The organism is Streptomyces sp. NEAU-174, assembly GCF_052665095.1.
Genome location: NZ_JBQTCE010000027.1, coordinates 56,476 through 108,026, shown reverse-complemented (window position 1 = coordinate 108,026; position 51,551 = coordinate 56,476). Strand labels below are relative to the sequence as shown.

Genomic DNA, 51,551 nt, shown 5'->3' with positions numbered 1-51,551 from the left:
CTCAGGTGCTCGCGTCCACTGTGTTGGTTCTGAAGCAATGAACCGTCTGACCGCCCCTTTGTGGGCTGGGTCCGGTTCATCTTCATAGTGTTTCGGTGGTTATAGCGTTAGGGAAACGCCCGGTTACATTCCGAACCCGGAAGCTAAGCCTTTCAGCGCCGATGGTACTGCAGGGGGGACCCTGTGGGAGAGTAGGACGCCGCCGAACAATTTTTAGCCTCGGTCCCGAGTACATAGTGCTCGGGACCGAGGCATTTTTGCGTTCAGCCCCCATTTCCTTTCCCAGCTGTGTACGAAAGAGACGCACCAGTGGGCACGATCGGACGATGTGCCCGGTGACTCGTGCTGCGATATCTGTCCCTGCACTCGGGGGAGTTCACCTCGGAGCAGCTGGAGGCCTTCGACCGACAGCCCTTCGCCGCGCCCTCCCAACTGGTCGCCTATGCGGAGAATCCGACGCTCGTCACCGCCGCCTACACCGCCTTCGCCCTCGGCACGGTCCTGATGTGCCCGGCCGTGGCGACCTTTGCGCGGGTGATCGCCGTTCGCTTTCCTGGTCTGGCGTTCTGGGGCGGCACCTGCCTCATCCTCGGCTTGTTCGCGCGGCTCTACTTCGCCGGCATCGACCAGACGGCTTTCGAGCTGGTCGAGGAGCGAGGCACAGCCGAGGCGACCCACATCATGATGGACCTGTACGTGGACGTCTCCTACGGGCTGTGGAGGGTGCCCGTCATGGCGTCCATCGGGCAGGGCGTGGGGACGCTCCTGCTGGCCCTCGGCGCGTACGCGTACCGTACGGGTGTCTTCGGACCGGTGCGCGGGCTGCTGTTCTTGCTGCCGGGGATGGGGGCGGGCCGCGTGGACGCGGTTCGGGGACCGCGAACAGGTGGTGCTGGGGGCGGTGGCCGCCGTTGGCTGCCTTTTTCCGCACGGCCTGTGGATCGGTGCGCGCCGTGACGTCCTCAAGGGCCTGCGGGAGCGGGCCGAGCACCAGGAGCGGGAGCGGGCCGCCCGCGTCGAGGAGGCGCGCGCTCAGGAACGGGCCCGGATCGCGCGCGATATGCACGACATCGTGGCGCACCAGGTGTCGCTGATGGTCTGCACGCCGGGGCGCTGGAGGTCAACGCACGGGACGAGGCGACGGCGTCCGAGCCGCGGTGATCCGTGCGACCGGGCGCGAGGCCCTCGCCCAGCTGCGCGAGGTGCTGGGCGTCCTGACGCCGGCGCGGGACGGGGACATGGCTCCGGCCGCACCGCCGGCCGGGCTCAGGGATGTGGAGGACCTGGTGGACCGCTCCCGCGCGGCGGGCATTCCGGTCTCCCTCGACGTCGGTGGAACGGTCCGGCCGCTGCCCGACATGGTCGAACACGCCGCCCATCGGATCGTCCAGGAGGCGCTGACCAATGTGGGCAAGCATGCGGGCCGGGTCCCGACCGAGGTGGGGCTCCGCTACCTCCCTGCCGCCCTGGAGGTCACCGTCCACAACGCGGCCCCCTCCGGACCGGCCGACCCCCTGCCCGGGAGCAGGCTCGGCCTGGTCGGCCTGCGGGAGCGGGTCCAGCTGCTCGGCGGCGAGTTCGGCGCGCGGTCGCTGCCTGAGGGCGGTGAGGGCGGCTTCGCGGTGTCCGCGCGGCTCCCGGCGCCTGCTGTGGCCTCACCGGCACCGGCCGCGGAAGGAGAGCCCGTATGATCCGCGTCCTCATCGCCGATGACGAGGAACTGGTCAGGACCGGGCTCCGGCTCATCCAAGGACACCCCGCCGCGGGAACTCGCCCACGCCGTACGCGCTGTGGCGGCCGGGAACGTCATGCTGGCCCCCACCGTCACCAAGCAGATCGTCACGGCCTATGCCGCGCGGCGTCCCGCGAAGGCGCGCGAGGCGCGGGAGCGCCTGGCCGGGCTCACCGACCGGGAGGGCGCGGCGACACGGGCCCTCGCCCGCGGGCTGTCCAACGCCGAGATCGGCCGCGAGCTCCGGCTGACCGAGACCACCGTCAAGGCGCACATCAGCCGCTCCCTGACCAAGCTCAACCTCACCAACCGCGTCCAGCTGGCGATCCTCGTCCATGACGCGGGCTTGGCCGACGAGGGTGCGCCCGGGGACGGCTGACGGAAGAACTGGCGGGGTGTGCAGCCGTCAGCGCGACTCCTGGCCCGCCAGGGAGCGGTGCGGCCAGCGGGCTCGGGCCTGTTCCTGGGAGCGCATCAGAGCCAGTGTGGGGAGGCCCTGGTCCGCGCCCTGGGCGAGGAGGTCGGGGAGTGCCGGGAGCGGGGCCACGGCGGCGACGTCGTCCAGGACGAGGGTCAGTGGTGGGTCGAGCCGACCGGAGGATGACCGTTCGGCCATGCGCCGGCCGTGCTCGACCACGTGTGAGGCGAGTGCGGTCAGCAGCGGCATCGCACCCGGCTGGGTTCGGGGGTCCTCGATGGATTCGCCCATCAGATACAGGGTTCCCCCTTCGGCGACGAATGACTCCAGTGCGAGCGTGTCGGCGCGTCCCGGATTGCAGGCGTCCCGGATATGGATCGACGAGAGCGCGCCGAGGGCACGGGCGGTCAGCTCCTGGGCCATGTCGCGGCGTTCGCGGTGGGCGGTGAGCGTGGCCTCCAGCTCGCCGGCCGCGCCGCCCGCCGCCTTGGGATGCGTACGGAGGATCTTTACCGGCTCGTGGGCCGAACTGCCCTGCGCCCAGCGGTGCACATGGCGGAACGGCCGGCCGTCCACCGCGGCGGCGTGCAGCCAGCAGCGGAGCATCGTCTCCGCGGCCTCCGCCAGGGGCCGGTCCATGGCGTGCATGGGCCGTACGGGGGCGAGGAGGGCGGTGGCGCGGGCGGCCGCGATATCGCGGGAGCCGCAGTCCACCGCCGGGTTCCAGCGCAGCCGGGCGGGGGTGTCGAGCAGATGGGAGGGGTCGAAGACATGGGTGGGGCCGAGCTTGGCGCGGGTGTCCTTGGTCGTGGCCCAGAGCTTGGGATCGCTGGTGACGACCAGAACGGGGCCGACCGCCTCCAGAACGGCGTGGGCCGCGGACTCCCCGCGCTGGGCGCCGAAGAGGACACGGGAGCGGGCCAGCTCCCCGTCGGGGAGGGCGGCCGACGGCAGCGGGCCGCCGCGGGGGGTGGGGAGCGGCTGTGGTGCGGATGTCGGGTCGAGCGGGGCGTACAGGTCGTCCTGGGTCGGGGGAGTGGTCGTGCTCCCGGTGGGGGCGTCCCGTGCGGCGGCTCTCTGCTCGGTGATGTGGGGGTACGGCTCGGGGCCCGTTCCGGCGGACGCTTCGGCGGCGACGGCCTCGGTCGGGTGTCGGTGACCGGCGGCAGGTGCGATGGCGCCGTCGCCGGGGACCGCCTCGGTCGGGCCCGGCGCGGGGAGCCCACTGGGGCGGTCCGGAGCGGTGGTGCCGGGCGAACCCTCGGAAGGTCTTGCGGAGGCGGCTCCTGGGGCCGCTGAGACGCTTCCGGGGCCGGTGACGGACGGAGGAGCGGGCGTGGGCGGCACCTCGACGCCGGGGGCCGCCTCCACGCCCGTACCGTTGACCGGTGTCGGCGCGGTGCCGTCCTTCGCGGTCCTCGTGTCCTTGAGGCCGAGCCGTTTCGCCTCCGCCGCATTCGCGCGGGCGGCCGCGCGGGCGACGCGGCGCTGGGCGCGGACCGTCCGGTAGCGGGCCAGGGTGCCCATCACGAAGATCGTCAGAACGATCAGCACTATCAGCTCACTGATGAAGATGCCCCAGAACAGCCCGTACCCCGACAGCTGGTCCTTCGGGGTGTCGGGCCAGGCCGCCGCCAGGTCCTGGGGCTCCTGGAGCAGATGGCGCAGCGCCACCGGTGCGCGCATGAAGGTCAGGTTGTCCGGCCAGGCGCCGCGGGCGAAGAGCCCGGCCAGCCCGGTCGCCGACCACATCAGGCCGAGCGTGCCCAGCAGGAGGGCGATGGCGCCGATCAGCAGGCCGTCCGGAATGCCGCGTTCCGCGGACGGAGGCCCTCCGTGCTCCGCGGGCCCGCCGTGATTCTGTCCCGCCGCCATCTCACGCCACCGTGGACCCGTACGACGGCCCGCCGTAGGTGTCCGCCTCCGCCGCCTCGACCGCCGCGGCGGCGCGCTCCTCGGCCTCCGCCTCGACCGCCATCTGTACGGCCAGTGCGTCCTCCGTCATCGCCCGGTCGGTGTAGACGAGGGGCCGCTCGGCCTCGGTGATCAGGTGTTTGACGACCTGTACGTTGCCGTTGACGTCCCATACCGCGATACCGGGGGACAGCGTGGGGATGATCTCGACGGCCCAGCGGGGCAGGCCAAGGACGCGGCCGGTGGCCCGTGCCTCGTCCGCCTTCTGGGCGTAGATCGTCCGGGTGGAGGCCATCTTGAGGATGGCCGCGGCCTCCCGGGCCGCCGCGCCGTCGACCACGTCGGAGAGATGGTGGACGACGGCGACGAACGACAGGCCGAGCCGCCGCCCGAACTTCAGCAGCCGCTGGAAGAGCTGGGCGACGAAGGGCGAGTTGATGATGTGCCACGCCTCCTCGACCAGGAAGATGCGCTTCTTACGGTCGGGACGGATCCAGGTGTGCTCCAGCCAGACGCCCACGATGGCCATCAGGATCGGCATCGCGATCGAGTTGCGATCGATATGGGACAGGTCGAAGACGATCAGGGGTGAGTCCAGATCGATTCCGGCCGTGGTGGGGCCGTCGAACATACCGCGCAGATCGCCGTCGACCAGCCGGTCCAGCACCAGGGCGACATCGAGGCCCCAGGCCCGTACGTCGTCTATATCGACGTTCATCGCCGCCGCCGACTCCTCCTCGGGGTGGCGCAACTGCTCCACGATGTCGGTCAGCACCGGCTGGCGGTCGACGACGGTCTCGTTGACATAGGCGTGCGCGACCTTCAGGGCGAACCCGGAGCGCTCGTCGAGGCCATGCCCCATCGCGACCTCGATGATCGTGCGGAGCAGGGCGAGCTGACCGGTCGTGGTGATCGCCGGGTCCAGGGGGTTCAGACGGATACCGCCGTCCAGGGCCGCCATGGGGTCGAGCCGGATGGGCGTTATCCCCAGCTCCTGCGCGATGAGGTTCCATTCGCCGACGCCGTCCTCGCCCTGGGCGTCGAGCACCACCACCTGGCGGTCGCGGAACCGCAGCTGGCGCAGGACATAGGTCTTCTCCAGGGCCGACTTGCCGTTACCGGACTCGCCCAGCACCAGCCAGTGGGGGGCCGGCAGCTGCTGGCCGTAGAGCTGGAAGGGGTCGTAGATATAGCCCTTGCCGGAGTAGACCTCACGGCCGATGACCACCCCAGAGTCGCCGAGGCCGGGGGCCGCGGTGGGGAGATAGACGGCCTGGGCCTGGCCGGTGGAGGTGCGCACGGGCAGCCGCGTCGTCTCCACCTTTCCGAAGAGAAAGCTGGTGAACGCATCGGTGATGGCGCTCATCGGATCGGCCACGGCGGAGCCCCTATCGTCCCTGTCGTCCCAGTCGTGTCTATCAGCTCTATGGGCTGTATCGGCTCTGTCTGCTCTGTCTGTTCTATCGGCGGATACCGGTCGCGAACGGCAGCGTGTTCACAAAGGCCCGGTGGTGCTCGCGGTCGCACCACTCCAGCTTGAGGTAGCTCTTCCCCGCCGAGGCGCGGATGGTCCGCTTGTCGCGCGCGAGGGCCTCCGGCGACCGGGAGGACACGGTGATGTAGCCGACGAGGTTGACGCCCGCGGCACCGCTGGCGAGGTCCTCGCCGCGCTGGTCGAGCCGGCCGTGGGCGGCGATGTCGCGCGGGTCCACGGTGCGGTTCATCTTCGCGGCGCGGCTGGCCTCGGCCTCGTCGTTGGTCTTCTCGGTGAGCATCCGCTCGATGGCGACCTCGGTGGGCTCGAGGTCCATACAGACGGCGACCGTACGGATGACATCGGGGGTGTGGACGAGCAGCGGGGCGAGGAAGTTGACCCCGACGGGCGTCATGGGCCACTCCTTCACCCAGGCCGTGGAGTGGCACCAGGGCTCACGGGTGCTCGACTCCCGGGTCTTGGCCTGGAGGTAGGTGGGCTCCATGGCGTCCAGCTCGGCGGGCCAGGCGTTCCGCTTGGTCATCGCCTGGATGTGGTCGATGGGGTGGTCCGGGTCGTACATGGAGTGGATGAGTGAGGCCAGCCGCCCCTGCCCCAGGGGTTGGCGCACCCGGATGTCGGCCTCGGCGAGCCGGGCGCAGATGTCGGTCAGCTCACGGGCCATCACCACGGCGAGGCCCGCGTCCTTGTCGAGCCGCCGGCCGCCGCCGCTGTGGCGGGCGGCGCGCGCGATGGCCTGGGCCTCGGCGGCCAGGTCGCGGGTGTAGTGCATACAGGCGACGAGATAGGCGCGATGCTGCTCGGAGGAGGTGGAGACCATGGACTGCAACTGGTCGTAGGAGTCCTTGAGCCAGTTGGGGGCCTGGTCGTCGCCGCGCCGCTCGACGTCCTTGGCGTGCGCGTCGGGGTCGGCGGGGAGTGTGCGGGCCAGCATCTGGAGGCGGGTCACGAAGCCGTCGCCGTTGGCCACATGCTTGAGCAGGGTGCCGAACCGGTCGACGAGGGCCTCCTGGTCCTCGCTGTCGCGCAGTCCGACACCGGGGCCCTCGATCTCGATGGCGGCGGTGACGGTGCGGCGGTCGGCGTGCAGGAGCACGGCGATCTCGTCGGGGCCGAAGGGGGCGGCCAGCCAGTTGATCCGGCCGATGCCGGGGGGCGGACCGACCTCGATCTCACGGCCGTCCAGGCGGGTGCCGGCCTCGGCGGCGCCGGAGCGGTAGGCGGTGGTGCCCTTACGGATGCTGCGCTTGAAGGAGCGGTTGATCTCGAACCAGCGGTAGAACGTCCGCCCGTTGTACGGGACGTACACGGCGGCGAGGGCGAGGGTGGGGAAGCCGACCAGGGCGGTGATGCGGAACATCAGCACCGGCACCAGCAGCCCGCACATCATCCCGATGAACGCCCCAGCGATGATCAGCCCGATCTCGCCGGTCTCGCGGTTCTTGCCGACGATCGCGTTCGGGCGGGGGCGCCCGATCAGATATGTGCGACGGGGCGCGATGGGGTGCGACTGGGCGTCGATCGTCACCGCCGGTCACCTCCCGAGTTGTTGCCGGAGCCGCGGTTCGTGGCGGAGCCGCCGCCGGAGCCTCCGGTGTGGCCGGTGCGGCTGGCGGGGGCGGGGGAGGCGCCCCCGCCACCTCCGCCGCCGCTGGTGCGGGTGGAGTGGGCGGCCACACCGCCGGAGACGGGGTTGGCGGGCTTGGCCTGCCCCGGGGCGCCGCCGCCTCCGCCGGTCTCGCCTCCGCCGCGGGCGCTGTGGGTGTTGATGCCCTGCTTCACCAGGGCGGCGGGGGAAGTGATGACGGCGGCGGCCTGGCGGGACGCGGGGTCGGAGCTGGCGCTGCGGGCCTTGACGATCTCATCACCGAAGCCGGGCACGAAGCGGTAGATCATCGCGCTGGCGAAGATGGCGAGGATGATGATGGACAGGCCGGAGACGACGGCCGAGAAGGCGTCGGGTTTGTCGCCGTTGGTGGAGAGCGCGCCGGCGAGGGCCAGGACGGTGATGATCACCGGCTTGACGAGGATCACGGCGATCATGATCCCCGCCCAGCGGCGCACATGGCCCCACATGTTCTTGTCGACGAGGCCCGCGTAGACGGCGGTGCCGAGCAGCGCGCCCACATAGAGGAGGGCGGCGCGGATGACGAGCTCGAGGCACAGGACACCGGCGGCGAGGATCGTCACCAGCGAGACGACGATGAGCATGATCGGGCCGCCACCGATGTCCTCGTCCCGCTTGAGCGCTTGGGAGAACGAGCCGAAGAAGGCGTCGTTGTCCGCGCCGGTGCCGGAGGCGATGGCGTCGGTGACGGCGTCGGTCGCGGTGACGACCGTATAGAGGATGAGGGGGGTGAAGGCGGAGGCCAGGACCGTCAGCCAGAGGAAACCTATGGCTTCGGAGAGCGCCTCGCCGAGGGGGACGCCGCGGATGGCGCGCTTGGCGACGGCGAGGAGCCAGAGGATGAGGGTGAGGACGGTGGAGGCGGCGAAGACGACGGCGTACTGGCGGAGGAAGGCCTCGTTGGTGAAGTCGACGTTGGCCGTCTCCTTGACGAGCTTGGAGAGCTTGCCGACGAGCCAGGAGGCGGCGTCGGCGCAGCCGCGGGCGAGGGAGGCGGCGGGGTCGAGGGGGTTGGAGGGGTCGGGGGGGCCGCTGGAGCCTCCGGAATCCTTGCCACAGGGTGCGGGGCCGATGATGTCGCCGCAGTGACCATCGTCCGACGGGCTCGGGGTGGGGCTCGGCGCCGCCACGGCGCGGCTGGCCAGCAGGACGGCGGCCGTCTGCACGGACGCCAGGGCTCCGGCGAGGGTGAGAGCGCGTCGGCGGGGGCTAGCGGGCATAGGTGAACCCTCCGTACTGCTCGACTGCCTTGGCGATCTCGTCGGCTGTGGACGCGGTGCGGTCGCTGTTGACCGGGGCTGGACCGGCCTTCTGCGAGTAGCTCTCGGCCTTCCAGTCGTTGTTCACCCATCGCAGCTTGAGCGTCAGGGTGAACCAGTCGTTGGTGACCGGGTTCTTCGACCCCTCTCCGGCCGTGCCGAACACGCCGGTGCACCAGACCGCGACGGTCGCGCTGGTGCCCGAGAACTTGCCGACCTTGGTGCCCAGAGGGGCGGTGCGCGAGACGTAGGTCATGCCGTCGGCGGCCTTGCCGTTGGCGTCCAGGCCGATTCTCTCCAGGGACGCCGCGGAGTAGGCCTTGTCGAGCCTGGTCTGGAGCCGGTCGGCGGCCGCGTTGGTGAAGATCTGGGGGACGAGCTCATGGCGCCGGTCGCGGTTGTACATATCGGCGGACCCCAACGCCACCGCGTAGTTCGCCGCCGCGCTCTGGGCGCCTTGCTCCGATTTGGCGAAGCCCGAGGCGATGTCGGTCGTGGCGTTCTTGCCGTCGACCGGGCGCTCGCCCGTGGGGGCGGTGGGCTGGGCTTCGGTGCCGCCCCCGCCGGTGTCGCCGCCGCCGCTGGAGCCGCCGTCCTTGCCGTCGCCGCGGTTGACGAAGGCGATGGCCGCGAGGAGGAGGACGATGACGCCGACCACGGTGATCAGGTTGCGGCTGGGCTTGGGGCGGCCGGGGGCTCGGCGGGGTGGACCGTAGGGGTCGCCGTCGCCCTCGGGCAGGCGGGTGCGCGTCAGGTGACCTTCGGGGGCCGCGCCGCGGCCGCGGCGCGCGTCATGGCCCTCGTAGTCACCGCCGTATCCGTCGTCGCCGCCGAGACTCATCCTGCGTACGCCCCTTCACCCGTGCCGAGCCTGCCAGGCCTGCTGATCCCGCCGATCCTGGCGATCCCGGCGATTCTGCCGACCGCGTCATCCATGGTCTCTCTTCCGTCACCCGCATACGAAGGTAACGGTGAGGACTGACGCTCGGGCGCGCTGGTGTGAGTGGACATCAAGCTGACACGACCTCAGCGTGGTGAGCGGGAGCGGGCATCAGGGAGCAGCCTCGGGTACGGGGGTGTGGGGCTGGTAGGGGGAATCGGGAGCGGAGGCTTGCGGCCAGGGGTGTGCGCCCCGCGTGGAGGGGCGGCTCGGGGGCGGGCGGGGACGCGGCTAGATGGCCATGCCGTACACGATCGTGAAGAGCGTGCCCAGTGATCCGATGATGAACACACCGGTCAGGCCCGCGACGATCAGCCCCTTGCCCTGCTCCGCGCTGAAGGTGTCCCGTAGGGCCGTCGCGCCGATCCGCTGCTTGGCCGCGCCCCAGATGGCGATGCCGAAGCACAGCAGCAGTGCGACCGCCATCACGACCTCGATCATGACGCGGGCCTCGCTGCCCAGGCTGCCGAACGGACCCCAGTCTGGGGCGATTCCGCCGATGATGGTGTTGATGTCGCCCTTTTCGGCCGCTAGGAACATGATGAACTCACCGCCCCTTGTGGGTTGTTGTGTCTCTTCGCCGGCATGGCGTGGGTCAGCCTCTATCTTCGCTGATGAATCCGCTTCCGCATGTCGACTTGGCGGCATTTCTTGGCGGATCTCGTGCGTGTTGTGGGACACGCCCGTCCAGCGGCCGTGTGAGGCATGTCAACGGAGTGTCGTATGGTCACTCTGTGTATCACGCGGGTGGGCGTCGGGCAACGATCCGTGAGGGGCTGACGGGTAAGCCCCTTGGCGCAGCGGCATCAGTCGCCCGGGGGCGTCAGTCGTCCTCCGCGAGGTCCGCGAAGTCGTCGAACTCGCCCGCCTTGACGCCCTTGATGAACGCGTCCCACTTGGCCCGGGTCGTGACGACGACGGTCTCCGGGTCGTTGCTCTCGCGCATCAGGATCTGGTCGTCGGGGCCCACGGCCACCTCGAGGTAGGCGGCGCCCTCCGGGAGGTCGGCGGGTGCGGCCCGCTGCCAGTCGAGCTCTTGCCAGTCGAGCCGTGTCATCTGCGGTCCCCAGGGTCGTTGGTGCTCGGACGGCTGGACTCTACGCGTTCCGCGCCCCCGCGAGAGGCGGCCGAGGAGGGGCGGTGAGGCGTGCGGGGCGGGTCGGCGGCGCACAAGGGGGCGCGCGTCGGCGGCCGCCGCATGGTTTCGGCTGGGGAGCGGCTGATTTTCGCCGTGCGAGCGGAAACGCGTTCGCATGGCGCGTGAATGGGGGAGGATGGCCGGGTGCGTAAGGTCTGGCTGGGTGTCAGTGTCGGTCTCGGAGTCTCCTTTTCCTTCGTCGCGCTGCTCGTCGTCGGTACCTATATGGTCGCGGCGGACCTCGTCGGCGGTGCCGGCGGTAAGGCCGTCGGGCTGGCCAAGGGCGCCGTTCCCGCCACATACGAACCGCTCATCCAGCGGTACGGGAACTCCTGCCCGGCCATCAACCCCGCGCTCCTCGCCGCGCAGCTCTACCAGGAGAGCGGCTGGAACGCGAAGGCGCAGAGCCCGGCCAACGCCAAGGGGATAGCGCAGTTCATCCCCGCCACCTGGGCCTCGCACGGGGTCGACGGCAACAAGGACGGCGTCAAGGACATCTGGGACCCGCAGGACGCGATCCCGTCGGCGGCCGCCTATGACTGCTCGCTCGCCAAGTACGTCAAGGATGTGCCGGGCAATCAGACGCACAACATGCTGGCCTCGTACAACGCGGGCGCCTATGCCGTGATCAAGTACGGCGGGGTGCCTCCTTACCGCGAGACCCAGAACTACGTGAAGACCATCACCACCCTCGCCAAGAGCTTCGAGGCGCCGATCCAGAAGGTCCAGCCCTCGCAGCAGTCGGCCGGGGCGATCTACTTCGCGCAGAAGCAGCTCGGCAAGCCCTATCTCTGGGGCGGGAACGGCACGCCGGAGGAGGGCGGGCGGTTCGACTGCTCGGGGCTGACGAAGGCGGCGTACAAGACGGTCGGCATCGATCTGCCGCGCGTCGCCAACGACCAGTGGAACGCCGGACCGCACCCCAAGCGGAGCGAGCTGCTCCCCGGCGATCTGGTCTTCTTCGCCTACGACCTCGACGACCCGAGATCGATCCACCACGTGGGGATCTATGTGGGCGGCGGCTACATGATCAACGCGCCCTACACCGGTGCGGTGATCCGTTTTGACAAGATCGACTCGCCGGACTACATCGGTGCTACACGGGTGACTCAGGATGGCGCGAAAGCGCTGCCGCGGGCGAACCCCGCGTAAGGATTCCCTCTGAGCTGCGACGATCGGTCACCCTTCGATAACGTCCCGGTGATCGTTGGGTGGAGTACGGAACCCCTGGCGAGAAGAGGGCGTTCCCTGGAGGTGGATCGAGGCGCGGATCAGCGTGGATCGACGGCGGATTCTCCGGCGCCGGTCGCGTTGCCACGGCTCGCAAGGCATTACGGGGGTTGGCAGCTGCACGTAGTGACAGGCAAGAGATAAGGGGCCACGGCATATGGCTGGACTCGCACTGGACGGGTCGAACCCCGATGTCAGCCTTCTCTACGACATCAACGGGCTGGCGAAGGACGCCCCACACTGGTTCGACCGCGTCATGGAGTTCGTCGGCGAGTACGGGATCATCATCGGGCTCGTCCTGGTGACCCTGGCCGCCTGGTGGAGCGTCCGCAAGCGGCCGCAGGAGGCGCCGTCCGCCGTCGCCGGGCTGATGTGGGCCCCGCTGGCCGCCGGGCTGGCGCTGGTTGCCAACATCCCCATCCGCGGCTTTGTCGAGCGGCCCAGGCCCTTCAAGGACCATCAGGGGCTCGACGTCCTGGTGGCGGGCAAGACCGACTTCTCGTTCGTCAGCGACCACGCGACGCTGACCATGGCGGTCGCCGTCGGCGTCTTCATGGCCCATCGCGCCTATGGGGTCGCCGCCATAGGGCTCGCGCTGCTGGAAGGGTTCTGCCGCGTCTATATGGGCGTCCACTACCCGACCGACGTCATCGGCGGGTTCGCCCTCGGGACGGCGGTCACGCTGCTGCTTGCGCCGCTCGCGATGATGCTGCTGACCCCGCTGACCAGGGCCGTCGCGGGTTCGCGCGTCGGCCGGCTGGTGCGGGCCGAGCCTGCCGCTACCGACGAGGACGCGGACGAGGCACGCGCGGAGCTCGCCGAGTCCCGCTCGGTGGGCCGCGACCACGGGAACAAGGACCTGGCGGCCTAAGCGCTCCGCTGGAAGTGCCGCGATGCGTCGTCGGTCGACTGCGGCGCCGTCGTGGCTGGTCGCGCCCGCGCGGCGGAGCCGCACATCGACACGGCCCCGCGCCCCTTCGGGGCGCTGCCCGAACCGTAGCGGACTTCCTCCGACCTGCTTGGCGGCACCCTTACGGACGCCACGAACACGCATACGAAGAAGGCCCGGCGGCTGCCGGGCCTTCTTCATCTCCGGGGGCCAGCTGAACCTCCGCGGTCCCGCAAGTCCCTGGCAGAGAACCTCACAGCGCCTGCGGGAAGTCGAAGAGCCGGTCCGGGTCGTAACGCTTCTTCACCCGCGTCAGCTTGTCGGCGGCCGAGCCGTAGTAGGCCGAGCGCCAGTCCTTCAGCGACGCGTCCGTGTAGTTCTGGTACGCCGCCCCGGAGGCGTACCGCCGCATCGCCTTATGGGCGCCGTCCAGCCAGGCGTTGCCCGCGGTGCCCGAGCCGCCGGCCGCCCAGGACGCGGTGTACTGCGCGAGGAACCGCGAGCGGCGGTGGACGAAGGACGTGGCCGTGGGCGAGACCCGGTTGACCGCCCCGCCGAGCGCGGTGAGCGCGATGCTGACCGCGCCCCCGCCGCCGGTGCGCCGCCCGTAGCGCTCCAGCTGGTCCAGCATGGCCCGGACGCCCGCCTGGCTCAGCGAGCGGTCGAAGAAGTCCGAACGCGCCGCGTAGGTCTCGCGGTTCAGCGTCCCGGAGGTGCTGCGGCCGGGCTTGTCGCCGGGCAGATGGCAGTTGGCCGTGGAGGTGTCGCCGCAGCCCGCGTACATCCGCATGGCGTCCACGTAGCCGCGGCGGCGCAGGCTGACCTGCGAGGCGGGGCCGGGGCCGCCCGGTCCGTCGGCGAGCTTGTCCACCGCGTTCTGTAGCGCGCCGTAGGTGCCGAGTGAGAAGCAGCTGATGGAGACGGTGGGGGTGCGTCCGGGGGCGGCCGACAGATGCAGCGCCGACCAGATCTCGTCCGGCTGGTCCGGGCCCCACTTCTGCCAGGCGCTCAGCACCTTCGCGGCCTTGGACCATGGCCATGACATGTAACAGGTCACGCCGTCGGCCGCGTCATGCGTACGGAAGCGCAGTTCGGTGACGACGCCGAAGTTGCCGTTGCCCGCGCCGCGCAGCGCCCAGAACAGCTCGGCCTCGCGGCTCTTGGAGACCTCCAGGGCCTTGCCGTCCGCGGTGACGATGGTGGCACCCGTAAGGCTGTCGGCGGTCAGCCCGTACGCCCGGGAGACCACACCGTGGCCGCCGCCGAGGGTCAGTCCGGATATGCCGACGCTCGGGCAGGAGCCGCCGGGGACGGTGACTCCGCGAGCGCCCAGCTTCGTGTAGACGTCGATGAGTTTGGCCCCGGCGCCGATCCGCGCCTCACCGGACGTCGTACGGATCGAGGAGAGCGCGGAGACGTCGATGACGAGGCGGCCGTCGCCGCTCGACCAGCCGGCGTAGGAGTGACCGCCGTTGCGGATCGCGACGGCGGCGCCATGGCGCCGGGCGAAGTCCAGACAGGCGGATATGTCCGAGGTGTTCTCCGTATAGGCGACGGCGGCCGGGCGGAGATGGTCGAAGCGGGTGTTGTAGAGCCGGCTGGCCGAGGTGTAGTCGGAGTCCCCGGGCCGCACCAGGTCGCCCTGGAGGTCCTTGCCGAGCGCGCTCCAGTCCGCGGACTTCGGCTTGCCGTCGACGGCGCGGCGGCTGCCGCTCGCCGAGGCCGAACGGGCGTCCGGCGCCGAGGAGGAGGAGCCGACCGGGCTCGTGTCACCGCCGGCCTTCCCCGCGTCATCGTCGCACGCGGTGACCCCTGTGGCGGTGGCCGCCAGCCCCGTGCCCGCTGCCAGCAGTGTCCGCCGGTTCATGGCGGTGTCCCCTCCCTGTCGACGCTGCTCCCAACCGTCGACCGGGCCATCGCGAGGCCGGCCCGGTCCTTTGGTCAGAGGGGCCGACCGGGGGGTGTGGTTCCGCTCCTGGCCGAAGAGTTGTCGGGGGACGGACAACCCACATCAATCGGACGAGTCCGATCGTCGCTAATCGGACGAGTCCGGTGAATCGCTTGTGCCGGACCGGGAGTGACGGCTCGTCGCATGGTCCGCCGCGTCATCGCGGGCGAGAGCTCTGGCGCGACGGGCCGGACCGGACCAGCCGCAGGTGCAGCGGGCGATGGAGAACGAGCCCCGCTCCACGGTGGTGGTGCGGTTCCGGCCGGGGCCTATGTCGCCTGAGTCGAGCACATGACCACGCTACCGGGCCGTGACGAGCCGCCGGTGTGGATCGTTAAACGAACAAGTACCAAGCGGGACGAGCGTGGCCAGGGGGTCGGCGGTCGATGGTGTTCCAGCAGCGCGGGCTCGGCGTACGGAGACGGGTGAGAGCGGTCGCCGGGGTCGTGTCGGGTGGCCTGCTGGCCGTGTCGCTGGCGACCGTGAGCGGCTGCACCACCGAGACGGCGGCCGATGAACGACCGGGCGGCACCGCGCGCGAGAGCGCGGTCACGGCCCTGCACCGCGCCGCGGATGTGCTGGTCGAGTCGGGCAGCTCACGGGTCCGTACGACCATGGAGACGGCGACGGGCGGCACCCGCGTGTCCATCCGGGGCGCCGGCGCGTATGACTTCGAGAAGCGGCTGGGACGGCTGCGGCTGCTGCTGCCGAGGGACGCGATGGGGACCGCCGAGCATGCGCCGATCACCGAACTCCTGACCTCCGGGGCGCTTTTCATGCGCAATCGCGGTGCGGGCATTCCCCGCGACAAATGGGTGCGAGTGGATACGACGGACATTCCCGACGGCAATCTGGTCACCGGCGGGGCCACGGATCCACTGACCGCCGCCGAGCTGCTGCGTGGGGTGCGCGAGGCCAGCCTGGTCGGCGAGGAGGGGCTCGGCGGGGATCTGGTGCGCCACTACCGCGGCACCACCGACATCGGCCGGGCGGCGCGGGCCGCCTCGCAGGGCGCGCGGGGATCGCTGGTGGCCGCGGCCAGGGGGTTCGACGAGAGCACGGTGCGCTTCGACGCGTATCTCGACGGGCTCGGCAGGCTGCGCGAGGTGCGCCACCGGTTTACGGTGACCAGCCGGGCCGACGGCCAGGAGGCGGCGGAGCGCCCGGACGCCGCCGGGCGGCGGCGCGGCGAACTGGGGGTCGCCTCCACCACGGAGCTTTACGACTTCGGGACCCGCGCCGAGGTTGAGCTCCCCAAGCCCACGGATATCTACACAGGGAAGGTCGGATCACCTCAGAAGTAGTCGGAGGGGCCCGCTTTGCCCTTCGAAATGGCCCATCCGTGCCATGCGCGGAGTGTGTACCGCTCCCTACGCTGGGAAGCCGCTGCTCGAAAGTGCTCGCAGGTGCTCGCTGGAGGAGGTGAAACACGTGGTTGCGCGTCGCGGCTCGTCGGGCCCGGACCCCGTGGCCCTCGTCGAAATCGATCTCTATGGTGACTTGATGATCGCTGCGTCGAGCGCGGACGAGGACAGGCTCAGTACGGACCGTATCGACGAGGTGCTCCGGGTGCAGGCCGACCGATCAGATTCGGCCGAGGGGACCACGGGCGCCAAGGCAAACGGGAAGGCCGCCGGGGACGGGAAGCGTTCCGAGAAGGCGAAGCGCGTGGACAGGGAGAAGCGCGCAGAGGAGACGAAGCGCGCCGAGGAGGCGGAGCCGGCCGAGGAGGCGAAGGCCGCCCCGGAGGCCGGTGCCGGGAGCCCGGACGCCCCGTAGCGGACGCCCCCGGACGCCCCCGGGCGACGTCGATGCCGCCGTCTCGTCGGCGGGTGCCCAGCGGCCCCGTCCGGCGAGAGGCGAGCCGACGGTCATGTCCACGCCCGGGAACGGGCCCCACGTCCGGGAATGGGCCCCCGCCCGGGGAGCAGGCCCGCACGCCCGGGGAACGGCCCGCACCGGCGCTGACCCGCGGGGCGGGCGGCCCGTGCCGCCGCTCAGGTCCGCAGCAGCCGGGCGATCGCCGCCGTGGCCTCGGCCACCTTGGCGTCGACCTCTCCCGTGCCCTCCGCCTCGCCCTGGGCGGCGCTCTCCACGGCCGCGCTGGCGACACAGTGGCGCAGATGCTCCTCGAGCAGCTGGAGGGCGAAGGACTGGAGCGCCTTGGTGCTCGCCGAGACCTGGGTGAGTATGTCGATGCAGTAGACGTCTTCCTCGACCATCCGCTGCAATCCCCTGATCTGGCCCTCGATCCGGCGCAGCCGCTTCAGGTGCTGATCCTTTTGTTTGGCGTATCCATGCCCACCGTGGGGTACGGAGTCCTGGGCGGAGGTGTGCCCGGACGCCTGGCCCCGCTCGTCGCCGTCGGTGGGCGCGGTGGTGTCGGCCGCCGAGGTCGTCATGGCTTCCTCCCGTTGATTACGCAATGTCCGCATATACCCCCCGTGGGTATATGGTACCGCCTTTTCCGGTCGAACCGGGCCCCCGTGCTGAGCACTCTGCCCAATGGGCGACACTGGGAACGCCGGTTACCGTGGCCGGAAGATGCGCCTAGCATCGTCGAGTCCCCCATCCGCTGCATCCGAGGATCCCCAGTGCGCTTTCGTCTGACCCCCAGGGAGACGAGCTTTTACGACATGTTCGCCGCGTCCGCGGACAACATCGTGACCGGCTCCAAGCTCCTGATGGAACTGCTCGGGGCGGACTCCTCCGCTCGTGCCGAGATCGCGGAGCGGATGAGGGCCGCGGAGCACGCGGGGGACGATGCGACGCACGCGATCTTCCACCAGCTGAACTCCTCCTTCATCACGCCGTTCGACCGCGAGGACATCTACTCCCTGGCCTCGTCCCTCGACGACATCATGGACTTCATGGAGGAGGCCGTCGACCTGGTCGTCCTCTACCAGGTCGAGGAGCTGCCCAAGGGCGTCGAGCAGCAGATCGAGGTGCTGGCGCGGGCGGCCGAGCTGACCGCCGAGGCGATGCCGAATCTGCGCACCATGACCAACCTCACGGAGTACTGGATCGAGGTCAACCGGCTGGAGAACCAGGCGGACCAGATCCACCGCAAGCTCCTTGCCCACCTCTTCAACGGCAAGTACGACGCCATCGAGGTGCTCAAACTCAAGCAGATCGTCGATGTGCTGGAGGAGGCGGCCGACGCCTTCGAGCATGTGGCGAACACGGTCGAGACCATCGCCGTCAAGGAGTCCTGAGCCCGGGCATGGACACCTTCGCGCTTGTCGTGACCATCGCGGTCGCGCTGTTCTTCACCTATACCAACGGCTTCCATGACTCGGCCAACGCCATCGCGACCTCGGTCTCCACCCGGGCGCTGACCCCACGGGCGGCGCTCGCGATGGCCGCCGTGATGAACCTCGCGGGTGCCTTCCTGGGCAGCGGTGTCGCCAAGACCGTCAGCGAGGGCCTGATCGCCACCCCCACCGGCGACCAAGGCATGATGATCTTGTTCGCCGGACTGGTCGGCGCGATCACCTGGAACATGGTGACCTGGTACTACGGTCTGCCGTCCTCCTCCTCGCACGCGCTGTTCGGCGGGCTGGTCGGCGCGGCGCTCGCCGGGGCGAGCACGGTCCACTGGGACGGGGTGCTGGAGAAGATCGTCATCCCGATGGTCCTCTCGCCCCTCGTCGGCCTGGTGCTCGGCTACTTCGTGATGGTGGTCATCCTCTGGATCTTCCGTGACGCGAACCCGCACAAGGCCAAGCGCGGCTTCCGGATAGCGCAGACCGTCTCGGCGGCGGGCATGGCGCTCGGCCACGGCCTCCAGGACGCCCAGAAGACCATGGGTGTCGTGGTGATGGCCCTGGTCATCGGGGGTGTCGAGGACGAGGGCGACGCGATTCCGGTGTGGGTGAAGATCTCCTGCGCCGCGATGCTGTCGCTCGGCACCTACGCGGGCGGCTGGCGCATCATGCGCACGCTGGGACGGCGGATCATCGAGCTGGACCCGCCGCAGGGGTTCGCGGCGGAGACCACGGCGGCAGGCGTCATGTACACGGCGTCGTTCATGTTCCAGGCGCCCATCTCGACCACCCATGTCATCACCTCGGCGATCATGGGCGTGGGGGCGACCAAGCGGGTGAGCGCGGTCCGCTGGGGGGTCGCGAAGAACATCATCCTCGGCTGGTTCATCACCATGCCCGCGGCGGCCGGAGTCGCCGCGCTCAGCTACTGGATCGTCAACCTGGCCTTCGGCTGACCGCAGCGCAAGCTGACCGCCGTACAAGTAAGACCGGGCCCATGAGCGGGCCCATGAAAGTGGGCCCGCCCCCGGGAGCCAGGGGCGGGCCCTTCGTCTTGCGGTGGCACCGCCATGCAGCACCGCAGGACGTTCTGTCCTCGCCGGTCGTGCGAGGGGCCTGGGTCAGCCGAAGCGGCCGGAGATGTAGTCTTCGGTCGCCTGCACCGACGGGTTGGAGAAGATCCGCTCGGTCTCGTCGATCTCGATGAGCTTGCCCGGCTGGCCGACACCGGCCAGGTTGAAGAAGGCCGTACGGTCCGAGACGCGCGCCGCCTGCTGCATGTTGTGCGTCACGATGACGATCGTGAAGCGCTCCTTGAGCTCACCGATCAGGTCCTCGATGGCGAGCGTGGAGATCGGGTCGAGCGCCGAGCAGGGCTCGTCCATCAGCAGCACATCGGGCTCGACCGCGATGGCGCGGGCGATGCACAGCCGCTGCTGCTGACCGCCGGAGAGCCCGGCGCCCGGCTTGTTGAGCCGGTCCTTGACCTCGTTCCACAGGTTGGCGCCCTTGAGGGACTTCTCGACGACGTTCTCGAGCTCGTTCTTCTTGTACGAGCCGTTGAGCTTCAGCCCGGCGGCCACGTTCTCGAAGATGGACATCGTCGGGAACGGGTTGGGGCGCTGGAAGACCATGCCGACCGTGCGCCGCACGGAGACCGGGTCCACCCCCGAGCCGTAGAGGTTCTCGTCGTCGAGCATCACCTTGCCCTCAACACGTCCGCCGAGGGTGACCTCGTGCATCCGGTTGAGGGTGCGCAGGAAGGTGGACTTGCCGCAGCCCGACGGGCCGATGAAGGCGGTCACCGAGCGGGGCTCGACGGTCATCGAGATGTCCTCGATGGCCTTGTGGCTGCCGTAGTAGGCGGTGAGCCCGCTGACGTCGATTCGCTTGGCCATGTGAATCACTTCTCTTCTTCTTGGCCTCAGCGGCCGGACTTCGGGGCCTTCCAGCGGGCGATGCCGCGGGCCACCAGGTTCAGGATCATGACGAAGGCGATGAGCACGAGCGCCGCTGCCCAGGCCCGGTTGAAGGAGGCCTCGTTGCCGAGCTGCCACTGCTCGTAGATGTAGTAGGGCAGCGACGACTGGGCGCCTTCGAACGGGTTGTTGTTGATCCCCGTGGCACCGAAGACCAGCAGCACGATGGGCGCGGACTCACCGGCGATACGGGCGACCGCGAGCATCACACCCGTGGTGATCCCGCCGATCGCGGTGGGCAGCACCACCTTGAGGATGGTGCGCCACTTGGGCACGCCGAGCGCGAGGGACGCCTCACGCAGCTCGTCCGGGACCAGCTTGAGCATTTCCTCGGTCGAGCGGACGACGATCGGCATCATCAGGATGGCCAGCGCCATGGCACCGGCGAAGCCCGAGTAGCTGAAGCCGAGAATGATGATCCAGAAGCTGAGGATGAACAGACCGGCGACGATCGAGGGGATACCCGTCATCACGTCGACGAAGAAGGTGACGGCCTTGGCGAGCCGGCCGCGGCCGTACTCCACCAGGTAGATGGCGGTCAGCAGGCCGATCGGCACGGCGATCAGCGCGGCGAGGCCGACCTGCTCCAGGGTGCCGATGATCGCGTGGTACGCGCCACCGCCGGGCAGGATCGTCTGCACGCCCTCCATGGAGTGGGCCAGGAAGTAGCCGTCGAGCACGGTCCGGCCCCGGTCGATGGTCTCCCAGATCAGGGAGAGCAGCGGGACGACGGCGAGCAGGAAGCAGACCCAGACCAGGCTGGTGGCCAGCCGGTTCCTGGCCTGCCGGCTGCCCTCGACCACGGCGCCCGCGGCGTACGAGCCGATGATGAAGACCAGGGCGGCGAGCAGGCCCATCTGGAACGGGTTGCCCATGCCGAGGGCGGTGCCGAGGCCCGCTCCGAGGGCCAGCGAGACCACGACCAGGGCGTACGGGGCCCATCCGGGCAGCCGGGCCTGCTGGAGGCTCGAGCCGTGGCGCGTGGCGTTCTTGTCAGCGACAGTGCTCATGCCGTGCCCCTTACATTCGCTCCGCTGCGCCAGCAGCTGATGTGACTGTCGCCCACGCGGCGCAGAGGTGCGGCCTTCGTCGTCGTCTGCGGCCTGGCGGCCGCGCGTGCGTCGCTCATGCCGCGGTCCCCGAGTACTCCTTGCGGCGGGCGATGATCAATCGCGCGGCGCCGTTGACCAGCAGGGTGATGACGAACAGCACCAGACCGGAGGCGATCAGCGCGTCACGGCCGTCGTTGCCGGCCTCCTTGAAGCGGCTGGCGATGTTCTGGGCGAAGGTGCCGCCACCCGGGTCCAGCAGGCTGGTCTCGATCAGGAAGTTGGGGGACAGCACGGTGGCGACCGCCATGGTCTCGCCGAGCGCACGGCCCAGGCCCAGCATCGAGGCGCTGATGATGCCGGAGCGGCCGAACGGGAGGACGGCCATCCGGATGACCTCCCAGCGGGTGGCGCCGAGCGCCAGCGCCGCCTCCTCGTGCATCTTCGGGACCTGCCGGAACACCTCGCGGCTCACGCTGGTGACGATCGGCAGGATCATGATCGCCAGCAGGATGCCGACGGTGAACAGGGAGCGCGCGGCGCCGCCCTGGTAGCTGAGGATCCCGGTCCAGCCCAGGTAGTCGTCGAACCAGGTGTACAGCCCGGTCAGATGCGGCACGAGGAAGAGCGCGCCCCACAGGCCGTAGACGATGCTGGGGACCGCGGCGAGCAGGTCGATCACATAGGCGACCGGGGTGGCCAGCCGGCGCGGCGCGTAGTGCGAGATGAACAGCGCGATGCCCACCGCGATCGGGACCGCGATGACCATGGCGATGATCGAGCTGACCACCGTGCCGTAGGCGAGGACGGCGATGCCGAACCGCATCGGCGAGGAGCCGGTGTTCCACTCGAAGTAGGTGAGGAAGTTGGCCTCGTCCTTGGAGATCGCGATGGCGGCGCGGTAGGTGAGGAAGGCCGCGATGGCCGCCATGATCACCAGGAGAGCGATACCGGAGCCCCGGGAGAGGCCGAGGAAGATCTTGTCACCGGCGCGGCCGGTGGGGCGGGTCCTGACCTTTGGCGGTGACCCTGCGGCTGATGATGTGGGTTCTATATCCGTTTTCATGAGTTCTCCGGTCTGCGGAGCCCGTTGCGGATGGGGCTCCTGGTGCGGCGGTGCACCGGACGATGCGGCTGACTCCGCCGTGGCGATCGCCACGGCGGAGTCAGCCGCACTCGGGTCAGGAGAGGCTCTTGACGCTCTCGCGGACCTTGTTGGCGATCTCGGTCGGCAGCGGGGCGTAACCCAGCTCCTTCAGCGAGGTCTGGCCGTCCTCGCTGGCGACGTAGTTCAGGAAGGACTTGGTCGCGGGGAGGGTGCTGGCCTTGTTGCCCTTGTCACAGGCGATCTCGTAGGTGACCAGGGTGATCGGGTAGGCGCCGTCGGCCTTGGTGTCGTAGGCCAGGTCCAGGGCCAGGTCCTTGCCGGTGCCCTTGATCTTGGCCTCGGAGATGGCCTTGGAGGCGTTCTCGACGGTGGCCTGGACCGGGGCGGAGGCGCCGGTGTTCAGGTCGACGGTCTTGATGCTGTTCGCGGTCGCGTAGGAGAGCTCGAAGTACGAGATCGAGCCGGAGACCTGCTTGACCTGCGAGGAGACACCGGAGGAGCCGTCGGCCGACTGGCCGCCCTCGCCCTCCCACGCCTTGCCCGGCTCATGCGGCCACGCCTTGGGCGCGGCGGCCTTGAGGTACTTGGTGAAGTTGTCCGTGGTGCCCGACTCGTCGGAGCGGTGGAACGCCTGGATCTTGAGGCTCGGAAGCTTGGCGTCCTTGTTCAGCGCCTTGATCGCGGGGTCGTCCCACTTCTTGATCTCGGAGTTGAAGATCTTGGCGAGGACCTCGGCGTTCAGCGTCAGCTTGTCCACGCCGGGCACGTTGAAGCCGACGGCGATCGGGCCGCCGACCATCGGCAGGTCAATGGCCTTGCCGCCCTTGCAGACCTTCTCCGAGGACTTGACCTCTTCGGGCTTCAGCGCCGAGTCGGAACCCGCGAAGGCGGTCTTGCCCTGCAAGAACTCCTGGATGCCCGCGCCCGAGCCGGTGGCCTTGTAGTTGAGCTTGGTGTCCTTGCACGCCTCGCCGTAGGTCTTGATCCACAGGTCCATGGCGTTCTTCTGCGCGGAGGAGCCGGAGGCCAGCAGCTGCCCCTTGCCGTCGCACTTGATGTTGGAGGCGGCCTTGGAGTCGCCGCCACCACCACCGCTGTTGTCGTCGGAACCGCACGCCGTGAGGACAAGGGCGCCGGAGACAGCGAGGGCACCGGCGGCGATGGCGCGAAGCCGGTTCTTGCGCTGAAGCTTCACTTTCAGGAGTTCCTTCCAGAAGCCGCCGGTGGGGGACGGCGCGAGATGGGTGGAGCGCACTTGTTGTGGCGTGCGCCGGAGCCGTACTCGGCTCACGCTCAGTAGGGCCGAAATTAGGCAGATCAGGTGAAGCCGCCTGAGGGGGCGAGTTAACGGATGGTGAACCTCGGCCGTCAGTGTGGTGGCCATGTCACGGCCAGGTCACGGCTGGGTCGCGGCGAGGACGAGCCCCTTGCGGAGGTCGCCCGGGTCCCGTCCGACACCTGTGCGGCACCCGTCCGGTGAACCGGATCGGGGTGGCTGCCGGCGTAACCGCCGCGTGTCTCTGTCGGATTGCGGTACGGCATGTCACTATCCGTCCCTACGTGCCGGTACGTCAGGTCCGGCGCGCCAAGCGCTTCGCTGGAAGTGCCCCGACCTGCCGTCGATCGTCTGCGGCGCCGTCGTGGCTGGTCGCGCAGTTCCCCGCGCCCCTTCGGGGTGCCACCGAACCGCGGCCGACTTCCACCGATCCGCTCAGCGGGGACAGGAGCGCGCACGGCCGGAGCCGAACGAGAGGAGACCGCGGATGAGGCGGGACGGGAGAGGGAGGGGTGTGAGCGTCGCCGCGGCCACCGCGCTCGTCTGCGCGCTGGGACTGTCGGCCATGCCGGAGACGGCGTACGCCGCGCCAGGCGAGCCGGGGCCGACGCCGGGCGGCGGGGGCGGGACCGGTGGCGGCGGGACCGGGGACCGGAGCCTGGAGGCGGTCCGTCAGGAGGTCGAGGGGCTCTACCGCAAGGCGGAGTCGGCCACCGATGCGTACAACCTGGCGCGGGAGAAACAGGCCCGGCAGGAGAAGTCCATCCTGAGGATCGCCCGGGCCGTGGTGAAGGCCCAGAAGGAGATGGCCGGACTGCGCAAGCGGGCCGGGGCGATGGCCCGGGCCCAGTACCGCGGCGGCGGGATGCCCGCGGAGGCGCGGCTGTTCCTCAACGGCGACCCGGGTGAGTTCCTCGACGGCGTCACGCTCGCGCGCAAGGGCGAGAAGGCGACCCACGGTCTGATCGGCCGTCTGGCGCGCACCCAGGTGGCGCTGGACCGCTACGCCGAGTCGGCCTCCCAGGAGTGGGAACGGCTGGACCGGAGCCGGGCGAAGAAGGCGGCCGCGAAGAAGGAGATCCTGCGCAAGCTGGCCCGGGCGCAGCGGCTGGAGTCCCGGCTGGCGAAGGACGAGCGGGAGCGGCTGCGCCGGCTGGAGGAGGACAAGGCCCGTGGCGCGCAGGCGAAGTGGCTGGACACCGGGATACTGCGGGAGCTCGGCGGCGGCGCCACCGACAAGGGCGGGCGCGCGGTCGACTTCGCGAAGGACCAGCTCGGCAAGGACTATGTGTGGGGCGCGGTGGGCCCCAACACCTATGACTGTTCGGGGCTGACCCAGCGGGCGTGGGCGGCGGCCGGCCGGGCGATCCCGCGGACCTCGCAGGAGCAGTGGCGGCTGCTGCCGAAGGTGAGCGTGAAGGACATGCGCCCGGGCGATCTGATCATCTACTTCCGGGACGCGAGCCATGTGGGGATGTACGTGGGCGGCGGCGCGATCATCCACGCCCCCCGCCCCGGCCGTCAGGTGACGGTCGCGGGCGCGGGTTCGATGCCGATCCTGGGCGTGGTGCGGCCGGACGCGAGGTAGCACCGGCCACCAGGGGCTCAGGCGGGCGGCAGCTCGTTCAGGGCCGTCTCGAAGGCGTCGTAGGCGCGCTGGTCGAAGAGGACGAAACGGGCCTCGGTGACCGAAGTGTCCGTATCGCGCACGGTGGTGAGCGCGATCCGGGCCGCGTCGTCGAGCGGCCAGCGGTAGACGCCCGTGGAGACGGCCGGGAAGGCCACCGTATGGGCGCCCAGTTCATCGGCGACCCGCAGCGACGCGCGGTAGCAGGAGGCGAGGGTGGTCGAGCGGTCCTCGGTCGCGGAGAAGACCGGTCCGACCGTATGGATCACCCAGCGGGCGGGCAGCCGGCCGGCCGTGGTGGCGACCGCCTCACCGGCCGGAAGTCCCTTGCCGTAGCGGGATGCGCGCAGATCACGGCATTCATCCAGAATGTCGGATCCGCCCCGCCGATGGATGGCTCCGTCGACGCCACCCCCTCCCAACAGGGAGGAGTTGGCCGCGTTCACGACCGCGTCGACGCTCTGCTCTGTGATATCGCCCAGCGCCAGCGTGATGTTCGTCATCTCGGGATTGTCTCGCGGCCCGCCAAGTGCCGCATGACGTGCGGCATATGACAAAAGTCGGTGCCTGGAGGTCATTCCGTGAAACGGCCGCCTAGCGCTAAGGTCGCCTGGCAGTATCCGGTACCCGCGCCCTGACGCCGCTGAAACCGACCAGTCGGTGTGCGTACCGGAATCCCACTTGCGCTCCACCGGTCGGCGGGGCGCGCCCTCGGGGGGAGGGAAGGAATCGAGCGATGTCCGTACCCGTGCCGAGGCAACGGGAGGCACCGGCCCAGTCGGCCGGTCCCGCCACCCTGCCCGACAACGGGCTCACCCTGCTGGTGATCGAGGACGATCCGTCCGGTGCCTTCAACGTTCCCGAGATGCTGGATACCGAGGGTAACCGGGTCCGCATCCGTACGGCCCGCAATCTCACCGAGGCCAGCCGGCTGCTCACCGACGGGGTGCAGTGCATCCTCCTGGCCCTGCCGGGCCCGTGCCACGACGGCGTCGACTCGCTGGCCATGCTGCGCGACGTGCTGAGGCTCGCGCCCGCGCACGCCGTCCTCGTGCTCACCGCCGAGGACGACGCCGAGCGCGCCGCCGAGGCGGTGCGGGTGGGTGCCCAGGACTTCCTCTTCCGCGGCGAGCTGGACGGCCGGATCCTCAGCCGCGCCATCCGCTACGCCGTCGAGCGCAAACGCTCCGACCTCGCCCAGCGCCAGCTCACCGAGTCACGGCTGCGCGCCCAGGAGAACGCCCGGCTGGAGCGCGGACTGCTGCCCACCCCGCTGCTGGACGGCTCGGGGCTGCGCTTCGCCGCCCGCTACCGGCCCGGCCGCAGCCGGGCCCTGCTCGGCGGCGACTTCTACGACACCGTCCGGACCCCGGACGGCACGGTCCACGCGATGATCGGCGACGTCTGCGGCCACGGCCCGGACGAGGCCGCCCTCGGCGTGGAGCTGCGGATCGCCTGGCGCGCCCTGACCTTCGCCGGGCTCTGCGGCGATCAGCTGCTCGGCACCCTTCAGCAGGTGCTGGAGAACGAACGCGCCGACGATGAGATCTTCGCCACACTGTGTACGGTCGATATCTCCCCGGACGGCCGCCGGGCCGGGGTCTGCCTGGCCGGGCACCCCTCACCGCTGGCGATCCGCCCGAGCATGGCGCCGCGGCTGCTGCCCACCGACGAGAACGGCCCGGCGCTGGGCCTGCTGCCGAACGCCCGCTGGCCGCGCCGCGAGGTCGAGCTCGGTGCGGCGTGGAGCCTGATGATGTACACCGACGGGCTGATCGAGGGCCGCGTCGGGCAGGGGGTGCAGCGGCTCGGCCAGGAGGGGATGGTCGAGATCGTGGCGCGCCAGGTCGCGGAGGGACGGCGCGGTGAGGAACTGCTGGACGCGACCGTCACCGAGGTGCGGTCGCTGAACGGCGGGGAGCTGACCGACGATCTGGCCGTACTGCTGCTGGACCGCGGCTGACCGGCCGCGGCCCGTTGTGGGGTCGCTCGTGCTGAGGTCGCTCGTTTACGAGGGGCGCTCGCGCTGAGTTCGCTCGTGCTGAGGCCGCTCGTGCCCGCTGTCGGCCGTCGCGCCCGAGCCCGCTATCGGCCGTTGAAGGGGCCGTAAGGGCCGTCCGAGCTGGACCCGCGGCCGCGCGGCCAGCGGCGGCCACCGCCGGAGACCTGCCGCAGCGCGGGCCGGACGTCGACGATGTACACGATCGTCGCGATCAGCCCGATGATCGGCAGGAAGTCCAGGATCCCCATGAAGAAGTTCACCGCGGCCGCGAGGCCGAGGATGATCAACCAGAATGCCTTGGTCTGTTTGTCCGCCGCTCGATACGCGTCCTCCCGGCGGATCGCCGAGTCGACGAAGGCGAAGAGGCTGAAGAGGAGCAGGGCCCAGGAGACCCAGTACATCAGCTTGCCGAAGCCTTCAACCAGCACGCCGTCCACCGCCTAGAAGATATGTATGGGAAGCGTCTCTGCGGGCCACCGTACCCGCCCACCGGGCCGGGCACGCAGGCTATACCCGCCGTACCCGGCCCGGTCGTGGACGTGCGCGCGTCAGCCGGCCGACTTCGGCTCCGGCTTCTTGGCGGCGGTTGCGGGCTTGTTGCCGCGGGCCGGGGCCTTCTTGGCCTGGGAGGCCGACGAGGCCGCGGACGTCTGAGTGCCCGAGTGGCCGGAGCCGCTCGACGCGGCCGGGGTGGCCGGCTTGGCCGGGGACTTCGGCGCCTCCTTGGACGAGTCCATGGCGACCGAGTGCGACGGCGCCTTGGACCGGGCGGCGTGGCCGTCCCGCTCCCCCTTGGGCTCGATCGCGTCGGCGATGTCGACGACCTCGTCGGCCGCCTCACCGCGCCAGGTCCGCACGACCTCCTGGCCGTGCTCGGCCACCTCGTCGTACCGCTCCCGCGCCTTCACGGCGAGCTCGGCGGCCCGGCCCACACCCTGGAGGGCGAGCTCCTGCGCCGTGTCGCGCAGCCGCTTGATGTCGGTGTCGAGCGTGCCCAGCATCTCGGTGAGCTTGTCCTGGGCGCCCTTGGCCTGCTGGGAGACTCGCTCCTGCACGACCTTGGGGTCGGTGTTGCGCACCGCGTTCAGACGCTCCGGGGCCTCCGCGACGATCTTCTCGACGAACGACGGCACCTCCTTGAGCTTCTGGGCGGCGATGTCGGCCGTGCCCGCCATGAAGTACAGCGGGGTCGGGTCGGTGAGGGTCTTGCGTACGTCGTCGGTGATGGCCATGGTGATGGTCCTCCCGGATCAGTTCGAGGGTGCGGCGACGTCGGCGCCGGTGTCGGGGGTGTCGGAGGCGTTGTCCGAGGCGGTCTGGAGCCCGTTCTCCTTGCGGAAGGACTCGTAGATTTGCAGCAGGACCTGCTTCTGCCGCTCGTTGATCGAGGGGTCGGCGAGTATCACGCTGCGCACCTCGGTCTCTTCGCGGTCCCGCTCGTCGAGGATCCCCGCCTGTACGTACAGGGTCTCGGCGGATATCCGCAGCGCCTTCGCCAGCTGCTGGAGGATCTCGGCGCTCGGCTTGCGCAGCCCTCGCTCGATCTGGCTGAGGTACGGATTGGACACCCCGGCCGCATCGGCCAGCTGCCGCAGCGACAGCTGCGCGGTGCGCCGCTGCTCACGCAGGAACTCGCCGAGGTTGCCGACGTTGAGTGATGCCATGCCTCGATGCTGCAACAGGTGCGCTAACTATTGCAAGCATTTGCTTGCAATAGTGGCGCGTGTCATGCGGAGGCCGTCGGGTGTGAGGGCGTCGGTAAGGCCTCGTCGAAAAAATTCGTGAGGTCTGTCGATCCGGGCGGTGCCCGTTCGACGCAGGGGTGAGAGGCGGGGAAGCCCCCCGGCCTCCGTTCCGAAATCCCGATCACGTTCCGCATGAGGAGTCACCATGCCGCGCTTTCTGTCGATGATCCGCGTCGATGAGCAGAACGCCCCCGCCGAGGGCCCCAGCCCCGAGCTCATGGAGCGGATGGGCGAGCTGATCGAGGAGATGACCAAGGCCGGGGTCATGCTGGACACGGCCGGGCTCACCCCGACCTCCGACGGCACCCGGGTCACCTGGTCCGGCGGGAAGATCAGCTGCACCGACGGCCCGTTCACCGAGAGCAAGGAGGTCATCGGCGGCTACGCCCTGCTCCAGGCCAAGGACAAGGCCGAGGCCCTGGAGTGGACCAAGCGGTTCCTGCGGGTCCATGAGGAGTTCTGGACCATCACCTGCGAGGTCCGTGAGGTTGTCGAGCCCTGAGTCGGTAATGCTTGCTCCGTCCCCTTACGGCTGCTCTGATGGTGGTCGTGACGGCAGCAAGCCCGGCCGATGCGGCGAAAGCGGCGGAAAGCGCCCGGAGTGGCGCAACCGCTGACATCGCCGGAACGGTCGAAACGGTCTTCAGGATCGAGTCCGCGCGGATCATCGCAGGCGTCGCCCGCATCGTGCGGGACGTCGGGCTGGCCGAGGAACTCGCGCAGGACGCCCTGGTCGCCGCGCTGGAGCGGTGGCCGGAGTCGGGTGTGCCGAACAATCCGGGCGCCTGGCTCATGGCCACCGCCAAGCACCGCGCGATCGATCTCGTACGCCGTAAGGAGACCTACGCACGCAAGCTGGCGGAGGTCGGGCGGGCCCTGGAGGACGTCTCACCGCCCGATCCGGCGGATCTCGCCGGGACCACCGAGGACATCGACGACGATCTGCTGCGGCTGATCTTCACCGCATGCCATCCGGAACCCACGGTCGCCCAGCGCATCGTCCGGGCCAAACGGACGCTCGCCAAGGCCGAGGTCCCCTTCGAGGTGCCGTACGGCGACGACCGGACCGCCCGGCTCTCCTCGGTCCTTGAGGTCGTCTACCTCGTCTTCAACGAGGGCTACTCCGCGACCGCGGGCGACGATCTGGTGCGCCCGGCGCTGTGCGAGGACGCGCTGCGCCTGGCGCGGGTGCTGGCGGGGCTGCTGCCCCAGGAGCCCGAAGTGCACGGGCTGGTCTCGCTGCTGGAGTTCCAGTCCTCCCGGATCGCGGCGCGCACCGGCCCGGGCGGTGAGCCGGTGCTGCTCGCCGACCAGAACCGCACCAAGTGGAACCGCCTGCTCATCCGCCGGGGCGTCGAGGCCCTCCAGCGGGCGGGCCAGGGCCCGTACTCCCTCCAGGCCGCCATAGCCGCCTGCCACGCACGGGCGATCCGCTACGAGGACACCGACTGGACGGCCATCGCCGCCCTCTACGGCCGGCTGATGGCGCTGACCCCGTCCCCGGTGGTGGAGCTCAACCGGGCGGTCGCCGTCGCGATGGCGGAGGGGCCCGCGGCGGGTCTGAAGCTGGTCGAGGCGCTGGCGGAGGAACCGGTCCTCAAGGACTACCACCTGCTGCCGAGCGTCCGCGGGGATCTGCTGGAGCGGCTGGGGCGGCATGCGGAGGCCCGGGCGGAGTTCGCCCGCGCGGCGGCCCTGACCCGTAACGCCCGTGAGCGGGCGCTGCTGCTGGAGCGGTCGTCGGGCTGAGGTGATCTTGTCGGGCCGGTCCGAATTCGGAGGGCTGGGCTGATCTTGTGGTCGGGGCGAAAAGGTGCGCATGCTGCCCCATGACCTCATCCTTCTCAACCTTGATCTCATCGTCGTCCCCGTCGTCCCCGTCGTCCCCGTCGTCCCCGTCGTCACCGGCCGATCGGCTGGGCTTCGGGGCCATGCAGCTGCCGGGGCGGTGGGGCGGCCCCGTCGTCGAGCGGGCGACGGCCGTGGCGGTCGCACGGCGCGCCGTGGAGCTGGGCGCCCGTCATATCGACACCGCCGCCTTCTACTTCTCCGCCACCGAGCGGGCCAACGACATCCTGCGCGAGGCCCTGCACCCGTATCCCGAGCACCTCACCATCGCCACCAAGATCGGGCCGCTGCGCACCGCGACCGGGGAGATGTACGCGGAGGCGCGGCCGGAGCAGCTGCGGGGGCTGGTGGAGGAGAACCTGCGGCAGCTGGGCGTGGACGCGCTCGACCTGGTCCACCTGCGGGTGGGGCGGCTCAAGGCGGTGGGCGGGGTGCCGATCGGGGAGCGGTTCGGCGCGCTGGCCGCACTGCGGGACGAGGGGCTGGTGCGGGAGCTCGGGGTGAGCAATGTGAGCGCCGAGCAGCTCGCCGAGGCCCGCGCGATCGCGCCCGTGGCGGCCGTGCAGAATCGGTTCGGGGTGCTCGATCAGGCGGACGGGGCGCTGGTGGACGAGTGCGCTGCGGCCGGGATCGCCTATCTGCCGTTCTTCGCGCTGGGCGGCGGCCACACCGGCCTGGAGAGCGAGAACCTGCGGACGGTCGCGGAGCGGCACGGCGCGACCGCCCATCAGATCGCCCTCGCCTGGGGCCTCGCCCGCTCGCCCGCGATCATCCAGATCCCCGGCACCAGCTCACTGGCCCACATCGAGGAGAACATGGCGGCCGCGCGGATCGCCCTCGGCGAGGACGACATGGCGCTGCTGGAGCAGCCGGTGGCGTCGGCGGGCTGACGTCGGGCGGGACGGGCTGGGTTGGCCGGGCGGGACGGGTTGGCGGGGCGGGATGGGCCGTGACCTGGGCGCGAGGCCGTTGTCGTACCCCCGTGGTCGAATGTTGGAAGGCGGGCGCGGAGTGCGCCGACCGCGGGAGGTGGCCGATGTCCGGTGGGGCGAGCGGGGTGCGGGTGCGGCTCGAGCCGTGGGAGGACAGCGCGCTCTGCCTCGAGCTGCTGCGCCGCGTCAACAGCCCGGAGATGACGAGCCACCTGGGCGGACCGGAGAGCGAGGAGCAGCTCCTGGCCCGCCACCGGCGGTATGCCGAGCTGACCGGGCCGGGCGCCGGGCGGATGTACCGGGTCGTGCTTTCGGAGGGGGACGAGAGGGACGAGGGGGATGCGGGGGCCCAGACGGTCGGCAGCATCGGGTACTGGCAGCGGGAGTGGCGGGGTGAGTCGGTGTACGAGACCGGCTGGGCCGTGCTGCCGCCGTTCCAGGGGCGGGGGATCGCGGCCGCGGCCGCGAGGGAGGTGGCCCGGGCGGCCGCGGCGCAGCGCACCCATCGGTATCTGCACGCGTATCCGTCCGTTGGCCACCCCGCGTCGAACGGGGTGTGCCGCAAGGCCGGGTTCACGCTGCTCGGCGAGTGCGAATTCGAGTATCCGGTGGGGACGATGATGCGGTGCAACGACTGGCGGCTGGAGCTGTGGCCGCCCTCCTAGCCGCTCACGGCGGTCTGTGTGCCCTGGGCGTCGCCTTCGGCGGCCGGGGTGCGGGGTTGTGCGTAGTGCACGGAGAGGCCGGTGCGGCCCGGCAGGAGGTCGGGGCGGAGCACCAGGCGCTCGTCGTAGTCCCCGCCGTTCTGACGGCGGAACGGAATCGGCTCCTCGGTCGGCAGGGCGGCCAGCCGCTTCCGCAGCTCGGCGGCATGGGTTTCGTACACCTCGGCCGGGACCCGGTCCGCGCCGTACACCACATACGGCGGCAGTACGGACATCCCGCTGTACCAGAAGGTGCCGTGATGCAGCGGGAACAGCAGATCGCCGAGCTCGCCGTTGACACCGCGTGGCCCCACGGTGGCCTCGGGCGCACCGGCGGTCAGCACCACCATGGCGCGCTTACCGGCCAGTTTGCCGTCCCCGTAGCGCAGGGTGCGGCCGTCCGGCCCGACGACCCCGTACGCGAAGCCCTTGACGAAGACGCGGTCGAACCAGCCCTTGAGGATGGCGGGCATGCCGTACCACCACAGCGGGAACTGCACGACGAGCGCGTCGGCCCAGGCGATTTTCTCCTGCTCGGCGCGGATGTCCTCGCTGAGCGTCCCCGCGTCATAGGCCCGCCGTGAGGCGGACCCGACGATGAGGCGTTCGTCCGCGTCATGCCGGAAGTCGACGCCGTCGACCACGGGGTTCCAGCGCATCGCGTAGAGATCGGACAGCCGGTACTCATGGCCCGCCTCGCGCAGGGCGCGCAGTCCCTCGTCGCGCAACGCCGCGCTGAGGGAGCGCTGTTCGGGGTGGGCGAATATCCACAGCACGTTCATGCCCACCATGGTCGGAAACCGCCCCCGGGGCCGACGAGTGGCCGGATGGCCAGGATGTACAAGAATCTGGCCACCCCCCGTGGGTGTGCGGCGCGCAAGAGTCCGGGCGGTCGGCGCATAAGAGTCCGGGCGGTCGGCGCGCAAGAGGTCCGGGCGGTCAGCTCCGCGCGCTGATCAGCGCCTCCACCCCGTCGAGGATCCGCTCCAGGCCGAAGACGAACTCGTCGTCGGGGCCGCCCGGGGTGTCGAACTCCCCGGTCCGCAGCGCCGCCGTCACGGCCGGGAAGCGCTCGGCGTCGGTCAGCTTCTCCAGCAGCCTGGCCCAGGCCGCCATCGAGGACTCGAGGCTCTGCCCGCTGCGTCGATGAGCCGCCAGGATGTCGAAGGTCATCCGCGCCTCGTTCCGGACGAAGCCGCTGACCAGCATCAGCACGGAGACCTTCTCGCCCTCGCTGAGGTTGGTGCGGCGCAGACAGGCCAGTCCGCGCTCCATCCAGGCCACCGAGTTGGGCGTCGAGGGCGGGGCGCTGATCGGGACGTTAACCACCCACGGGTGGCGGGCGATGGCGGTGCGCACCGCCCAGGCCCAGTCGGTGAATCCGGTCCGCCAGTCCTCCGCAGGTTCACCGGGCGGGGGTGGGCCGTAGGCGGCGTCCTCCATCAGCGTCAGCAGCTCGTCCTTGGCCGAGACATAGCGGTACAGGGACATCGTGGAGACGCCCAGCTCGGCCGCGACCCGGCTCATGGAGACCGCGCCGAGGCCGTCCGCCGAGGCGATGCCGACGGCGGCGTCGACGATCCGGCCCAGGGTCAGGCCGGGGCGGGGCCCCTTGCCCGGGCGTTCCCGCAGTCCCCAGGCGGCCTCGATGCTCGCCGGCAGGCCGGTGCCGCTCTCCTCGGTGGCCATGGCCTCGGGGTCCTCCGTAGGTACGTGCGCTGATGGGTGGCTCGATTGACCGCCATCCTAGAGTTGTGTATAGCCTACGCAGTAACGTGTATGGCATACGCAGAAGGGGAGCGGGGGGAATCATGGCCCATCGACCAGCCATCGAGGCGAGCGGTCTCGAGAAGTCCTACGGGGCGGTGAAGGTGCTCAGGGGCGTCGATCTGTCGGTCGCGCCCGGCAGCGTCTTCGCGCTGCTCGGCCCCAACGGGGCGGGCAAGACCACGACCGTGCGGATCCTGGCCACGCTGACGCCACCGGACGCCGGGCGGGCCCGGGTCGCGGGCCTCGACGTCGTCGCCGAACGCCGCCGGGTCCGCCGCGTCATCAGCCTCACCGGCCAGTACGCCGCGGTGGACGAGATGCAGACCGGCGAGGAGAACCTGCGGATGATGGGGCGGCTGACCCGGCTCGGCCGCGCCGAGGCCCGCGACCGCGCACAGGAACTGCTGGAGCGCTTCGACCTCATCGGCGCCGCCCGCCGCACCGTGGGCACCTACTCGGGCGGGATGCGCCGCAGGCTCGACCTCGCCGCGGGCCTGGTCGGCCACCCCGAGGTGATCTTCCTCGACGAGCCGACCACCGGACTCGACCCGCGCAGCCGGCAGGCCATGTGGGAGGTGGTCAAGGGGCTGGCGGCGGACGGGGTGACGGTCTTCCTCACCACCCAGTACCTGGAGGAGGCCGACCAACTCGCCGATCGCGTCGCCGTGGTGGACGGCGGCCGGGTGGTGGCCGAGGGCACCCCGGCCGAGCTCAAGGAGCGCGTGGCCGGGCAGCGGCTGGACCTCGTGCTCGGCGATGTCACGGCGTACGAGACGGTCGCGCGCCAACTCGGCGTACGGCTCGTCTGGAGCGACGCCGACCGGCTGACGCTGGGCGTCGCGACGGACGGCAGCGCCGCCCAGGTGCGCGCCCTGCTCGACGAGATCGACCCCGGGCGGCGCGCCGTGGACCGCTTCACCGTGCACAGCGCCACGCTCGACGATGTCTTCATGGCCCTGACCGGCCATGACGCCGGGGGCGGAAGCCGTAGCGGCGAGGGCGGGAGTTCCATCGGTGAGGCCGCGGGGGAGAAGGAGGCGGCCGGTGTCTGACGCGATCGTGCTGACCGGCCGCACCATCCGGCTGAGCAGGCGCAATATCGACGCGGTGCTCACCGCCATGCTGCTGCCGATCATGCTGATGCTGGTCTTCGTCTACTTCTTCGGCGGCGCCATCCACACCGGCACCGAGTACGTCACCTATGTCGTCCCCGGGGTGATGCTGCTGTGCGCGGGCTTCGGCTCGGCCAACACGGCGGTCACCGTCTCCAATGACATGACCGGCGGCATCATCGACCGCTTCCGGTCGCTGGACATCGGCGGCACCCCGATCCTCGCGGGCCATGTGGCCGCGAGCGTGCTGCGCAACGCCGTCGCGACCGCGATCGTGTTCGGGGTGGCCTTCCTCATCGGCTTCCGGCCGGCCGCCGGTCCGCTCGACTGGCTGGCCGTGGCCGGGATCCTGCTGATGTTCATCCTCGCGATCTCCTGGCTGTCGGCCTGTTTCGGCCTGATCGCCAGGTCGCCGGAGGCGGCGGGCGGGTTCACCTTCCTGATGATGTTCCTGCCGTATCCCAGCAGCGCGTTCGTGCCCATCGACACCATGCCGGGCTGGCTGCACGGGTTCGCGGAGCACCAGCCGGTCACCCCGGTCATCGAGGCCCTGCGCGGGCTGCTGCTGGACCGGCCGGTCGGTGACAGCGCCTGGCAGGCACTGGTCTGGTGCGGCGGAATCCTGGCGGTGGCGGCCGGGCTGTCGGGCGTGCTCTTCCGCCGCCGCACCGGCTGAGCCGCAAAGCCGCCGCACCGGCTGAACCGCAAAGCGCCGGTGAACCGGCTGAGTCGCTGAGCCGGTGCACCGCAAAGCCGGTGCACCGCGTTCCCGGCGGCGCCGTCAACGGGGGTCGGCGCCGCCGGGCGGATCAGCTGCCGTACGGGGTGGTGGCGCGGGCCGTGCGCAGGGCCCGCGCCCACCAGGTGAGCTGGTCGAGCATCGCCCCGGCGGCGGTGTCCGGGCCCTCGGGCTCCTTCAGTCGGCCGTCCGCTCCGAAGAGCCCGCCCGCGTTGTGGAAGCTGACCGTGTCCCGGACGGTCACGGCGTGGACCTCGGCGAAGACCGGCCGCAGATGCTCGACCGCGCGCAGCCCCCCGGAGATGCCGCCGTAGGAGACAAAGCCGACCGGCTTGGCCTGCCACTGGGTGAAGTGCCAGTCGATCGCGTTCTTCAGCGGGGCGGGATAGCTGTGGTTGTACTCGGGTGTGACCACGGCGAACGCGTCGGCCGCGTCCAGCCGGGGCGTCACGGCCTCCAGGGCCGCGACGTCCTCGGGTCCGGGGCGGTGGGTGAGCGCCGTGGGCAGCGGGGTCTCGGCCAGGTCCACGACATCGACGGTCATATCGGAGCGGAGCGCCGCATGACCGGCGAACCAGTCCGCGATCTTCGGCCCGAAGCGGCCGTCGCGGGTGCTGCCGATGATGATGGCGAGCCGGATGGGGGAGTCGGTGTCGGTGGCGGACGCGGGCGTGGTGGTCGCCGTCAGAACGGCGGTGTCTGTCGTCATGGGACGAGCCTCGGACTTAAACAAAGGTTGAAGTCAAGCTACCCTCGGCATATGACGCAACTGACCTGGAAGACCCATGAGCTCACGGTCGGCGATCTCGCGCAGCGCAGCGGGGTGCCCGCCTCCGCGCTGCGCTTCTATGAGCGCGAGGGGCTGATCCACAGCCGCCGCACCTCCGGCAATCAGCGCCGCTACACCCGTGACACCCTCCGCCGCGTGGCCTTCGTCCGCTCCTCGCAGCGCGTTGGGATCCCGCTGGCGAGGATCCGGGAGGTCCTCGGGCTCTTCCCCGAGGACCACGTCCTCACCAAGGAGGACTGGGCCCGGATCTCGGAGTGCTGGCACGCGGACCTCAATGAGCGCATCGAACAGCTGGAGAACCTCCGCGACCACCTCACCGACTGCATCGGCTGCGGCTGTCTGTCGATCGACAAGTGCGCGCTGGCGAACCCCTACGACCGGCTGGGCGAGCAGGGCACGGGCGCCCGCCGGCTGCTCAAGTCCAGCTGCTGAGCGCCGGGCGGCTCAGAAGCCATCGGGGCACCAGGGGCGGCGCGGGGTGCGCAGCAGCCGGTCCGCCAGCGCGGCGGCGCCCGGGCGCTCCTCGGCTATCCGGCCGAGCGCGGCGAGCCGGACCGCCGACTCGTCGCCCAGCCACAGGGTGCCCAACTCGCCGATGTCCATGGTCAGATCGGCCGGACGACCCGTGGTCGCGCACGCCGCGCCGTCGCGGCCCGCCTCCAGGAAGAAGCGGCCCCCGGCCAGCCCGGCGGCATCGCGCAGCTCGAGCACCAGCGAGCCCTCGGCCGGGTACGTACGGGTCTCCAGCAGCTGGGGAACATCCAGCGGGCGCAGCCACAGCCAGTCCGCATACATGGTGACCTGGGCCGCGCGGGGATCGCCGAGCAGCAGCGGAAGCAGATCGTCCGGGGCGCGTCGGCCGGTGTTGACCCGGGTCACCCAGTCGACCGAGAGCAGAAAGTGCCACAGCGCCCGCTCGGCGGCCGGGGTGACCGTGGTCAGCTCGAGCATGGTGGCGGTGTTGTGCGGTCGTTTGTTGCCCTCCCAGCGGTCGTCCGCCGTATAGGCCAGCAGCCCGTCCACCGAGCCCTCGGGGGAGCGGTAGAGCACATAAGAACGGCTCGGTCCAGGGGCGGTTGGGGTACTGCCGCTGACCGGTGTTGATCCGCCACCAGATGTCCGGGCGGTCGATGACGCCGTGCTGCTGGGCGCGCAGCCGCTCATGCAGGGCGGGGCCCAGCTTCCGCACCTCGTCGGCGTCGGCGAAGTCGACCCGGCCGCCGTCCACCGGGGCCGAGTGGCGCGGGTCGAGGCCCGCGCGGGGGACGTCCACCTGCCATTCGGTGATCCAGGTGGCCGGGCCGAAGCCATACCGCCCGTAGATCGGGTACTCGGCCGCGATCAGGGTGGCCACGGCCTCGCCCCGCTCCTTGGCGGCGCGCAGATCGTGCTCCATCATCCGGCTGAGCAGCCCCCGGCGGCGGTGGGTGGCCGACACCGCGACATTGCTGATCGCGTCGGCCGGGACATCCGCCCCGCCGACGGCCGTCAGCCGCTGTGCGAAGCTGCGGAAGGTGGCCACACAGCGGTCCCCGTCGAAGACCCCCTGCGTACGGGACAGATCCATCTGCTCCCGCCGCAGCTCCACCTCCTCCTTCGGCGCCTCCGGCGGGCGCAGAAAGCCGGTGTTGAGCGCGACGGTCCAGTTGGAGAGGTCGGAATCTGCGAGGGGGGTGCGGAGTTCGAGGGCCATGCGCACACGCTAAGCGTCCGTCGCCACCGGCCGCACGCCGATTTCCACAGCCCTCGGACCAGGTACTTTCATCACACCGCACCCTGTGGATGGCTACGCCAGCAGGTCGTCCACCTGCGCCTCTCCCTCGCGGTACCGGCGGGCGATCTCGGTGCTACAGCCGTCCGCCGTGCGCTGGAGCTCCTGCCGCCGCCGCGACACCTGCTGCTCATGGCCGACGAGGCGGGCCATCGCGCCGTGCAGCTCCTCGTCCGTACGGGCCCGCAGATCGGACAGGCCCACATCGGCCAGCATCTCCTCGGCCAGCCGCTCGTACTCCGCGTCCTGCGGCGTCCCGAGCGTGACATGCCGGGCCGAGGAGCGGTGCCGTGGGGGGAGGTCCGCGAGGATCTCCGGCAGCCGGTCCACCAGCGCGGTGTGCGGCTGGGCCGCGGCCGCCGCGGGCGCCGGGTCACGGCGATGGCCCAGCTCGGCGCGGAGGATGTCGATCCGCCCCTGGAGCAGTCTGCGCAGATAGCTCAGATCCGCCTCCTCGCGCTGTGCCGAGCGGCGCAGCGCCCGCAGCTCCGGCAGCCGCAGAGTGTTCAGACCGCTCGCCGCCGCGGATGTGGATGTGGATGTGACGGCCGGTGCCGTCACGGCGGCGGAGTCGGCCAGCCGCCCGCCGCGCTGGATCGGTGGCCGTGGCGGCAGCAGGCCCTCGGTGGCCATGGGCTGGCCGGTGCCCGATGTGGTCATTGGTGTCCGTCCCCTCCAGCGATGCGTCGTTCTCGCAGTTCCTGCCCGCCTGCACCGCCTGCACGCATCGTGCCACCAGTGATGCTCCCTGTGCAGCGGCCATCCACCCGATCGGCCCCGGATGGACGCACGGCATGATGGTCGCCATGCGTGCTGTGGTACAGAGGGTGGACGGGGCGAGCGTCGTCGTGGACGGCGAGACGGTCGGCGAGATCGTCGGTGAGGGGCTGTGCGTACTGGTCGGGGTGACGCATGACGACACCCCGGAGAAGGCGGCCCAGCTCGCCCGCAAGCTGTGGTCCGTAAGGATGCTCCACGACGAGCGGTCGTGCTCGGACGTGGACGCTCCGCTGCTGGTCATCAGCCAGTTCACGCTCTACGGCGACGCCCGTAAGGGGCGCCGTCCCACCTGGAACGCGGCGGCGCCCGGCGGGGTCGCCGAACCGCTCGTCGACGAGGTGGTGGCACAGCTGCGGAAGCTGGGCGCACACGTGGAAACGGGCCGGTTCGGAGCGGCCATGAAGGTCTCGCTCACGAACGACGGCCCGTTCACGGTGCTGGTCGAGGTCTAGCCGAACCGGTCGAGGTCTAGCCGAACCGAGAGGTCCGGCGGACCGGCGGTGGGTTCACGGCTCGGCGGACCGGCGGTGGGTTCACGGCTCCACGACCGTCTCCTGTGCGGCGGCCGTGGAGTCCGCGATCAGGTCCGCGTCCACCGGCACATTGCGCTTGACCAGCGCGAGCGCGATCGGCCCCAGCTCGTGGTGGCGGGCCGAGGAGGTGATGAACCCCAGCTGGCGGCCCTCCTCGCCCTCCGAGGCCAACCGTATGGGCGCGCCGTGGGACGGCAGTGCCACCTCGCTGCCGTCGAGGTGGAGGAAGACCAGCCGGCGCGGTGGCTTCCCCAGGTTCTGCACCCGGGCGACGGTCTCCTGGCCGCGGTAGCAGCCCTTCTGGAGATGGACGGCGGAGCCGATCCAGCCCAGCTCGTGCGGGATGGTGCGGTGGTCGGTCTCCAGGCCGACCCGCGGTCGGTGGGCCTCGACCCGCAGCGCCTCGTACGCCAGCACCCCGATCGGCGGGCCGCTCGCCTCGGCGAAGGCGGTAAGGCGCGCACGGGGCAGGAACAGGTCCCGGCCGTGCGGGGTCTCGCGGACGACGGCGTCCTCGGGGGCCTCGGTGATGCTGCCCGCCGGGAGGTGGACGACCGCGTACTCGTCGGTGCGGTCCGCGATGTCCACCCGGTAGAAGAACTTCATGCTCTCCAGGTAGGCGATCAGATCGCCCTGGCTGTCGGGCTCGACATGGGCCCAGGTGGTTTCGCCGTCGTCGACGAGGTAGAGCGCGTGTTCGATGTGGCCGTGGGCGGAGAGGATCAGGGCTTCGGTGGCCTGGCCCGGCGGTAGTTCGCTGACGTGCTGGGTGAGCAGCAGATGCAGCCAGCTGAGCCGGTCGGCACCAGTGACCGTGACCACTCCGCGGTGCGAGAGGTCCACGAAGCCGGTGCCGTCGGCGAGCGCGCGCTGCTCGCGGAACAGGTCGCCGTAGTGGGCGGCGACGCCTTCGTCGGGGCCCTCGCCGGGGACGGCGCCGGGCAGCGACAGCAAAGGGCTCTTCATGAACTCAGCCTACGACCTGCGGGCTCGGCCCTCACCGGAGCGGTTTTCGGAGCCGTCCCCACCGAGCTGTCCGGGGTCTCCACCGGCCTCCACGGCGCGGTGCCGGGCGGAGCAGGAGGCACACCGGCCGAAGATCGCGAAGTGCTTCAGATCGGTGTCGAAGCCGAAGTCCGCCCGGAGCTGCCGGGTGAAGGCGTCGGCCACGGAGACATCGGCCTCGATCACATCCGTGCAGTCCCGGCACACCATATGGATGTGATGGTGCCGGTCGGCCAGGTGGTACGTGGGGGCGCCGTGGCCGAGATGGGCATGGCTGACCAGGCCCAGCTCCTCCAGCAGCTCCAGCGTGCGGTAGACCGTGGAGATGTTGACGCCGCTCGCGGTGCGGCGCACCTCGGTGAGGATCTCGTCCGGAGTGGCGTGCTCCAGATGATCGACGGCTTCGAGCACGAGCTGGCGCTGCGGGGTCAGACGGTAGCCGCGCTCCCGCAGATCGCTCTTCCAGTCGGTGGTCGCCACGGTGCAAGTGTAGGCGGGCCCGTGGTGACCGGCCGGACGCGCAGGGGAGAACCGGACGCGGTACGACCTCAGCGGAAGAAGGCGATCCCGTCGTCCGGCAGGTCCTTGAGGTCCTTGGCCCACTCCCGGGGGTCCACGACCTTCTTCAGATGCGCGGACATGTACGGGCGCAGCTCGACCTCGGGGGTGGCCTTCTCGCCGACCCACATCAGATCGCTGTTGACGTAGCCGTACAGCCGCTTGCCGCCCGAGTACGGGGCCGCGTGGGCGGTGCGCGCCACCGCGTCCGTCGCCAGGTCGATCTGCGGCTTGCCCTCCGCGAGCTCGCCGTACCAGACCTCGACGATGCCCTGGTCACGGCTCATCACGACCTCGACCTTGCGGTCCTTGTCGATCCGCCAGTAACCGGACTCGGTCTCCAGGGGGCGGACCTTCTTGCCCTCGGAGTCCAGCACCCAGGTGTGCGAGATGTACTCGATGAAGTCACGGCCGTCGTGCGTGAAGGTGGCCTCCTGGCCGAAGTTGCACTTCTCGGCCCCGGGGAAGTCCGAGACGCCGGCCCCTTCCCAGTTGCCCAGGAGGAAGGCGAGCGGCACGAGGTCCGGGTGGAGGTCGGACGGAATCTGGATCATGAATTCAGGCGATCTGTCGAGGGTCGAGCCGTGGTGGCGGGGCGGGAGCGGATCAGCGCTGGCCCTGGTACAGCTTCTTCCAGGTCAGCGCGGCGAAGCCGAGCGTGGCCACGGCGACCAGGATCATCAGGGTGGTGAAGACTGCCTCAAGCACGAGCGCGCTCCTCGGAACAGATGATGGACGGCACCGAGTCTAGTCGCCGCCGGGACGGCCGGTGGAGACAGGTGGCCGTGCGGCGCCGGGCCCGCGGTGCCGAGCCTAAGGTTGACGCATGGCGAAGAAGCTGGTGATCAAGGTGACGGCGGGCGCGGACGCTCCCGAGCGGTGCTCCCAGGCGTTCACGGTGGCGGCGGTGGCCGCGGCGAGCGGTGTCGAGGTCTCGCTCTGGCTGACCGGGGAGTCGACCTGGTTCGCGCTGCCGGGCCGGGCAGCGGAGTTCGAGCTTCCGCATGCCGCGCCGCTTCCGGATCTGATCGACGGCATCCTTACGGGTGGCGGGACGATCACGGTGTGCACACAGTGTGCCGCGCGCCGGGAGATCGAGGAGAAGGATCTGATCGAGGGGGCCCGGATCGCGGGCGCCCAGGTCTTCGTGAGCGAGATCATGCCGGACGGCGTCCAGGCGCTCGTGTACTAAGCGCTCCGCGGGAAGTGCCACGAGATGCCGTCGTGTGTCTGCGGCCGCATCGTGGCTGGTCGCCCACGCGGCGGAGCCGCATATCGACACAGGCGGGTCCAGGGGCGAAGCCCTGTCGGTCAATGCCGGTGGTTGTGCTCGTCCAGCTCCCGCCACCACCGGTCGGACTCCTCGTCCCCCGATTCGTCCCACCACCGGTCGTCCGGGCCCCGGCGGTTGGCGACGATCGCCGCCAGAGGCGGGATCACCATGGCGACGATGCACATCGCGACCGCGGCGGGGACGGACCACAGGCGCACAAAGGCCCATGCCGAGATGAAGAGCGTCAGACACGCGCCCATCAGGAAGAAGTATGCGTGGCGGCGTCGCGCGTACATATGTCCAGCGTACGTCCGGGACCGCCGCACCGACAGACGAAGGGCCCGGGCACCGACAGACGAAAGTCCCCGCACCGACAGACGAAGGGCCGCACCCCGCCGAGGCGTCCAACCCCGGGGTGCGGCCCTCCGGCCGTGAGTCATGACGCGTCGTGGCGCGTCAGACGGCGATGGCGACCTCCGCCAGCCCGCCCTTCTGGGCGACGACGGTGCGGTCCGCGGTGCCGCCGGGAACCAGGGCGCGCAGCGTCCACGTGCCCTCCGCGGCGTAGAAGCGGAACTGCCCGGTCGCGGAGGTGGGGACCTCGGCGGTGAACTCGCCGGTGCTGTCCAGCAGCCGGACGTACCCGGCGACGGGCTCGCCGTCGCGGGTCACCGAACCCTGGATCGTGGTCTCACCGGGCTTGATCGTCGAGGCGTCGGGGCCGCCGGCCTTGGCTCCACACATGGATGTCTGTCCTTACGTTCGAGGGAGAGGGGTCAGCTGTCGGAGCCGAGCTCGACCGGCACGCCGACCAGCGAGCCGTACTCGGTCCAGGAGCCGTCGTAGTTCTTGACGTTGGTCTGGCCCAGGAGCTCGTGCAGGACGAACCAGGTGTGAGCGGAGCGCTCACCGATGCGGCAGTAGGCGATGGTGTCCTTCGACAGGTCCACGCCCGCGCCCTCGTAGATCTCCTTGAGCTCGTCGTCGGACTTGAAGGTGCCGTCGTCGTTGGCCGACTTCGACCACGGGATGTTGCGGGCGCTCGGGACGTGGCCCGGACGCTGCGACTGCTCCTGCGGGAGGTGGGCCGGGGCGAGCAGCTTGCCGGAGAACTCGTCGGGGGAGCGCACGTCGACCAGGTTCAGCGAGCCGATGGCGTCCACGACCTCGTCGCGGAAGGCGCGGATGGCGGTGTCCTGCGGCTTGGCCTTGTACTCGGTCTGCGCGCGGGTCGGCACCTCGGCGACCAGGTCGCGGGAGTCGAGCTCCCACTTCTTGCGGCCGCCGTCGAGCAGCTTGACGTCCTGGTGCCCGTAGAGCTTGAAGTACCAGTAGGCGTACGCCGCGAACCAGTTGTTGTTGCCGCCGTAGAGGACGACCGTGTCGTCGTTGCCAATGCCCTTCTCCGACAGGAGCTTCTCGAAGCCGGCCTGGTCGACGAAGTCACGGCGCACCGGGTCCTGGAGGTCCTGCTTCCAGTCGATCCGGATGGCGTTCTTGATGTGGTTCTTGTCGTAGGCCGACGTGTCCTCGTCCACCTCGACGATGACCGTCTTGGGGTCGTCGATACGGGCCTGGACCCAGTCGGCGTCCACCAGGACGTCACTGCGGCTCATGTTTCTCTCCTCCGGGGCAGTTGCGGCGGTACGGGCACGCTCACGACGCGGCGCCGCGCGGGGCGTGCGGCGAGCGTACGAGCGAAGGTGCGGGAAGGCCCGGCTGACGGGCCGAAGAGGGGGTCGGTCCGTGGCGTGTGCGCGGACCACGTCCCATTCAGACGGGGCGACAGAGCATGGCGGCGACGCGGCACAGGTCGACTGCCCGCCGCTTCGTGAGATCCGCCTGTCGCTTCATGGGTCCGATCGTAGGGACGGACAGGCGGGCATGTCACCGGCGTGTCGCATGATGAGACGTTATCGTCCGGAGTGTGAGATGACAGCCATGTGAACGGCCGGGCGGCGCGGTCGGAGGGGCCCGCGGCGGCCGGGAGCGTCCATATGCGCGGACATGATCGTCTCAGTGAATGGACCATGGGCGTGCTCCGACGCCCCTGGTACAGATCGCGTCAGCCCGTCAGCTGGACGTTGTTACCCGCCACCGAGACATCTATGCCGTCCTTGGAGGTCTCCACCTTCTCCAGCCGCATACCGGTGGGCAGTCCGTCGATCTTCCGCTCCATGTCGGCCTTCTCGCGCACCTTGTCCTCCCACTGGGGGATGCTGCCGCCCGGTATGGACTCGGCGTGCAGCCGGATGGTGTTGCCGTTCACGATGGTGACCTGGGAGTGCGCGGTGAGGCTGAGGCCCAGCAGACTGCCGGTGATCTTGACCTTGTTGGTGCCCGACGGGTCGTGGGCGACCGTGATCCCCGGACCGGCGGCCTGTGACAGGTCCGCGTAGCTGATGTGCGCCGAGCCGGTGGCGCGGTCGGCGCTGGCCGACGAGAAGTTGCCCGAGATGCGGACGTTGTGCAGCTGGGCGTCGAGCTCGGTGACCCGGACGCTGCGGCCGTCGCCCGCGTCCGTCGTCAGCCCGTCCACGCCGACGTCGACCTCGTCCAGCTCCTTGCCCGCGACCTGGGTGAGGAAGGGGAAGCCCTTGATCGAGACATTGGGCGTGGTGGTCAGGGACTGAGAACTCTTGATCTTGTCGGCCGCCTTGGACTCGGCCATGTACACCGCGATGCGATCGGCGGCCACGAAGAGGCCGCCGAGTATCACGACGACGATCAGTGTGATGCGGAGTGCGCGCATGTGCGTGGGTCCCCCAGGCTCTCGCTCAGGCCCTCGCGCCTGAGGCTGCGAGCCTATCCGGAGCGGGTGAGCGGGAGCCGGGGAGTCAGCCCAGAGCGCGGCCGATCACATAGACCACGGGGGCGGCGGCCGCGAGCGGCAGCGCCACGCCGGCGGTCAGGTGGACGAAGCGCGAGGGGTAGTCGTAGCTGGCGACCCGGTGGCCGATCAGCGCGCACGCCCCGGCCGCGAACCCGAGCAGGGCGGCGGTCGACGTGCCCGTGCCGGTGAGCTGCCCGGCCCCGACCCCCGCGCCCGTGGCGGCCGCCAGCGCGACCACGACGGCGGCGGCGGTCGGCAGCGGCAGCGCCCGCACGAGCACGGCCACGGCGACGGCGGCCGCCCCCACCACCACGGCGTCCGAGGACTCGGCGACGGCGGCCAGATGGCCGGCCGCGAGCACGGCGAGGGCCGTGGCCGCCACGGCGGCCGTAAGGCCGTAGAGCCGCTCGTCCGGTGAGGCGTGGCTGCGCAGCTGGAGGATCAGCACCAGCAGCAGCCAGACGCCGATGGTGCCGATGACGACCGTAGGGGCGTGTGACGGCTCGGTGGCGAGCAGGCCGACGTCGGCGGCCAGACCGCCCGCGAAGGCGAGCGCGATGCCCTGCCGGGCGGGCCACATGCCGTTCAGCCGGAACCAGCCCGCCGCCGTGACCGCCTGGAGCGCCGCCACCGCGACGGCGACCGCCGGGCGGCCCAGCGGCGCGGTGGCCGCGAGCAGCGCGGCGAGCACGGAGGTCAGGGCGGCGGGGACGAACCCCGGGTGGAGGATCTGCGGACGGCCCTCGGCCTTGGCCTTCTCGGCGGCGGTGAGCGGCCGGTCCGGCTGCGGGGCGGGCGGCTCGGCGGTCGCCGTCGCCGTCGCGGCCTGTGCCGGGGTCTGAGCCTGTGCCGGGGTCTGAGGTGCCGCCTGGGGCGAGGCCTGGGCCGGGGCGGCGGGCTGGTGGTACGGGTGCTGCTGCTGATGCCAGCCCTGGGCGTACTGCCCCTGGTGGCCCTGGTGCGGCTGCTGGCTCTGCTGCCCCTGGTGGCCCTGCTGGGCGGCCGCGTAGGGGTCCGCGTACGGCTGCTGCTGGTACTGCTGCTGCGGGTGCTGCTGCTGCGGGTGCTGGTACTGCGGCGGCTGGGGCTGGGCGTACCCCTGCTGCTGCGGATACCCCGCGTACCCCTGCCAGTCGGCCTGCTGCTGGCCACCCTGGCCCTGGCCCTGGCCCTGGCCCTGGCCACCGTAAGGATGCGCGCTCTGGTCGTATCCCCCGTAAGGAGCCTCGTACGACCCGTACGGGGGATACGGCTGCTGCGGGTGCTGACCCTGCACCTGCTGACCCTGCTGCTGATGAGGCTCGTGGGGCTGATGAGACTCGTGGGGCCGATGAGGCTCGTTGGGCTGGTGCGGCTGGTTGCTCATGAGCTCGGGGTTCACCCTCCTGCGAACGGCGGGAGCACCTCGACCGTGCCGCCCTCGGCGAGTTGGATCGTCTTGTGGTCACGGGTGCCGGCCGGGGTCCCGTCGACCAGGAACGAACAGCGCAGCAGGACCCGCGCGAACTCCGGCCGTGCGGTGTGCCGCTCCCGGGCCGCGTCGAGCGCCTCCGCCAGTGTCCACGCGGTGTACGGCTCCTCCGCGGTGCCGGCCGCGGCGCGGGCCGCGGCCCAGTACCGGATGGTCCCGGCGGGCGTGTTCATCATCGCCATCGCGATCCCTTTCCCGTCATCTGCCGCCTCCATGATGACGGGTGCGGGACCGCGCCCGGGACCACACGCGGTTCGTCGAAAATACGGCCGGTTCGGGACGAGCGTCACTTAAGGTTTCCGTGTGCTGGTACGACTGATACGGGCGTATCTGAGGCCCTATACCCGAACGATCACGCTGATCGTCTTATTGCAGCTGGTGCAGACCCTCGCCACCCTCTACCTGCCCGCGCTGAACGCGGACATCATCGACAGCGGAGTGGTGAAGGGCGACACCGGCTACATCCTCCGTGTCGGCGGGCTGATGATCGCCGTCACCCTCGTCCAGATCGTGTGCGCCGCGGGAGCCGTCTACTTCAGCGCCCGCACCGCCATGGCGCTCGGCCGCGATGTGCGCGCCGCCGTCTTCGACCGGGTGCAGTCCTTCTCTGCCCGGGAGATGGGCTACTTCGGGGCGCCGTCCCTGATCACCCGTACCACCAACGACGTCCAGCAGGTGCAGATGCTGTGCCTGATGGCCTTCACGCTGATGGTCTCGGCGCCGATCATGTGTGTCGGCGGCGTGATCATGGCGCTCAACGAGGACGTGCCGCTGTCCGGGCTGCTCCTGCTCATCGTTCCGACCCTGGGCCTCGTGGTCACGCTCATCGCCCGCCGGATGCGGCCGCTGTTCCGCGACGTCCAGCAGCGCATCGACACCGTCAACCGGGTGCTGCGCGAGCAGATCACCGGGATCCGGGTCATCCGCGCCTTCGTCCGAGACACCCATGAGCGCGACCGCTTCACCGACGCCAACACCGGGCTGATGGATGTCTCGCTGCGCGCCGGGCGGCTGATGTCGCTGATGTTCCCGGCCGTGATGCTGGTGGTGAACGTCTCCAGCGTGGCCGTCGTCTGGTTCGGCGGACACCGCATCGACAGCGGCGGGATGCAGGTCGGCGCGCTGACCGCGTTCCTCAGCTATCTGATGCAGATCCTGTCGTCCGTGATGATGGCCACCTTCATGTTCATGATGGTGCCGAGGGCCGAGGTGTGCGCCGAGCGCGTCCAGGAGGTGCTGGACACGGAGACCAGCGTCGTACCGCCGCTGATGCCCGTCGCGCCCGCGTCGGCCGGCGCCGGACGGGGGCTGCTGGAGCTGCGGGGCGTGGAGTTCCGCTACCCCGGCGCCGACGCGCCCGTGCTGCGCGACATCTCGCTGACCGCCCGGCCCGGCCGGACCACCGCCGTCATCGGCTCCACCGGCAGCGGCAAGTCGACTCTGCTCGGGCTGGTGCCGAGGCTGTTCGACGCGACCGACGGCAGCGTCCACCTCGACGGGGTGGACGTGCGCGACCTCGACCCCGAGGTGATGACGCGGACCATAGGGCTGGTGCCGCAGAAGCCGTACCTCTTTGCCGGCACCGTCGCCTCAAACCTGCGGTACGGCGACCCCGACGCCACCGACGAGGAGCTGTGGCGGGCCCTGGAGACCGCCCAGGCACGGGAGTTCGTGGCGGCCATGGAGGGCGGTCTGGACGCGCCGATCGCCCAGGGCGGGACCAATGTGTCCGGCGGCCAGCGGCAGCGGCTGGCGATCGCCCGCGCCCTGGTCCGCAAGCCGTCCGTCTACCTCTTCGACGACTCCTTCTCCGCGCTCGACTACGCCACCGACGCCCGGCTGCGGGCGGCGCTCGCGGACGAGACGGACAACGCGACGGTCGTCATCGTCGCCCAGCGGGTGTCCACCATCCGGGGCGCCGATCTGATCGTGGTGCTCGACGCGGGGCGGATCGTCGGCGCGGGCACCCACGGCGAGCTGATGGCCGGCAATGAGACCTACCGCGAGATCGTGCTCTCCCAGCTCACCGAGGAGGAGGCGGCATGAGCGGCACCTCGGCACCCCGCAGGGGTCCGGCGCCCGCCGCCGGGCCCGGCCGCTTCATGGGCGGGCAGCCCACCGAGCGGTCCATGGACTTCCGCGGCTCCAGCCGCCGGCTGCTGACCCGGCTCCGCCCCGAGCGCGGGATCGTCCTGCTGGTGCTCGCGCTGGGCACGCTCAGCACCGGGCTCGCGGTGGTGGGCCCGAAGATCCTCGGCGAGGCCACCGACCTGATCTTCGCGGGCATCGTCGGGCGGCAGCTGCCCGACGGCGTCAGCAAGGAGCAGGCCGTGCAGTGGCTGCGCGACAAGGACCAGGGCACGGTCGCCGACATGGTCGCCTCGATGGACGTCACCCCCGGCCAGGGCATCGACTTCCACGCGGTCGGCGTCGTGCTGCTGTGGGTCACGGCGCTGTATGTGGCCGCCTCGCTCCTGGGCCTGATCCAGGCCCGGGTGGCGACCGTCGTCGTCCAGCGCGCGGTCTTCCGGCTGCGCGAGGACGTGGAGCACAAGCTGGCGCGGCTGCCGCTGGCGTACTTCGACAAGCAGTCGCGCGGCGAGGTGCTCTCCCGTGCCACCAACGACATCGACAACATCCAGCAGACGCTCCAGCAGACCCTCAGCCAGATCATGGCCTCGCTGCTGACGATCGTGGGCGTGCTGTCGATGATGTTCTGGATCTCGCCGCTGCTGGCGCTGGTGGCGCTGATCACCGTCCCGGTTTCGGTGTGGGTGACCACGCGCATCGGCAAGCGCGCCCAGCCGCAGTTCGTGCAGCAGTGGAAGACCACGGGCAAGCTCAACGCCCATATCGAGGAGATGTACACCGGCCATGCGCTGGTGAAGGTCTTCGGACGGGAGAAGGAGTCCGCGCAGGCGTTCCGGGAGCAGAACGACAAGCTCTACGGGGCGGGCTTCCGGGCCCAGTTCATCTCCGGGCTGATCCAGCCGTCGATGATGTTCATCGGGAACCTCAACTATGTGCTGGTAGCTGTGGTCGGCGGGCTCCGGGTGGCCTCCGGCGCGCTGTCGATCGGCGATGTCCAGGCGTTCGTCCAGTACTCCCGGCAGTTCAGCCAGCCGCTCACCCAGGTGGCCTCCATGGCCAACATGGTGCAGTCGGGCGTGGCCTCCGCCGAGCGGGTCTTCGAGCTGCTGGACGCGCCGGAGCAGAGCGCCGAGCCGGTGGACGCGCGGCGGCCGGAGGCGGTGCGCGGGCAGGTCGCGTTCGAGGAGGTCTCCTTCCGCTACCAGCAGGACACACCCCTCATCGAGGGCCTGTCGCTGTCGGTGCGGCCGGGCCAGACCGTGGCCATCGTCGGGCCGACCGGCGCCGGAAAGACCACGCTGGTCAATCTGCTGATGCGGTTCTACGAGGTCACCGGCGGGCGGATCACGCTGGACGGGGTGGACATCGCGGCGATGTCACGGGAGGAGCTGCGCTCCCATATCGGGATGGTGCTCCAGGACACCTGGCTGTTCGGCGGCACGATCGCCGAGAACATCGCGTACGGCGCGGAGGGCGCGAGCTCCGAGAGGATCGTGGCGGCGGCGAAGGCCACCTATGTGGACCGCTTCGTACGGATGCTGCCGGACGGCTACGACACGGTGATCGACGAAGAGGGCTCCAACGTCAGCGCCGGTGAGAAGCAGCTGATCACGATCGCCCGGGCGTTCCTCTCCGAACCGTCGATCCTGGTCCTGGACGAGGCCACCAGCTCGGTCGACACCCGTACCGAGGTCCTCATCCAGCGGGCGATGGCCTCGCTGCGCAGCGGCCGCACGAGCTTCGTGATCGCCCACCGGCTGTCGACCATCCGGGACGCGGACGTGATCCTGGTGATGGAGTCGGGGCGGATCGTGGAGCAGGGCTCGCACGACGCGCTGCTCGCGGCGGGCGGTGCGTACGCGCGGCTCTACGCGTCCCAGTTCGCGGAGCCGGTGGCGGAGACCGAATAACCGGACCGAATAACCGGATGGGGGACGGCTCGGGGACGGGCTCAGGCGTGGGCCGCGGCCCAGTCGGCGATGCGGGCCAGCAGCTCGGGGGAGGCGGCGGTCTCGGCGTGGCCGTAGCCCGGTTCGATCCACAGCTCCGAGGTGGACGGGTCCGCCGCCGACGCCAGCATCCGCGGATGGTCCAGCGGGAAGTACGGGTCCCGGTCGCCGTGCACGATCAGCAGCGGCGTCGGCGCGATCAGCGGCGCGGCGGCCACCGGGGACAGCGGATCGACGGCCCAGCCGCCCGGGTCGATGCGGGTGCGCAGCCCGTAGCGGGAGACCAGCCGCCCGGTCGGCCGGGTGATCGCCCAGTGGAGCCGCCGCATGGGCGCGGTGCCGCGGTAGTACCAGCGGGCGGGTGAGCTCACGGCGACGACGGCATCGGGCGCGGCGCCGTCGGCCGGTCCGGCGGACGCGGCACTGTCGGCTGACCCAGCGGACGCGGCGCCGTCGGTCGGCCCGGCGGGCGCATCGGTCACCTCCCCGGGGGACCCGGGCACGTCCCCAGGGGACCCGGCCATGTCCCCGGGGGGCCCGAGTACGCCATCCGTGCGCCCCGGCGAGCGCCCCGTGCGCTCCCCCTGGTGTACGTCTTGCAACGACTGGATTTCATCGGCCTTCCGGTAGAGCGCCGCCTGCCGGATCACCACGGACCCGCCCATCGAGAAGCCGACCGTGGCCACTCGCCGATGTCCGAGCCGGCGCGCCCAGCGCACCGCGGCGGCCAGATCCAGCACCTCGCGATCG

The 51,551-nt window shown here is 70.6% G+C and carries 55 protein-coding genes, 1 rRNA gene and 2 pseudogenes (1 of these 58 running past the window's edge); 24 read left to right on the top strand and 34 right to left on the bottom strand.

Features of this window, described 5'->3' with window-relative positions; all coding sequences use genetic code 11:
• Window positions 1–91 precede the first annotated feature (91 nt).
• The 5 genes and pseudogenes from rrf (at window position 92) to ACT2CW_RS46250 (ending at window position 2,111) form a co-directional block, all read left to right on the top strand.
• A 5S ribosomal RNA gene (gene rrf / locus ACT2CW_RS46270) occupies window positions 92–208 on the top strand.
• 134 nt (window positions 209–342) lie between these two features.
• Window positions 343–957 carry a hypothetical protein gene (locus ACT2CW_RS46265; protein WP_445520914.1) on the top strand — a complete coding sequence of 205 codons (615 nt, stop codon included), beginning with the start codon at window positions 343–345 and terminating at the stop codon, window positions 955–957.
• Window positions 887–1,099: pseudogene (locus ACT2CW_RS46260) on the top strand (histidine kinase); the annotation flags it as partial. The gene ACT2CW_RS46265 and the pseudogene ACT2CW_RS46260, both read left to right, overlap by 71 nt.
• Before the next feature lie 58 nt (window positions 1,100–1,157).
• Window positions 1,158–1,691 carry a sensor histidine kinase gene (locus tag ACT2CW_RS46255; RefSeq protein ID WP_445520913.1) on the top strand — a complete coding sequence of 178 codons (534 nt, stop codon included), beginning with the start codon at window positions 1,158–1,160 and terminating at the stop codon, window positions 1,689–1,691.
• Window positions 1,692–1,709: 18 nt separating this feature from the next.
• The gene (locus tag ACT2CW_RS46250) at window positions 1,710–2,111 is read left to right on the top strand and encodes a LuxR C-terminal-related transcriptional regulator (RefSeq protein ID WP_445520912.1); all 402 of its coding nucleotides are present in this window, start codon (window positions 1,710–1,712) and stop codon (window positions 2,109–2,111) included.
• A gap of 27 nt (window positions 2,112–2,138) precedes the next feature.
• Here ACT2CW_RS46250 and ACT2CW_RS46245 read toward each other — a convergent pair whose 3' ends face one another.
• The 7 genes from ACT2CW_RS46245 to ACT2CW_RS46215 form a co-directional block, all read right to left on the bottom strand.
• Window positions 2,139–4,025 carry a hypothetical protein gene (locus tag ACT2CW_RS46245; protein WP_445520911.1) on the bottom strand — a complete coding sequence of 629 codons (1,887 nt, stop codon included), beginning with the start codon at window positions 4,023–4,025 and terminating at the stop codon, window positions 2,139–2,141.
• A 1-nt stretch (window position 4,026) separates the two neighbouring features.
• The gene (locus tag ACT2CW_RS46240; RefSeq protein WP_037955082.1) at window positions 4,027–5,430 is read right to left on the bottom strand and encodes an ATP-binding protein; all 1,404 of its coding nucleotides are present in this window, start codon (window positions 5,428–5,430) and stop codon (window positions 4,027–4,029) included.
• Window positions 5,431–5,524: 94 nt separating this feature from the next.
• The gene (locus ACT2CW_RS46235; RefSeq protein WP_138915993.1) at window positions 5,525–7,081 is read right to left on the bottom strand and encodes an SCO6880 family protein; all 1,557 of its coding nucleotides are present in this window, start codon (window positions 7,079–7,081) and stop codon (window positions 5,525–5,527) included.
• Between the two features lie 2 nt (window positions 7,082–7,083).
• The gene (locus ACT2CW_RS46230) at window positions 7,084–8,406 is read right to left on the bottom strand and encodes a hypothetical protein (RefSeq protein WP_445520910.1); all 1,323 of its coding nucleotides are present in this window, start codon (window positions 8,404–8,406) and stop codon (window positions 7,084–7,086) included.
• The gene (locus tag ACT2CW_RS46225) at window positions 8,396–9,286 is read right to left on the bottom strand and encodes a hypothetical protein (protein WP_445520909.1); all 891 of its coding nucleotides are present in this window, start codon (window positions 9,284–9,286) and stop codon (window positions 8,396–8,398) included. The genes ACT2CW_RS46230 and ACT2CW_RS46225 overlap by 11 nt, the downstream gene beginning before the upstream one ends.
• 330 nt (window positions 9,287–9,616) lie before the next feature.
• Window positions 9,617–9,925 carry a hypothetical protein gene (locus tag ACT2CW_RS46220; protein ID WP_009716148.1) on the bottom strand — a complete coding sequence of 103 codons (309 nt, stop codon included), beginning with the start codon at window positions 9,923–9,925 and terminating at the stop codon, window positions 9,617–9,619.
• A gap of 283 nt (window positions 9,926–10,208) precedes the next feature.
• Window positions 10,209–10,442 (bottom strand): DUF397 domain-containing protein, encoded by a 234-nt coding sequence (locus ACT2CW_RS46215; protein ID WP_164432044.1) that lies wholly within the window; start codon window positions 10,440–10,442, stop codon window positions 10,209–10,211.
• 225 nt (window positions 10,443–10,667) lie between these two features.
• Here ACT2CW_RS46215 and ACT2CW_RS46210 point away from each other — a divergent pair, with 225 nt between their 5' ends.
• Window positions 10,668–11,675 (top strand): bifunctional lytic transglycosylase/C40 family peptidase, encoded by a 1,008-nt coding sequence (locus ACT2CW_RS46210; RefSeq protein WP_037954960.1) that lies wholly within the window; start codon window positions 10,668–10,670, stop codon window positions 11,673–11,675.
• 235 nt (window positions 11,676–11,910) lie between these two features.
• Entirely contained in the window at window positions 11,911–12,624 is a 714-nt protein-coding gene (locus ACT2CW_RS46205) for a phosphatase PAP2 family protein (protein ID WP_445520908.1), read from the top strand.
• 271 nt (window positions 12,625–12,895) lie between these two features.
• On the opposite strand, the gene ACT2CW_RS46200 is transcribed toward ACT2CW_RS46205, so the two are convergent.
• Both ACT2CW_RS46200 and ACT2CW_RS46195 read right to left on the bottom strand, forming a co-directional pair.
• The gene (locus ACT2CW_RS46200) at window positions 12,896–14,509 is read right to left on the bottom strand and encodes an FAD-binding oxidoreductase (RefSeq protein WP_445520907.1); all 1,614 of its coding nucleotides are present in this window, start codon (window positions 14,507–14,509) and stop codon (window positions 12,896–12,898) included.
• Between the two features lie 168 nt (window positions 14,510–14,677).
• Complete coding sequence (locus tag ACT2CW_RS46195; RefSeq protein WP_164432048.1) at window positions 14,678–14,881, bottom strand: hypothetical protein; 204 nt, start codon at window positions 14,879–14,881, stop codon at window positions 14,678–14,680.
• Window positions 14,882–14,976: 95 nt separating this feature from the next.
• On the opposite strand from ACT2CW_RS46195, the gene ACT2CW_RS46190 reads away from it, so the two are divergent.
• Together ACT2CW_RS46190 and ACT2CW_RS46185 are read left to right on the top strand one after the other, a co-directional pair.
• Window positions 14,977–15,894: a hypothetical protein gene (locus ACT2CW_RS46190; protein ID WP_445520906.1), complete on the top strand. Its 918-nt coding sequence runs from the start codon at window positions 14,977–14,979 to the stop codon at window positions 15,892–15,894.
• 199 nt (window positions 15,895–16,093) lie between these two features.
• Window positions 16,094–16,369, top strand: a complete 276-nt coding sequence (locus ACT2CW_RS46185) for a hypothetical protein (protein WP_445520916.1) — start codon at window positions 16,094–16,096, stop codon at window positions 16,367–16,369.
• 218 nt (window positions 16,370–16,587) lie between these two features.
• On the opposite strand, the gene ACT2CW_RS46180 is transcribed toward ACT2CW_RS46185, so the two are convergent.
• Window positions 16,588–16,992: a metal-sensitive transcriptional regulator gene (locus tag ACT2CW_RS46180; protein WP_020869543.1), complete on the bottom strand. Its 405-nt coding sequence runs from the start codon at window positions 16,990–16,992 to the stop codon at window positions 16,588–16,590.
• Window positions 16,993–17,184: 192 nt separating this feature from the next.
• On the opposite strand from ACT2CW_RS46180, the gene ACT2CW_RS46175 reads away from it, so the two are divergent.
• Complete coding sequence (locus tag ACT2CW_RS46175; RefSeq protein WP_030837909.1) at window positions 17,185–17,805, top strand: DUF47 domain-containing protein; 621 nt, start codon at window positions 17,185–17,187, stop codon at window positions 17,803–17,805.
• Window positions 17,806–17,813: 8 nt separating this feature from the next.
• A complete protein-coding gene (locus tag ACT2CW_RS46170) occupies window positions 17,814–18,812 on the top strand; it encodes an inorganic phosphate transporter (protein ID WP_164432051.1) in 999 nt (332 codons plus the stop codon).
• Between the two features lie 165 nt (window positions 18,813–18,977).
• On the opposite strand, the gene pstB is transcribed toward ACT2CW_RS46170, so the two are convergent.
• The 4 genes from pstB to pstS all read right to left on the bottom strand — a co-directional run bounded on the left by pstB (window position 18,978) and on the right by pstS (window position 23,187).
• A complete protein-coding gene (gene pstB, locus ACT2CW_RS46165) occupies window positions 18,978–19,754 on the bottom strand; it encodes a phosphate ABC transporter ATP-binding protein PstB (RefSeq protein ID WP_164432053.1) in 777 nt (258 codons plus the stop codon).
• A 26-nt stretch (window positions 19,755–19,780) separates the two neighbouring features.
• Window positions 19,781–20,845 (bottom strand): phosphate ABC transporter permease PstA, encoded by a 1,065-nt coding sequence (gene pstA / locus ACT2CW_RS46160; RefSeq protein ID WP_138914564.1) that lies wholly within the window; start codon window positions 20,843–20,845, stop codon window positions 19,781–19,783.
• Between the two features lie 115 nt (window positions 20,846–20,960).
• Window positions 20,961–21,950, bottom strand: coding sequence for a phosphate ABC transporter permease subunit PstC (pstC, locus tag ACT2CW_RS46155; RefSeq protein WP_445520905.1), 990 nt, complete (start codon window positions 21,948–21,950; stop codon window positions 20,961–20,963).
• A 115-nt stretch (window positions 21,951–22,065) separates the two neighbouring features.
• Complete coding sequence (gene pstS / locus ACT2CW_RS46150) at window positions 22,066–23,187, bottom strand: phosphate ABC transporter substrate-binding protein PstS (RefSeq protein WP_164432132.1); 1,122 nt, start codon at window positions 23,185–23,187, stop codon at window positions 22,066–22,068.
• A gap of 568 nt (window positions 23,188–23,755) precedes the next feature.
• Between pstS and ACT2CW_RS46145 the strand changes: the two genes are divergently transcribed.
• A complete protein-coding gene (locus ACT2CW_RS46145; RefSeq protein ID WP_445520904.1) occupies window positions 23,756–24,856 on the top strand; it encodes an NlpC/P60 family protein in 1,101 nt (366 codons plus the stop codon).
• Window positions 24,857–24,873: 17 nt separating this feature from the next.
• On the opposite strand, the gene ACT2CW_RS46140 is transcribed toward ACT2CW_RS46145, so the two are convergent.
• Window positions 24,874–25,398, bottom strand: a complete 525-nt coding sequence (locus tag ACT2CW_RS46140; protein WP_445520903.1) for an O-acetyl-ADP-ribose deacetylase — start codon at window positions 25,396–25,398, stop codon at window positions 24,874–24,876.
• Between the two features lie 233 nt (window positions 25,399–25,631).
• Here ACT2CW_RS46140 and ACT2CW_RS46135 point away from each other — a divergent pair, with 233 nt between their 5' ends.
• Window positions 25,632–26,858: a PP2C family protein-serine/threonine phosphatase gene (locus tag ACT2CW_RS46135; RefSeq protein ID WP_445520902.1), complete on the top strand. Its 1,227-nt coding sequence runs from the start codon at window positions 25,632–25,634 to the stop codon at window positions 26,856–26,858.
• A 122-nt stretch (window positions 26,859–26,980) separates the two neighbouring features.
• Here the strand turns inward: ACT2CW_RS46135 and ACT2CW_RS46130 are convergent, their stop codons facing one another.
• The 3 genes from ACT2CW_RS46130 to ACT2CW_RS46120 all read right to left on the bottom strand — a co-directional run bounded on the left by ACT2CW_RS46130 (window position 26,981) and on the right by ACT2CW_RS46120 (window position 28,561).
• Window positions 26,981–27,325 (bottom strand): DUF2516 family protein, encoded by a 345-nt coding sequence (locus tag ACT2CW_RS46130; RefSeq protein ID WP_037955086.1) that lies wholly within the window; start codon window positions 27,323–27,325, stop codon window positions 26,981–26,983.
• Window positions 27,326–27,445: 120 nt separating this feature from the next.
• Entirely contained in the window at window positions 27,446–28,129 is a 684-nt protein-coding gene (locus ACT2CW_RS46125; RefSeq protein WP_086885630.1) for a hypothetical protein, read from the bottom strand.
• Window positions 28,130–28,147: 18 nt separating this feature from the next.
• Window positions 28,148–28,561: a helix-turn-helix domain-containing protein gene (locus ACT2CW_RS46120; RefSeq protein ID WP_037954988.1), complete on the bottom strand. Its 414-nt coding sequence runs from the start codon at window positions 28,559–28,561 to the stop codon at window positions 28,148–28,150.
• 226 nt (window positions 28,562–28,787) lie between these two features.
• Between ACT2CW_RS46120 and ACT2CW_RS46115 the strand changes: the two genes are divergently transcribed.
• From ACT2CW_RS46115 to ACT2CW_RS46100, 4 genes are all read left to right on the top strand, one after another.
• Window positions 28,788–29,144, top strand: a complete 357-nt coding sequence (locus tag ACT2CW_RS46115) for a YciI family protein (RefSeq protein WP_086885451.1) — start codon at window positions 28,788–28,790, stop codon at window positions 29,142–29,144.
• Between the two features lie 38 nt (window positions 29,145–29,182).
• Window positions 29,183–30,391: an RNA polymerase sigma factor gene (locus ACT2CW_RS46110; RefSeq protein ID WP_445520901.1), complete on the top strand. Its 1,209-nt coding sequence runs from the start codon at window positions 29,183–29,185 to the stop codon at window positions 30,389–30,391.
• Window positions 30,392–30,495: 104 nt separating this feature from the next.
• Window positions 30,496–31,380 carry an aldo/keto reductase gene (locus ACT2CW_RS46105; RefSeq protein ID WP_445520915.1) on the top strand — a complete coding sequence of 295 codons (885 nt, stop codon included), beginning with the start codon at window positions 30,496–30,498 and terminating at the stop codon, window positions 31,378–31,380.
• A 146-nt stretch (window positions 31,381–31,526) separates the two neighbouring features.
• Window positions 31,527–32,087 carry a GNAT family N-acetyltransferase gene (locus ACT2CW_RS46100; RefSeq protein WP_445520900.1) on the top strand — a complete coding sequence of 187 codons (561 nt, stop codon included), beginning with the start codon at window positions 31,527–31,529 and terminating at the stop codon, window positions 32,085–32,087.
• On the opposite strand, the gene ACT2CW_RS46095 is transcribed toward ACT2CW_RS46100, so the two are convergent.
• Both ACT2CW_RS46095 and ACT2CW_RS46090 read right to left on the bottom strand, forming a co-directional pair.
• Window positions 32,084–32,908 (bottom strand): NAD(P)H-dependent oxidoreductase, encoded by an 825-nt coding sequence (locus ACT2CW_RS46095; RefSeq protein WP_445520899.1) that lies wholly within the window; start codon window positions 32,906–32,908, stop codon window positions 32,084–32,086. The two genes, ACT2CW_RS46100 and ACT2CW_RS46095, sit on opposite strands and share 4 nt — an antisense overlap.
• A 157-nt stretch (window positions 32,909–33,065) precedes the next feature.
• Entirely contained in the window at window positions 33,066–33,815 is a 750-nt protein-coding gene (locus ACT2CW_RS46090) for a TetR/AcrR family transcriptional regulator (protein WP_445520898.1), read from the bottom strand.
• Window positions 33,816–33,937: 122 nt separating this feature from the next.
• On the opposite strand from ACT2CW_RS46090, the gene ACT2CW_RS46085 reads away from it, so the two are divergent.
• Together ACT2CW_RS46085 and ACT2CW_RS46080 are read left to right on the top strand one after the other, a co-directional pair.
• Complete coding sequence (locus ACT2CW_RS46085) at window positions 33,938–34,948, top strand: ATP-binding cassette domain-containing protein (protein WP_445520897.1); 1,011 nt, start codon at window positions 33,938–33,940, stop codon at window positions 34,946–34,948.
• Window positions 34,941–35,684 (top strand): ABC transporter permease, encoded by a 744-nt coding sequence (locus tag ACT2CW_RS46080; RefSeq protein ID WP_182470053.1) that lies wholly within the window; start codon window positions 34,941–34,943, stop codon window positions 35,682–35,684. Before ACT2CW_RS46085 ends, ACT2CW_RS46080 begins: the two co-directional genes overlap by 8 nt.
• Window positions 35,685–35,817: 133 nt before the next feature.
• Here ACT2CW_RS46080 and ACT2CW_RS46075 read toward each other — a convergent pair whose 3' ends face one another.
• Window positions 35,818–36,456, bottom strand: coding sequence for an NADPH-dependent FMN reductase (locus tag ACT2CW_RS46075; RefSeq protein WP_138914554.1), 639 nt, complete (start codon window positions 36,454–36,456; stop codon window positions 35,818–35,820).
• A gap of 51 nt (window positions 36,457–36,507) precedes the next feature.
• Between ACT2CW_RS46075 and soxR the strand changes: the two genes are divergently transcribed.
• Window positions 36,508–36,969 (top strand): redox-sensitive transcriptional activator SoxR, encoded by a 462-nt coding sequence (gene soxR, locus ACT2CW_RS46070; RefSeq protein WP_037955001.1) that lies wholly within the window; start codon window positions 36,508–36,510, stop codon window positions 36,967–36,969.
• Window positions 36,970–36,981: 12 nt separating this feature from the next.
• Here soxR and ACT2CW_RS46065 read toward each other — a convergent pair.
• Together ACT2CW_RS46065 and ACT2CW_RS46060 are read right to left on the bottom strand one after the other, a co-directional pair.
• Window positions 36,982–38,230: pseudogene (locus ACT2CW_RS46065) on the bottom strand (GNAT family N-acetyltransferase).
• A 93-nt stretch (window positions 38,231–38,323) separates the two neighbouring features.
• Window positions 38,324–38,968, bottom strand: a complete 645-nt coding sequence (locus ACT2CW_RS46060) for an RsiG family protein (protein ID WP_445520896.1) — start codon at window positions 38,966–38,968, stop codon at window positions 38,324–38,326.
• Window positions 38,969–39,114: 146 nt separating this feature from the next.
• On the opposite strand from ACT2CW_RS46060, the gene dtd reads away from it, so the two are divergent.
• Entirely contained in the window at window positions 39,115–39,540 is a 426-nt protein-coding gene (gene dtd, locus ACT2CW_RS46055) for a D-aminoacyl-tRNA deacylase (RefSeq protein WP_164432079.1), read from the top strand.
• A gap of 81 nt (window positions 39,541–39,621) precedes the next feature.
• On the opposite strand, the gene ygfZ is transcribed toward dtd, so the two are convergent.
• The 3 genes from ygfZ to ACT2CW_RS46040 form a co-directional block, all read right to left on the bottom strand.
• On the bottom strand, window positions 39,622–40,587 hold the full coding sequence (ygfZ, locus tag ACT2CW_RS46050) for a CAF17-like 4Fe-4S cluster assembly/insertion protein YgfZ (protein ID WP_164432081.1): 966 nt from the start codon (window positions 40,585–40,587) through the stop codon (window positions 39,622–39,624).
• Between the two features lie 9 nt (window positions 40,588–40,596).
• On the bottom strand, window positions 40,597–41,106 hold the full coding sequence (locus ACT2CW_RS46045; RefSeq protein ID WP_445520895.1) for a Fur family transcriptional regulator: 510 nt from the start codon (window positions 41,104–41,106) through the stop codon (window positions 40,597–40,599).
• A gap of 68 nt (window positions 41,107–41,174) precedes the next feature.
• On the bottom strand, window positions 41,175–41,738 hold the full coding sequence (locus ACT2CW_RS46040) for an FABP family protein (protein WP_138914549.1): 564 nt from the start codon (window positions 41,736–41,738) through the stop codon (window positions 41,175–41,177).
• 272 nt (window positions 41,739–42,010) lie between these two features.
• Here ACT2CW_RS46040 and ACT2CW_RS46035 point away from each other — a divergent pair, with 272 nt between their 5' ends.
• The gene (locus tag ACT2CW_RS46035; RefSeq protein ID WP_014053928.1) at window positions 42,011–42,376 is read left to right on the top strand and encodes a DsrE family protein; all 366 of its coding nucleotides are present in this window, start codon (window positions 42,011–42,013) and stop codon (window positions 42,374–42,376) included.
• A gap of 119 nt (window positions 42,377–42,495) precedes the next feature.
• Here the strand turns inward: ACT2CW_RS46035 and ACT2CW_RS46030 are convergent, their stop codons facing one another.
• The 7 genes from ACT2CW_RS46030 to ACT2CW_RS46000 all read right to left on the bottom strand — a co-directional run bounded on the left by ACT2CW_RS46030 (window position 42,496) and on the right by ACT2CW_RS46000 (window position 46,943).
• Complete coding sequence (locus ACT2CW_RS46030) at window positions 42,496–42,753, bottom strand: DUF3099 domain-containing protein (protein WP_014053929.1); 258 nt, start codon at window positions 42,751–42,753, stop codon at window positions 42,496–42,498.
• Window positions 42,754–42,913: 160 nt separating this feature from the next.
• On the bottom strand, window positions 42,914–43,201 hold the full coding sequence (locus tag ACT2CW_RS46025; RefSeq protein WP_020869513.1) for a DUF1416 domain-containing protein: 288 nt from the start codon (window positions 43,199–43,201) through the stop codon (window positions 42,914–42,916).
• Window positions 43,202–43,233: 32 nt separating this feature from the next.
• The gene (locus tag ACT2CW_RS46020; RefSeq protein WP_164432085.1) at window positions 43,234–44,073 is read right to left on the bottom strand and encodes a sulfurtransferase; all 840 of its coding nucleotides are present in this window, start codon (window positions 44,071–44,073) and stop codon (window positions 43,234–43,236) included.
• Window positions 44,074–44,230: 157 nt separating this feature from the next.
• Window positions 44,231–44,311: an Ms5788A family Cys-rich leader peptide gene (locus tag ACT2CW_RS46015; RefSeq protein WP_351229977.1), complete on the bottom strand. Its 81-nt coding sequence runs from the start codon at window positions 44,309–44,311 to the stop codon at window positions 44,231–44,233.
• Window positions 44,312–44,522: 211 nt separating this feature from the next.
• Window positions 44,523–45,209 carry an LmeA family phospholipid-binding protein gene (locus tag ACT2CW_RS46010; RefSeq protein WP_164432087.1) on the bottom strand — a complete coding sequence of 229 codons (687 nt, stop codon included), beginning with the start codon at window positions 45,207–45,209 and terminating at the stop codon, window positions 44,523–44,525.
• A gap of 85 nt (window positions 45,210–45,294) precedes the next feature.
• Window positions 45,295–46,656: a hypothetical protein gene (locus ACT2CW_RS46005; protein ID WP_445520894.1), complete on the bottom strand. Its 1,362-nt coding sequence runs from the start codon at window positions 46,654–46,656 to the stop codon at window positions 45,295–45,297.
• A gap of 11 nt (window positions 46,657–46,667) precedes the next feature.
• Complete coding sequence (locus ACT2CW_RS46000; RefSeq protein WP_182470047.1) at window positions 46,668–46,943, bottom strand: MoaD/ThiS family protein; 276 nt, start codon at window positions 46,941–46,943, stop codon at window positions 46,668–46,670.
• Between the two features lie 121 nt (window positions 46,944–47,064).
• Here ACT2CW_RS46000 and ACT2CW_RS45995 point away from each other — a divergent pair, with 121 nt between their 5' ends.
• Window positions 47,065–48,807, top strand: a complete 1,743-nt coding sequence (locus ACT2CW_RS45995) for an ABC transporter ATP-binding protein (protein ID WP_445520893.1) — start codon at window positions 47,065–47,067, stop codon at window positions 48,805–48,807.
• Entirely contained in the window at window positions 48,804–50,762 is a 1,959-nt protein-coding gene (locus ACT2CW_RS45990) for an ABC transporter ATP-binding protein (RefSeq protein ID WP_445520892.1), read from the top strand. Before ACT2CW_RS45995 ends, ACT2CW_RS45990 begins: the two co-directional genes overlap by 4 nt.
• A 41-nt stretch (window positions 50,763–50,803) precedes the next feature.
• Here ACT2CW_RS45990 and ACT2CW_RS45985 read toward each other — a convergent pair whose 3' ends face one another.
• A protein-coding gene (locus ACT2CW_RS45985) for an alpha/beta hydrolase (RefSeq protein ID WP_445520891.1) crosses the window boundary here: on the bottom strand, window positions 50,804–51,551 show its 3' portion. Its footprint extends 299 nt past the window's final position; 748 of the gene's 1,047 nt are visible here — the last part of the coding sequence; its start codon lies beyond the right edge, outside the window — the gene reads right to left on this strand; its stop codon occupies window positions 50,804–50,806.

Bases quoted from the DNA above. Each gene is read 5' to 3' on its own strand.
- ACT2CW_RS46180 (WP_020869543.1), bottom strand. From the start codon at position 16,992: ATGACGACCTCGGCGGCCGACACCACCGCGCCCACCGACGGCGACGAG.
- ACT2CW_RS45990 (WP_445520892.1), top strand. From the start codon at position 48,804: ATGAGCGGCACCTCGGCACCCCGCAGGGGTCCGGCGCCCGCCGCCGGG.
- ACT2CW_RS46000 (WP_182470047.1), bottom strand. From the start codon at position 46,943: ATGGCGATGATGAACACGCCCGCCGGGACCATCCGGTACTGGGCCGCG.
- ACT2CW_RS46090 (WP_445520898.1), bottom strand. From the start codon at position 33,815: ATGGCCACCGAGGAGAGCGGCACCGGCCTGCCGGCGAGCATCGAGGCC.
- ACT2CW_RS46215 (WP_164432044.1), bottom strand. From the start codon at position 10,442: ATGACACGGCTCGACTGGCAAGAGCTCGACTGGCAGCGGGCCGCACCC.
- ACT2CW_RS46230 (WP_445520910.1), bottom strand. From the start codon at position 8,406: ATGCCCGCTAGCCCCCGCCGACGCGCTCTCACCCTCGCCGGAGCCCTG.
- ACT2CW_RS46185 (WP_445520916.1), top strand. From the start codon at position 16,094: ATGATCGCTGCGTCGAGCGCGGACGAGGACAGGCTCAGTACGGACCGT.
- ACT2CW_RS46115 (WP_086885451.1), top strand. From the start codon at position 28,788: ATGCCGCGCTTTCTGTCGATGATCCGCGTCGATGAGCAGAACGCCCCC.
- ACT2CW_RS46135 (WP_445520902.1), top strand. From the start codon at position 25,632: ATGTCCGTACCCGTGCCGAGGCAACGGGAGGCACCGGCCCAGTCGGCC.
- pstA (WP_138914564.1), bottom strand. From the start codon at position 20,845: ATGAGCACTGTCGCTGACAAGAACGCCACGCGCCACGGCTCGAGCCTC.
- ACT2CW_RS46095 (WP_445520899.1), bottom strand. From the start codon at position 32,908: ATGAACGTGCTGTGGATATTCGCCCACCCCGAACAGCGCTCCCTCAGC.
- pstB (WP_164432053.1), bottom strand. From the start codon at position 19,754: ATGGCCAAGCGAATCGACGTCAGCGGGCTCACCGCCTACTACGGCAGC.
- ACT2CW_RS46170 (WP_164432051.1), top strand. From the start codon at position 17,814: ATGGACACCTTCGCGCTTGTCGTGACCATCGCGGTCGCGCTGTTCTTC.
- ACT2CW_RS46220 (WP_009716148.1), bottom strand. From the start codon at position 9,925: ATGTTCCTAGCGGCCGAAAAGGGCGACATCAACACCATCATCGGCGGA.
- ygfZ (WP_164432081.1), bottom strand. From the start codon at position 40,587: ATGAAGAGCCCTTTGCTGTCGCTGCCCGGCGCCGTCCCCGGCGAGGGC.
- ACT2CW_RS46030 (WP_014053929.1), bottom strand. From the start codon at position 42,753: ATGTACGCGCGACGCCGCCACGCATACTTCTTCCTGATGGGCGCGTGT.
- ACT2CW_RS46190 (WP_445520906.1), top strand. From the start codon at position 14,977: ATGGTGTTCCAGCAGCGCGGGCTCGGCGTACGGAGACGGGTGAGAGCG.
- ACT2CW_RS46085 (WP_445520897.1), top strand. From the start codon at position 33,938: ATGGCCCATCGACCAGCCATCGAGGCGAGCGGTCTCGAGAAGTCCTAC.
- ACT2CW_RS46025 (WP_020869513.1), bottom strand. From the start codon at position 43,201: ATGTGTGGAGCCAAGGCCGGCGGCCCCGACGCCTCGACGATCAAGCCC.
- ACT2CW_RS46075 (WP_138914554.1), bottom strand. From the start codon at position 36,456: ATGACGACAGACACCGCCGTTCTGACGGCGACCACCACGCCCGCGTCC.
- ACT2CW_RS46110 (WP_445520901.1), top strand. From the start codon at position 29,183: ATGGTGGTCGTGACGGCAGCAAGCCCGGCCGATGCGGCGAAAGCGGCG.
- ACT2CW_RS46005 (WP_445520894.1), bottom strand. From the start codon at position 46,656: ATGAGCAACCAGCCGCACCAGCCCAACGAGCCTCATCGGCCCCACGAG.
- ACT2CW_RS46245 (WP_445520911.1), bottom strand. From the start codon at position 4,025: ATGGCGGCGGGACAGAATCACGGCGGGCCCGCGGAGCACGGAGGGCCT.
- ACT2CW_RS46145 (WP_445520904.1), top strand. From the start codon at position 23,756: ATGAGGCGGGACGGGAGAGGGAGGGGTGTGAGCGTCGCCGCGGCCACC.
- ACT2CW_RS46120 (WP_037954988.1), bottom strand. From the start codon at position 28,561: ATGGCATCACTCAACGTCGGCAACCTCGGCGAGTTCCTGCGTGAGCAG.
- ACT2CW_RS46205 (WP_445520908.1), top strand. From the start codon at position 11,911: ATGGCTGGACTCGCACTGGACGGGTCGAACCCCGATGTCAGCCTTCTC.
- ACT2CW_RS46015 (WP_351229977.1), bottom strand. From the start codon at position 44,311: ATGAAGCGACAGGCGGATCTCACGAAGCGGCGGGCAGTCGACCTGTGC.
- ACT2CW_RS46040 (WP_138914549.1), bottom strand. From the start codon at position 41,738: ATGATCCAGATTCCGTCCGACCTCCACCCGGACCTCGTGCCGCTCGCC.
- ACT2CW_RS46240 (WP_037955082.1), bottom strand. From the start codon at position 5,430: ATGAGCGCCATCACCGATGCGTTCACCAGCTTTCTCTTCGGAAAGGTG.
- ACT2CW_RS46060 (WP_445520896.1), bottom strand. From the start codon at position 38,968: ATGACCACATCGGGCACCGGCCAGCCCATGGCCACCGAGGGCCTGCTG.
- ACT2CW_RS46035 (WP_014053928.1), top strand. From the start codon at position 42,011: ATGGCGAAGAAGCTGGTGATCAAGGTGACGGCGGGCGCGGACGCTCCC.
- ACT2CW_RS46200 (WP_445520907.1), bottom strand. From the start codon at position 14,509: ATGAACCGGCGGACACTGCTGGCAGCGGGCACGGGGCTGGCGGCCACC.
- ACT2CW_RS46010 (WP_164432087.1), bottom strand. From the start codon at position 45,209: ATGCGCGCACTCCGCATCACACTGATCGTCGTCGTGATACTCGGCGGC.
- ACT2CW_RS46250 (WP_445520912.1), top strand. From the start codon at position 1,710: ATGACGAGGAACTGGTCAGGACCGGGCTCCGGCTCATCCAAGGACACC.
- ACT2CW_RS46125 (WP_086885630.1), bottom strand. From the start codon at position 28,129: ATGGCCATCACCGACGACGTACGCAAGACCCTCACCGACCCGACCCCG.
- dtd (WP_164432079.1), top strand. From the start codon at position 39,115: ATGCGTGCTGTGGTACAGAGGGTGGACGGGGCGAGCGTCGTCGTGGAC.
- ACT2CW_RS46140 (WP_445520903.1), bottom strand. From the start codon at position 25,398: ATGACGAACATCACGCTGGCGCTGGGCGATATCACAGAGCAGAGCGTC.
- ACT2CW_RS46100 (WP_445520900.1), top strand. From the start codon at position 31,527: ATGTCCGGTGGGGCGAGCGGGGTGCGGGTGCGGCTCGAGCCGTGGGAG.
- ACT2CW_RS46225 (WP_445520909.1), bottom strand. From the start codon at position 9,286: ATGAGTCTCGGCGGCGACGACGGATACGGCGGTGACTACGAGGGCCAT.
- ACT2CW_RS46020 (WP_164432085.1), bottom strand. From the start codon at position 44,073: ATGAGCCGCAGTGACGTCCTGGTGGACGCCGACTGGGTCCAGGCCCGT.
- pstC (WP_445520905.1), bottom strand. From the start codon at position 21,950: ATGAAAACGGATATAGAACCCACATCATCAGCCGCAGGGTCACCGCCA.
- soxR (WP_037955001.1), top strand. From the start codon at position 36,508: ATGACGCAACTGACCTGGAAGACCCATGAGCTCACGGTCGGCGATCTC.